Here is a 56,431-nt window from a genome sequence, read left to right as displayed (position 1 = left end):
CCAGCCGACGGGAACCGAATGGTTCAGCGGGAGGTGCGATCCCGGCCGGCGAGCTTGGCCCTGAACATCGCGGCATCGGCTGCGCTGAGCAATTGCGACGCGGTCTGCCCGGGAACGGCCAGGGCAACGCCGACCGAGGCCGTGACGGGCCATCCGCCGTCGATGGGCGAAGCGCGCACGGCGTTGAGGATGCGCGTGGCGATCTGGTACGCCCCGAGCTCATCCACAGCATTGAACACCACGACGAACTCATCACCACCCAGCCGTGCCACGATGTCGCTTTCGCGGGCAGCCGACCGCAGGCTCCGCGCGACGTGGATGAGGGCCGTGTCGCCAGCGGCGTGACCGTGGGCGTCATTGATCGCCTTGAAATCATCGATGTCGACGAAGATTACCGCGAGGCCAGGGCCGGAGTAGTCAGCCGACAGGCGCCTGGCCAGCGCGTCGACGAGCGCGCGCCGGTTGAGGAGCCCCGTAAGCGGGTCGCGCAATGCCATCTCGGCGAGCTCCGCCGTCGACCTCGCGACCAGAACAGACGACAATTCGCGAACGAGTTCGGATGCCTCGGCTTCCACCTCCGCCCAGTGCGCTGATGCACCGCTGATCGCCGGCGGGCTGGTTCGCACAGGTTCGGTGCCAGGCGCAGCGGACGTTTCATCATCGGTTGCCGGATCCTGGATCCACTCCGGCAGATGGGTCGATTCCCCGCGAAACCAGGCGATGAAATCGCCACTGTTCCCGAGGCGCCGAATCAACAGCCCGGTGACGCCCGGCAACTCTCGCGCCAGCGTGGGGAGGGCGATGGGAACGGCATCGCTGGAGAAATCGGTTCCGCCACCGAGGTCGGCGACGGCAGCGGGAATGCGCCGGATCACGTCTTCGGCAGGCACTCGACCGATGGTTCCCAGGCGGCCACCGAGGTTGATCGCGGCGCCATCGGCCGGGATGAAGTCGAGCAGGGTGATATCGCGCAACAGCAGGCTGTCGACAATGTCCTCTCCCGCCGCGACCTGCGCCACGAGAATCGCCCGAATCTGCCGCACCGAATCGCGCTGTTTCATCATCTGGATTTCCTGCATCGCACCGAACTGAAGTGCGAGCTGGTTGGCGAGCAGTTCAAGAGCATCGCGGAGCGTGTAGTGCAGGGGGCGCTCAGAACGATTGCCGCAATTGATCACGCCGAGCAACGCTCCGTTGCGTACGACGGCGATGAAGAAGGTGGAGCCGTAGCCGACGCCCCTGAGCAGTTCCGAATCCCGGGGGGATGGTGCCGAGAGCACGGCCGCTGCAAGATCCAGATCGACCGCATCCGCGCTGGTATCGGCAGATAACAGAGATACGCTCTCCTGGCTGTTGATGACCATCCGGGACTGCTTGGTGAGGTAGACCCTGCTGGGTTCATCCGCGATATACGCCGCAGAGAAATGGATCCCCAGGTGTGACTCGAGATCCTCCGCCTGGGCTGCAGCCACCACCTCACCGTGTCCATCGGGATGGTAGTACGAGATGTCGACACGGTCGTAGCCCGTGATAGCCCGCATTCCGGATGCTGCTCGAGCCCAGAGCTCTGAGGTCGTCTGGGCCGTCGCCATGCTGCGCATCGCATCCCGTATCAGGAAGTGCGCTCGCTCATCGCTGTCGATGTATGGCTCGAGCTCGACGAAGAGACTGTCACCGCTCGAGTGACTGATGGCATCGAATCGCGTGCCATTGACGACGGCCTCGGTCGGAGTCGAGCGGGTGCCGGCAATAACCTCGCGCACACGATCGACCGCCGCCCCGCCGACGATGTCTGCCAGCGATCGGCCGAGGAATCCCGAGGGTTCGACACCGGCGAGCCGCGTTGTGTTGTCACTGACGTGAGTGACGACCATGGTGCCGGGGTCGACGGCGATGAAAATACCCCACGACTGAATGGCCGCCGGGGTGATCCGAGGGGGAGCCGTGCGCTCATCCCTCAGGGGAAGCCCGTCGGCAGTCATAGCCAGACCGGTGAGCTGGGACCGCTGTCAGGGTGCACGTGTGGCGCCAATCGTGTCGGGCGACTCCATGCACAGGGGCCGCCTAGGTGCGGGAAGGTGATCGCAGCCTATGGCCGAGACGCCACGGTTGCAATCCAAATTTTGGCGATCGCGATCGCGGCACCTCACCCGAGGTCAGAGGTGAATCTACGTCAGGATCTGGGGGCACGACGGGCGCTGTCAGCGACCGCTCGACCGATGCCCACGACGCCAAGCCCGGCGACGGCAAGTCCGAGGATCACCGGACCCTGAGCGCTCATGCCGCTCGCCACCGGCGCGAAGAGGTCGAGGCCACCGAAGACCAGCGTTCCGAAGCACACTACCGTCCAGACAGCACCGAGTGCCATCAGCAGGATTCCCCCCACGATTGCGGCGACCTGCCCGAATGACTCGATTCGGCGTCGTGGTAGCTCACGTCGTCCCATGGTGCCGATGCTACCGGCCACGACGGCGCCCATCGAGCCGGAGGAGCATATCCCACTGCGCTCACACCGGCCACCGTCGCAGGGGGCCGTGGGTGCTGCAGTAAACTGATTCTCTGGATCACAGGGCCTACAGGCCCGTTCGACGGAGGTTTCGTGGCAGGAAATGCGACCACCCGCTTTGACAACGTTTCACTGTTGTCGGTCGCGAGTACTCTACCCAGCCGGGTGACGACGTCTGTCGACATCGAAACCCGACTTGCAGCTGCGCTCTCGCGACTCGATCTGCCGAAAGGGCTGCTGCAGCGCGTTGCCGGAGTGCTCGAACGCCGCAACTGGGCCTCCGGCGAGACCTCAGACGATGCGACGGTATCTGCAGGACGACGCGCCCTCGCCGAAGCGGGCGTCGACCCCTCCGAGGTCGGACTCCTCATCAACACGTCGGTGACGCGCCAGCACCTCGAACCGTCGGTCGCCGTGCGACTGCATCACGGGCTCGGATTGCCCAGCTCCGCGATCAACTTCGACGTCGCCAATGCGTGCCTCGGGTTCGTCAGCGGGATGAGCCTCGCGGCGAGCATGATCGAGTCAGGTCAGATCAAGTACGCCATCGTCGTCAATGGTGAGGATGCTGACGAGATCCAGGTGAACACCATCGACAGGTTGCTCAAGTCGGACAGCGATCGCGACGGGTTCATGAGCGAATTCGCGTCGCTCACTCTCGGTTCGGGATCGGCTGCCGCCGTACTGGGCCGCACCGACGAGAATCCTGCCGGACACCCCATCCTCGGTGGCGTCACTCGGGCCGCGACCCAGTTCCACGACCTGTGTGTCGGCAGTGTCGATGGCATGTTCACCGACGCGAAGGCTCTCCTGAAGGGCGGGCTCGACCTCGTGGTCTCGGCCTGGAAAGAGGCCGCTCACGACTGGAACTGGTCGTCGATGGATATGTACATCACGCACCAGGTCTCGTCTGTTCACACGAACGCCATCATCAAGGCCGCGAAACTCGACAGGCATCGAGTGCCGATCACGTTCCCCCGGTTCGGGAACGTCGGCCCGGCATCCATTCCCATCACTCTCGTCGAAGCGCAGGACACCCTCACCAAGGGTGATCGCGTGCTGCTCATGGGCGTGGGTTCAGGTCTCAACACCGCGATGATGGAACTCGCGTGGTGACGGCGTCCTGACAGCAGCGGCATCATGACTGGATCGTCTTCTCCTCTTCCTCGCGACCTGCCCGGACTCGACAGTCGGTTCAGTCGCACCGCCTCCGTGTCGGGTTCCGGCGTCGACGACGGACGCCAGCGGGAATGGCACTATCTCGACACCGGGGACGAACTGGCTGCGCTAGGCGTGCCCATCGTCGGCACAGTCCTCGCCGTGCACGGTAATCCGACCTGGTCGTACCTGTGGCGCGACCTGCTCAACCGCTCTGTCGCGGCGGCCACGTCGGGATCGCCAGCCTGGCGGGTCATTGCGGTGGACCAGCTCGACATGGGCTTCTCCGAGCGCACCGGCGTGCATAGGCCGCTCGCACAGCGGGTTCTCGACCTCGGTGCGTTCTCTGACTCACTCACTCTCACTGGCCCCGTTCTCACGCTCGGTCACGACTGGGGCGGAGTGGTCTCGCTGGGGTGGGCGGTCGGCCACCCGGCGGAGCTCGCGGGCGTCATGCTGCTGAATACGGCCATCCATCATCCCCGCGGCGTGCCGATCCCTGCGCCGCTGCGGCTCGCCGGCGCTCGAGGGATGCTCGCGGCATCCACCATTCACACCCCAGCATTCCTCGAGACAACCCTGGCGCTCGCCTCCCCCGCCCTCGAACCTGCGGTGAAGGATGCGTATCGCGCGCCTTACCGCTCGGCGCACCGACGCGGTGGGATCGGCGGATTCGTGGCCGACATCCCCGTCGACTCCCGCCACGAAAGCTTCAGCGAACTCGAGCGGATCGCCGCGGGAGTGGCCGAGCTCGAGGTTCCTGCGCTCATGCTGTGGGGACCGCGCGACCCGATCTTCGGCGATCGCTACCTCGATGATCTCATCGACCGGATGCCGCAGGCCGACGTGCACAGGTTCGAGGGCGCCGGCCACCTCATCGCCGAAGATGCGCCGTATGCGGACGCTGTGCTGACTTGGCTGGGTGACAACGTCGATCGCTTCGTCGATCCCGTCGCGCCGCTGGACTCGATCGCGCCGTCGGGAAGTGACGACGCGCCGTCCACCCCGCTGTGGCACGCGCTCGACGGGCGACGCGACGACGACTCGATCGCCGTCGTCGACCTGTCCGCCCGGGGAGGGCGCGGTCCCCGGCAGGTCAGCTGGCGCCAACTCGCCGACAGGGTGCGCCGGATCGCCTGCGGCCTCACCGCCATCGGCGTACGACCGGGCCAGCGGGTGTCGCTGCTCATTCCGCCGGGGCCGACGCTGACGGCCGTGGTCTACGCCTGCCTGCGGATCGGCGTTGTCGTCGTCGTTGCCGACGCAGGTCTCGGTGTGAAGGGGCTGACGCGCGCGGTGCGTGGGTCATGGCCGGACGTCGTGATCGGGGAGGTCCCCGGGCTCGTGGCCGCGCGCACGCTCGGCTGGCCGGGACTGCGCATCTCCGCCGCTCGACTGCCGAAGGTGTCGGCGGCCGCACTGGGCGTCTCGCACAGCCTCAGCGACCTGCTGGCGATCGGCGCCGGTACGCCGCTCCCCGCGCCGCCGCTTCCCGACGATGAGGCCGCGATCCTGTTCACCTCGGGGTCGACCGGCCCCGCCAAGGGCGTCGTGTATCGGCACCGGCAGCTCTCCGCACTCCGCGACGTGCTCGCGAGCCATTTCGACGTGACGGCCGACTCCGGGCTCGTGACGGGCTTCGCGCCCTTCGCCCTGCTCGGTCCCGCCCTCGGTACGCGGTCGATTACGCCCGAGATGGATGTCTCGGCCCCCCGCACCCTGACGGCCAGCGCCGTCGCGGCCGCCGTGCGGGTGTCACAGTCCAGCATCGTCTTCCTCTCCCCCGCCGCCATCCTGAACGTCGTCGCCACGGCTGGCGACCTGGCGCAACAGGATCACGAGGAACTCGCTCGGGTGCGGACGTTCCTCTCCACCGGTGCGCCGATCAGCGCCGAGCTGCTCGCTTCGGCCAACTCCCTCATGCCGAACGCGATCCCGCACGCGCCGTACGGGATGACCGAATGCCTGCTCGTGACCGACATCGCGCTCGACGGAATTCGCGAAGCGGCCTCAGAAGCCGACTCCGGGGTGTGTGTGGGAGCGCCCATCGGGTCGAACCTCGTACTCATCAGCGCCCTCGACGCAGACGGACGCGCCGTGGGTGCTCCGGGCACCCAGCCCGGCGTCCTCGGGGAGATCGTGGTTTCGGCTCCTCACCTCAAAGTGCAGTACGACCGGCTGTGGCTGACCGATCGCGCCGCCGTTCGGGAGACTGGACTCGACACGGATGCGGCAGACGCACGCTGGCACCGCACCGGTGATGTCGGTCACCTGGACCACCTCGGTCGGCTCTGGGTCGAAGGCCGGCTGCCGCACGTGATCGTCACGGCGACGGGACCGGTGGCACCCGTCGGTGCGGAGCAGGATGTGGAGCGTGTTCCCACAGTGCGCCGCGCCGCCGTCGTCGGCGTCGGTCCGCACGGACTACGGCAGGCCGTGGCGGTCATCGAAACCGAGCGGCCGACCGCACGCCCCGGGCTGGCGACTCCGGATGTCACGGCCGCCGTGCGCGCGAGCACGACACTGCCGCTCGTGGCCGTGCTCGCCGTGCCGCGGCTCCCGACGGACATCCGCCACAACTCGAAGATCGACCGGTCGCGACTGTCCGACTGGGCCGAGCGTGTACTCGCCGGCGGGAAACCGACAGCACCGTGATCGTGCTCGTCACCGGGGCATCCGGGTTCCTCGGTCGTGCTGTCGCCGCAGAGCTGGTCGCTGCCGGGCACGAGGTGCGCACCTTGCAACGGCGGGCATCCGGGGTTTCGGGCGCGACTGACATGCTCGGTTCCATCACCGACCCGGGCCAGGTCGCTCGCGCGATGGTGGGGGTCGAGGGCGTCGTCCACCTCGCGGCAAAGGTGTCGCTCGCTGGCGACGCCACAGAGTTCCACGCGGTCAACGTTGAGGGCACACGCGTGGTTCTCGACGCGATCGAGGCAGCCGGGGTTGGCCGACTCGTTCACGTATCGTCGCCGTCGGTCGCTCACGCCGGGTCCGCCCTCGCGGGAGTCGGCGCCGAGCCCGCATCACCCGAGCAGGCGAGAGGCGACTACGCGCGCACGAAGGCGGAGGCGGAGCTGCTCGCGCTGGCCCGAGACTCGGAGGCGCTGCGCGTGATCGCCATCCGTCCGCACCTCGTCTGGGGTCCTGGTGACACCCAGCTCGTCGACCGGATCGTCGACAGGGCCCGCCGCGGACGGTTGCCGCTGCTCAACGGCGGCACCGCCCTCATCGATACGACGTACATCGACAACGCGGCATCCGGAATCGTCGCAGCGCTGCATCGAGCGGATGTCGCTCACGGAAAGGCCTTCGTTCTCACGAACGGCGAGCCCCGCCCGGTCGGTGACATCCTCTCGTCGATCTGCCTGGCTGCAGGAGTGCAGCCTCCGCGATGGAGCGTGCCTGCCGGCCTGGGTCGGGCCGTCGGATCGATGGTGGAACGGGTGTGGGCCGTGCGACCGGGAACTGATGAGCCACCCATGACCCGCTTTCTCGCGGAGCAGCTCTCGACGGCCCACTGGTTCGACCAGGCCGAGATCCGGCGCGCGCTGGACTGGACGCCGTCTGTCTCGATCGACGAGGGGCTGCGCCGGCTCGCGGCACACTACGCCGGGTGACTCAGGCCTGACCTGCTGCGGGGTTGCTGGCCGCGCCATCGAGCCAGAGCTCGGTGCTCGCGTCGCTATGGACCCCGTCGGTGCCGACGTGCTTCTCGCTGATGGTCGGACCGTTCTTGATGACGTGGACGAGCGCCATCGCGTGACCGCGCCCCAAACCGTAGTCGTCTTTGAGCCAGTCGACGATGGCTGCCGGCTTGAGCGGCGGGGTATCGAGGCCGCGCTCGGCAGCGATCGCGAGGATCTCGCGGGGCGTGAGGCCGGTCTTCTTCTCGATCGTGTCGAGGTAAGCCTGAAATGACATGATGTGCGCCTTTGTCGTCGATCGTGTTCGAGACGTACGTTACTCGGCCGCGCCCTCACGCGAGGTAGCAGTTCACGATCAGGTCTCCCCGGATCTCCCGCAGTCGGTCGACTACCCGATCGACGAGCTTGCCCGACACTGTGCCGGCAGTCACGTCGTAGGGCCCGAGGTGGTGCAGCTTGCCTCCTCGCACGCGCACGACCTCCCAGCCGGTACGGCGCAGCAGTCGATCCTTGCGCCGATCGACGGGCTCCCTCGTGCCGACATGTTCGAGCCCGTCCCGGCCAGTCGTGTCGTATTCGATGGCGACCATCAGTTCGGGGATCACGATGTCTGGCCACACCTCGAGATGCGTGAAGAACGGCTGGGCGATCCGCACAGCATTGAATCCCCCGTCGAAAGTCAGCCGTGCTGCCAACTTCTGCCTCAGTAGTTCCTCGGCCGCTGAGGCCGGGCGCGGCGCGCACTCGCTCCGGAACGGAACTCCGGGCTGGAGCGATGGCGTCTTCGAGCACAGGTCGGCGGTCGGCCGGGGTCGACGGGGAGCAGCCGGGCGCCCCACCGCGTCCTCCGAGCATTCGGGGCACCACGTCGACCGCCGGCGGCTCCGACCGGGTCGCTGTCTCTGCTCCCACGGGGTCGCCACGAACCGGTGGCCGCTGTCGCACTGCCACAGCAGCAACACGTCGGCGGCCGGCGGGATCTGGCTGAGCACGATGCCGAAGTTGAGGTCAGGATGATACTGGCGCACCAGCACCGGATACTGCAGCCACGCATCCCGGAACGTACCCACCCCGTAGGGCATGGCCGCGCCCTTGGACAGCTGCCGGCGAGCCCACCATAGTTCGATCCGCTCTGGCATACCGACACGATAGACACGGCTACCGACGTCGGGAGGTGGGAGGGTCGTCAGAAATCCTGAAGATTGCCGTGGATGCCGCCGCCGCCGAACTCGGTGCGAAGGATTCCGCGACGCCGAAGGATCGGTACGAGATCGTCGAGCAGGCGGTGGACCGTCACGGGGTGCAGGTCACCCCAGAGCAGGATTCCGTCATTGTCCGCGTCGTCGCCGAGGCGCTCCACGAGGTCGGCGAACTCATCGGCGGTACCCACGAATCCACTGCCGTCGGTGAGTCGGCCGAGTCGGGCCTGCCTGGCGAGCAACTGCCGCAACGGGGTGGTCTCGGGGTCGTACCCGCCAAGCAGACGGTTGATCGAGCCGCGGGAGACGTGCTCCCCGAAGATCGCGAGATCGAGTGGCGTGTCGAAGTCCTGGGCCGTGAGATCGGTCTCGAGGTCGCTCGACTGCTTCTCCGCGATCTGGAGCACGGCGGCGTCATCCGGATTCGCGGACTCCGCAACGAGACGGTCGGCCTCCGCTGCACTGCCGACGAGCACCGGCTGGATGGCGAACAGGATGGTGATGTCGCTCGGTGTGCGCCCCTCCTCCAACGCTGCAGCATGAATCCTGGCTCGATACGCGCGCACACTCTCGGTATCGAGCGGGGCGAGCGCGAGCTGCACATCGGAGTTCGCTCCGGCGAATCCGAGGCCGCGACCGGAGCCGCCCGGCGAGACGATCGCCGGCTCCCCTTCCGTGAAGGGGATCGCATTCAGAGGTCCATCGAACGAGAAGTATTTACCGCGATACTGCACAGTTCGCAGCAGGGAACCGTCGGCATACCGGCCGACGGCGGGGTCTGCGATGAGCGCGCCGGGATTCCAGCTGCGCCAGAGGTCCCTGATCCCCGCAAGCCATTCCTCGGCCCGGTCATACGCGGCGTCGTGGCCGAGGGGCGCCGAGTCACCGAAGTGCCGGGCACTCCCGGTGTCCGTGACCACATTGAGGCCGAGGCGGTGTCCGCTGAGGTGCTGCAGTGAGGCGAACTGGCGCGCCGCGGTGTACGGAAGATAGGCGGCGGGGTTGACCGTCGGAGCGATACCGATGTGCTGCGTTGCGGCGAACAGGTAGGGCGCGAGCAGAAGAGGATCGTGCTTGGGGCCACCGAATGCCTGGCGGATGCGAAGGTCGATCGTCGCCGCGTTGCCGAGCGACGGGGCATCCTCGATGATCAGCAGGTCGAACCCCGCCCGCTCGAGTTCGCGGACGGACTGTTGGTACAACTCCGGTTCGGTCCACCGCCAGTTCCAGTCGAGATACGGATGCCCCCACCCCTGTGGCCCGAAACCACGGGCAAGGAACCATCCGAAGTGCTGCTGGCGGGTCATCCGCGCACCGCCGTCAGGCCGCGTTCCAGGTCGGCGACAAGATCGGGCAGGTCTTCGATCCCGATGGATACGCGAAGGGTTCCCGGCCAGATGCCTGCCTCCTCGAGCTGCTCGTCGGTGCGCAGATTGTGGCTCGTGGTCGCCAGATGCAGCACGAGGGATCGCACGTCACCGAGATGCGTCATGTGGGTGAAGACCTCGAGGGCGTTGATGAACCGGCGAACCTCGTCGATGCCACCCCGAAGGGTGAACGAGAAAACAGAGCCCGTGCCGTCGGGAAGGTAGCGCTCAGCCAGCTCGAAATACGAGTTCGACTCGAGACCCGGGTAGTCGACCGATAGCACCTCCGGCTGCTTCTCCAGCCAGCGCGCGACCCCCAGAGCATTGGCAGACTGACGCTCGACGCGCAGCGACAGCGTTTCTACCCCCTGGTTGATGAGAAACGCATTCAGCGGTGACGGGGTCGGGCCGAAACGCAGCGCGACGCTGTCACGCAGGTAGGCGAGGCGGTCGGCATCCTTGTCGACGATCACACCACCGAGAACGGCACCATGACCGGCGAGGAATTTACTGGCCGAATGGATGACGATGTCGGCGCCATGTTCCAAGGGACGCACGAGGTACGGGGTGGCGAGCGTGTTGTCGACCACGAAGGCAATGCCGTGCCGCGATGCGACAGCTGCCACCGCGGCGATATCCAGCACCTCGTTCTTGGGGTTGGGAATCGATTCGGCGAACAGCACACGAGTGTTCGGGCGGATGAGGCGCTCCCACGCATCCGGATCGTTCGCGTCTTTCACGAAGTCGGTCTGGATGCCGAGCCGCGGCAGATTCTCGACGAAGAAGCCGCGACTGCCCTCGTAGATGCTCGAGGCCGACAGCATGTGGTCCCCCGACTGCAGCAACCCGAGGATGGTGACCGCGAGTGCAGCCTGACCGCTGCCCAACAGGAGGGCTTCGGCCCCACCCTCGAGCACGGCCATCCGCTGTTCGACCGCCTGGTTGGTCGGATTGGCTACCCGCGTGTAGGAAAAACCGTCGCCGGTCGAGAAATGGTCGACGGCCTGGTCGAAGTCGTCGAGCACGAACCCCGCGGTCAAATAAATGGGGAGCGCGCGCGGAGTAACCCGCGAGGCGGGGCTTCCTGCGTGGAGCTGTTGCGTGGCAAAGCCGGTCATGTCCTCAGGGTGCCATCGAGCCGGTGAAACATGACTATTTGCTAAGCACTGTTACGTCGCCGTACGCCGAAAACGGCGCGAATGCCGTGCACTGGATGACCTCCTTAAGCGACTCATGGATCGCTCGAATCCGTCACGGAGCACCCATGGAGCCAGTGTCCTTCGGACATGGGTCGTCGGTCAGAGTGCGGTTGGCGTGTAGCCACTGAGTCTCGCTAAGCGGCGTGTCTTCCAGCCGCACCTCGCCGCCGAAGCTCAGCGGGCGTGATGGTCCATCCCCCCGAATTCCGATCTCCATGCTGACGCCCTTAAGCAGCGCCGGCTCTTGAGCGGTCACATCACCAAAGGTTCCCCGAACCGAGGATGTGCTGAAGACATCCCCGCTTACGACCAGCAAACTTCCGGTCCCGTGCCAGAAAGGAACCCACTCATTGGAGCCGCCTGTGCCTCCTCGCTGATTGCCTTGGATCTCCGTGATCGTCATGTCCTGGCACACCGCTACTAGCAATGACTGCCCGTCACGCATAAACGCAAGCGTTCCCAACCCCATCGGAGGGGACTGAAGCAGACCACACCCAGCGAGCTGTATGACAGTCACACCGAAAACCATCACCGCTGCGGCACGCAGACACATACGCGCGAATCTAGTCATGAGCCGCTCCTCGACAGAGCTCGACAGACGATGGCTTTTGTTGCGGCGTCATTAGAGTCAGTCGCAAGGCTCTGGGGACAGTTCCCCGTCTGCGTCAACCCAGATACCCTCTCGAAGGCCACCTGATGGCGCCCTGAAGATAGGCTGAAACACGGATTCTTGCGATCCCGCAGCCTTGGGCACATAGGTGATGTCCACTGCGTATTCTGTCTCTTCATCGAGATCCAACCCCGCTTGTGGGCCACCGCTGAACCCGTCTACGGCTTCCGCCAAGGTTATGATCTGCCCGATTCGGCTTCTCAACACTCCCTCACCTGACCAAACCGTCTGCCAAACAGCGTCCGTTGAATCGGCAGGTGCGCGTTGCTCAACGCGGATCGACGTCACTTCGATTGCATTACAGAAAGACAGTGAAACTCGCCCATTCTGCACACCGAAATCCACCGGGCTCAGGTTGTTGGCTGGAACGCAACCCGACAGGGCTGCCGGGAGCACAACGGCGATTGCCGCGATCGCAAGGTTCCTTGTTCCCCGTTTGAACAATCGCATAGTGCCTCGTAGTTTCCTCCCGTTGCTGCCGTCACGTCTATGGCATTGAGACATCCGCCGCCCTGACTTAGGTCCCACGTTCCAGAGATGATGGATGCCGTCACCTCTTTTAGCCACACCGCCACATACCGATCATCCGTGACAACGCACCTTCTCAAGGCGACCCACCACCACGCGCGCAGCCGCCCCCCTGACTTGCAGCGCCTTTATGCGGACGAAGTCTTGCGCTTTCACACCTTGGGCAGCTGAGGGTCGCCCCACGTACACTGCACACATGAGTCGCCCGCGATTTGTCACCCTCGTGGCTGTCGTGCTCGCGAGCCCTGCGCTGGCCGGGTGCACTGCCACCGACGGATAGCCGATCCTCAATCGCCCAGGCGAACAATCAGACCGCATCCCGAGTGATTTCGGTGACGACCAGCTCGCCAACATGGATCCCGACTCTGCCCGTCTGGCGGGCGCGTTCGAGGCGCGCTCCCTTTACCTGCTTCGCTCAGGCAACGGCGATGTCTGACTTGCCTTCTATCCGGCGGCTTCCGTGGCATGCTGTGGAAGTGGAAACTTCACCATGGGCCTGACCGGTGTGGGCACTTTCGATGTCGCACCATCGCCGAGACGCCAGGGACGGTTTCGTATTGGTGGGCGAGAGCATCCTCGCGAGAAATCAGTAGGTGCCGTGATGAGCGATCTACTGACACAGGGGCAGCGAAGACTAATTGTGGCCGCAACGCTGGTGACGATTGCGATCACTTCCCTTGCGGGGTGCGCGCTGTTCGACCGTTTTCCGCGGCTCACGATCCCGATGGTTCTGACTGACGACAGCGGCGCGGTCGACGTCACAACACATCCGATCGAGATCACGGACGACGTCTGCAACAAGACGCTCGAATGCGTCGAGGCGTACCGCACTGACCAAGCCGACTACTACCGCTTCTCGAGCCGTGAAATGGCGAATGAATAGGAATCGTCGCTGGACGTGGGCTTTGTCGTCAACTACATCGTCATGGATCTCTCCAACAAGCCGAACGCCTCAAAGAAGGACCAGCGGTGGGCAATGGAACGGTTGGGCGGCATTTGGCAAGACTACGAAGGCACGTACCCCAATCTTTAACCGCAACATAGCGCGTGCCTGACAAAGCTGGGGTCCAGGGGGCACTCCCGGCCAGAGTCCGACATTGATCAGGAGGACTAATCCAGCAGACTCGATGAGGAATTCACAGTGGTGGGCTCATGTTGGGCTTTTCGTCCGACCGTTATAACCCAAAGAAAAGCCCGGACTTCGTGAGAAATCTGGGGCACACTGTCGGGCTGACAAGATGTGAACCTGCGACCCCGTCACTCGCAATCGCGGAGTATGCCAGCGTGCAAACAGTGCCGAGAACCCCGGAATGACACGGGATTTGAGGGATGTCGGTAGAACATCAGATCTGATGAATACCGAACATTTCGGGTCGACTCGGAGTCAAAGTGTTGGGTAGGTGTTGGCATAAGCCGATGCTCTTGCGTGGGCCAGCAGACCCGGAGTCAGGCAGGTAGCGACCAGAGCCTCAACGTGACGAGAACGGCGGGGTCATCGCGTTCGTGGGGCGTCGAACCCGTCTAGCCGTCGGAGGTAGGAGTGTCACTCTCAGCGGCCAGCTCGGTCGCGATGACACTCGCGCGTGCGATGACGTCGAGCTGGGACTCGCTGAACAGTTCCACGGCGGTCTCGAGAAGTGTCTCCTGAGCAACCCGCGAACCTTTGGGAAGGTGCGCCTTCGGGTCTAGCAGCCATCGATAGTCGATGATGTTTTGAGCGAGCTTCGGTGCGAGCGCCTCGGCGAGTTCTTGCCGGGTGGCGTCATCAGCGTCGGGAGGCAGCGCATCGAATTCGTCGCCGGCATCCTCCGCCTCCGCCTCGACCATCTTTTGCATGTCGGCCATCGCCGACTCGTCGTAGAGCTGCGACATCACGAGCATGAGGGCACGCTCCGAGCTGGACAACCGGCCGGCAAGGTGTTCGAAACCCGACGGCACATCGGTGGCTGTGGTGCCGTCCAGGATCGCCCGGATCTCGGCGCGAGCACGCGTAAGTCGCTTGATGCTCGCAGCCAGATCAGCGTCGACCGCCAGCAGAGCCGTCGCTGGCGTTTCTCCGCCAAAATCCATCGACTCGATCTGCGCAAGGGGCACGTCGAGGTCGCGAAGCCGACGTATTTGCAGCAGCCTCACCAGATGGCGAGGCCCGTACTGCTTGTACCCATTGGATGTCCGTTCGGGCTGTTCGAGCATGCCCGCCTGGTGGTAATGACGCACCGTGTTCACCGTCGTGCCGGCGAGTTCCGCCACCTCGCGCGTGCTCCACGTCATCACAGACTCCGATCGTTCGCTGGCGGCCGGCAGCATCGGCTGCGCTCGTTATCACCATTGAAAACTATGTTGCCGCCACAGGGTCAAGGTTCCGCTGGATTGTCGAACTCGCTTGACCCTGTGGCAAGAACACGGTCTTTGCTAAAGCTATCTCACGCTTCGGCCGAACGGTCGGCCCGGATCGGGATCCCCAGAGAGGTTCAACATGGACACCTACGAGTGGCTTCGGAGCTTGATCGAGCAGGTTCCCGACATCCTCCAGCCCGTGATCGTCGCCGTTGCCGGCGCGATCCCATATATCGAGGGCGAAGGTGCCGCAGCTTTCGGCATCATCGCCGGCATCAACCCCGTGGTAGCCGCAATCGCAGGCGCGACCGGCAATATCCTGTGCGTCTTAGGCGTGGTGTTTTTGGGATCCCTGATCCGCGGAAGCGTCGTCACGCGGCGAGCGGCGAAGCCCGCATTAGTCGCTGCCGGCGGGCATGAACTGCCCGCAGTCGAGCCTGATTCGCTGGACGCGAAGCCAAACGGACGCTCAAAGGGCCGTGCACGCCTCCGTCGCTGGATGGTCCGGTTCGGAGTCCCTGGCGCCAGCATCCTCGCCCCTCTCGCCCTCCCCACGATGCTAACCGCTGCGTTTTTTGTCAGCACAGGCGTCCCGAAAGGCTGGGTCATGCTGTGGCAGATCGTCGCGATTGTGCTCTGGACAAGTGCCATCGCGATCGTTGCGTCCGGCATCCTCGGGCTCCTCGGCTTGTGAGCGACACACCGGCACGGTGTTCCTCTCAGTTCGGGAGGGACGCTGCCCGGCTCACCCCCACGCAGCGCAAAAACTTGACCCTGTGCTGAGCACATACCGTCTCATTGAGTAATCATGAAACCGTCACACACGATCGCCGTGGCATCCGCGCTGGTCTTCGTCCTTTCCGTCCTTCCGGCCGGGGCCACGCCACACACAACACCCCGCGACCCAGTGCGCGCTGCTCTCGCGCACACCATGGCCGTCGACGCTTGGCCCGCAGGCCTGGTCGCCGTTCGCGCCTCCAGCGAGAAGGTTCGCACCTTCGCTTCTGGGGTGATCGAGCTCGACGTGCCCGACAAGGTGCCGGCCGATAGTCGGATAAGAATCGGGAGCAATACCAAAACCTTCACCGCCGCACTCGTGATGCAACTGGTCAGCGAGGGCACACTTTCTCTCGACGCTGATGTCGAGACGTATCTTCCGGGAGTCGTCCGGCACCCGCAGGTAAGTGGACACGACATCACCGTCCGTCAGTTGCTGCAGCACACGAGTGGGCTGCCCGACATGGACCGCGATATCAGTGACCATCTGCTGGAATGGCAGCATCGATACATCTCACCTCGGGCTTCACTCGACCTCGCCCTCACGCATCCCGTCTCAAACGCGCCTGGGGCCAGTTTCGAATACAGCAATGCAAACTACATACTCGCTGGGCTGATCATCGAGGCCGTTTCCGGCAGGCCACTGGCGGAAGAGATCGATACCCGCATCATCGTTCCCCTGGGGCTCGAGGACACGTATTTCCCGGACCAGGGCGAACGGGTCATCCGGGGCGATCATCCTCACAGTTACATTCCCCTCGGCGACTCCCCCGTCGACTTCACGGACTTCGATCCCTCTTGGGGATACGCAGCTGGCGCAATGGTGTCGACCACCGAGGACCTCACCACTTTTTACTCTGCACTCGCAACAGGCGACGTTGTGGCGGCTGCGCAGCTCGACGAGATGCGAAAGACAATACCGGCCGAATCACTCTGGGCTGGTGCCGCCTATGGGCTGGGGCTCATCTCTTTCGAGCTCTCGTGCGGGGCGACCGCGTGGGGCCACGGCGGCGACGTGCCCGGCACCGCCAGCCGGGTGGCAGCGACTGAGGACGGTCGCGCCGCCGCCATTGCGGTGACTCAGAACCCCACATCGGTAGAAGCGGATGCTCGACTCCGCGGCCTGATCGACACCGCTATCTGTTCGACCTAGACCGGAATTTCGAACCTCAGTCGAAGCCAGGCGCGCAGGCAGTCGGTGACCCTCGTCAGCAGGATGCCCAGCGCGAGCGGGAGAGGAGGCCCGATAGGTCCACAAACGCCGAACGACGCGTGGCGCGAAGAGAACGACCGGAACGACCAACAGACCCGAAATGGCGTACCCACGCAGCACCTCAGCGGGATGCTCGAGTGAACGCAGAAGAACGCCGGGTCACCGGTCACCGCGCTGGGTGGTCCCAGTACGGATACCTCTGCACTTGACCCGGTGCCGTCCACATAGTGTCTGCTTTTTCTATGTCACGGAATTCTCTTTGCCGACCAGTAGGTCCAGTCCGAAGTCGCCTCCGTGCGCTCGCCGCAATAGTGCCTGTAGTGCTGCTGGTGAGCGCGTGTGTTCCCTCGCCCCAGCCGCAGGAAGCTGAGGCGAGGCTCGAGAGCTTTTATGATCAAGAGCTCACTCTTGAGCCCTGCGAGACGCCCGTCGTCACCGGCGATGTCCTCGTTCCGGGCGAGTGTGGGCACGTCGAGGTTCCTATCGACTACGAGAACCCCGACGTTGGTACCGCGCAAATCGCTGTCTTCCGCATCCCCGCGACAGGCACCGAGCCGATCGGATCGCTCTTCATCAATCCTGGAGGTCCCGGACTACCCGGGATCGGGTACTCGGCTGATGTGGCGCACGCGTGGGTGGACAGTCCCATCACCGAGCAATTCGATCTTGTCGGGTTTGATCCGCGCGGAACCGGCACCAGTACCCCGGCGATCGACTGCTACACCGATAGAGAGCGTGACGACGATGCCTTGGCCGCGAGTCTGTTGTCTCTTCCGGATTCGCGCCCACTTGTCGACGCCTGCGCCGACAGTGTCGGCAGCGTCGACGTCTTAGAGCACCTGGGAACGAGGGATGCGGCCCAGGACTTGGATGTTCTGCGTGAAGTGTTCGGCGACGACAGTCTCAGTTACGTCGGGGTGAGCTACGGCACCAGATTGGGTGCCGTGTACGCAGAAATGTTCCCCAAGAACGTGCGAGCCCTGGTGCTCGACGGCGCGATGGACCCGCATACGGGAACTTTCGAGCGCAACGTCGCGCAATGGGAGGGACTGCAGCACGGCTTCGAGTCGCTCGCGGAATTCTGCGCGACACAGGGCGACTGCCCGATCGGCACACACCCTGACACCGCGACACAGACATACCAGCAGCTCGTGCGGCCTCTCCTCGAGACACCGGTCCCAGCCGGCGAAGATCGTGAACTGAGCTACACGGCAGCCAACGACGGCGTCGTCATGGGGCTGTACAGTCCCGACTTCTGGCCTCTCGTCGTCACGGGCCTCACGGAACTTGCGGCGGGTCGTGGTGACACCCTCCTGTGGCTTAGAGACCTGTACCACGAACGGTCCTCCGAGGGCAGCTATGCCAACTCCGCTGAGGCGACGGTGGCCATCGACTGCCTGGACGAGGACCGCTTCAGCCCGGCGGGCCAGGCTGAGCTCGTCGGCTCCGCACTCGCCGCCGCTCCTTTCCTCGACCCGGGGACGCCTGTGAAGGCCGCGCCCGCCCTGTGTGAGGGTTGGCCGGTGGAGCCGACGCTGGGTTTCCCGTACGCGACCGATATCGAGGGTCTTCCTCCAACCCTGACAGTGTCCGTGACGGGTGACCCGGTCACTCCGCATCAGGGTGGCATCAGCCTCGCCGAAACGCTGGGTGGAAGCCTGCTCACCGTTGAGGGGGCACAGCACGGGTCAGTGATCTCGGGGAACGAGTGTATCGACTCCGTCGTCGCCGCTTACCTTGTCGATCTCACAACCCCTCCGGCTGACGCAGCGTGTCGATTATGACCCGAGCGTCCTGGATCAGTCGACGAGGAAGACGGTCCTGTTCGGCGACCGCACGCTGTCGTCGCCGACCCATGCCCCGAGGGCCGTCCATGACCTCTGGTCGAGGTCACCGATCGTGTGGCGCCCGGCGTGGACTTCGGCTGCCAGATACTCCATTTCGGCATCGAGCCCGTTTTGACTACCGAGGAAGAAGGTCGAGATCGATCTGTCGTAGTTTGTCGGGCCGGCGACGAACGCGCCGAACGGGAAGTGCTCGTCGTAGCCGGCAGCATGTCCCAGCGTTATGACCGTACCTCCCGACGCCAGCAACGAATACGCTGCGACGAGATGCGGTCCGCCCACGACGTCCACTGCCGCGAAGACCGGCGACGATACAGTGTCCATCGTTGCGTGCACCTCTGCCGCTCCGAGCTGAATGATTCGTTCGTGGGCCGCCCGGTCCCGCGCGATCGCGACGACGTGCGCGCCGGATCTGGCCGCCAGCTGAATGGTGGCCGCCCCCACGGCGCTGTTGGCACCCACCACGAGCAGACGCCGCCCAAGCAGCGATCCGAGTCCTCGAAGCGCGCGGAGAGCGCTGGTGACCGGGACCGGGATCGCGCTCATCAGCGCCCGGTCTGCATCGTTCGGTGTCACGGCGATCGTCGCTGTGGGAACACTCCGCATCTGAGCCCAGCCGCCGAAGCTCCCGAGGAAGATCACGGACTGCCCTTCCTCGGGCCCGCTTCCGTTCGGCGCCCTTTGAATTACTGTCCCGGCACCGTCCCAGCCGGGGACTGATCCGGGATCCGCGGTGGCGAGCGCCGCTAGATCTCCCGGGTTCGGAGCGAATGCCTGCACCTGGATGAGAGCTTCATCGTCACGTTGAAGCGGATCGGGCAGTTCGCGCAGGGAAAGTCCTGCGTGGCTCGACTGGTCTGCTATCCATGCGCGCATTGAGTGTGCTTCTTCCTGTTGGTCGGATTCGAGGTTCTCGGAGCTGGGTCACGCGTCACGCCTTCGCAGCCTGAGGATTCTGTCGAGAGAAGGGAACCGTTCCCGTCACCCCGAGCATGTCGCCTCGTTTCTATCGGGTGATGTTTCAGGACGGCGTGATCAGCTCATCGGTTTCGGGCTCGAGATCGAACCGCGTCCACAACACCAGGTCGTTCGAATCGATGGGCCGAATACGGGCCCCACGACTTCCACCGAGGTGCTGTCGCCCGAACGCACGCCTCCCCGTCCCGCTAGAGGGTAACCCCACTGGGACAGAGTCAGCCCGGCATGTTCATTCCGCGACTGTATGTTGCACAAACCAGCGCTGTCAAGTTACGCTTGACAAATGCAAATCAACTTGACGCAAGCCATGCAAGAACTCAAGCGGCACGCAGACGCATTCCTTGCAGCCCGCGTCCTGACAGACACCGACGACTTCGCTGGTGCGATCGGGCACTCGCTCAGGATTCAGGTCGCGGCAGAAGACATCCTTCGTGCCGTGGTCCAGCAGTCGCGTGAGCGCGGCGCTACCTGGCAGGCAATCGGCGACGCTCTTGGCGTGAGCCGCCAAGCCGCATTTCAACGCTACGGGAAACCGATTGACCCACGAACAGGAGAACTCATGAACATCACGCCTCTCAGCGGGGCCGCCGAACTGGCCCGATCGGTCGTCCAGGACCTTGCAACCGGTCGATGGGAGCACATCACCGAACGATTCGACCCAGCCATGCGTGACGGCCTGTCGGAGGAGGCCCTGGCTGCGGCCTGGACGCAGATCGTGGGCTTGTCCGGAGAGTTCGAAGGCCACGGAGAACCCGTTGTCTCGCGGGCCAGCGATGTGACGGTCACCACTACGCCGCTCTCCATGGAGGCGGGCGACTACACGGCGCGAATCGCATTCCGGGACGACCGGACCATTGCCGGTCTGCACATCCTCCCGGAGCAGACGACATGAGCGACCATGGCTCCGGAACAGCCTCTCCGATCGACGCTCCAGCACGTTCTCGATTGAGTCGCCTCGACATCCGTTCAATCGTCCTTTTCCTGTCGATCGCTTTTGTGCTCGCGTGGCTCGTCGCGCTCCCGCTCTGGTTCGGCGATGGACTCGACAGCCCGACAGCCACGATCGGGATCATCGCGGTCGCGACTATGGCCTCTCCCGCGGTCGCGGCGCTGATCATGGTGTACTTCGTCGACCGGGATCGACAGAAAGCCAGGCTGCTCGGGCTCTGGCCGCTCAAGCCTGTGCGCCGGCTGGTCAAATACTCCGTCCTGGGAATCTTTGTTCCCATCGGGCTCGTTCTTGTCTCGTTACCTGTTGGTGCGCTACTGGGGGTGTATCCGGCGGACTTCGTGAATTTCTCGGGATTTGAGCAGGACCTCGCCGAACGGGCACAAGCTGCGGGTACGGGCGAGTTGACGATGGGTCTCGGCACGCTCGTTGCTATCCAGCTGCTCATGCTCCCCGTGGCGGCGGTCCTCAACCTCATTCCGGCACTCGGAGAAGAACTCGGCTGGCGAGGGTGGCTTCTCCCCAGGCTCATGCCGCTGGGAACGGTTCCGGCGATAGTGATCTCGGGCATCGTCTGGGGTCTCTGGCACGCGCCGATGATCCTCCTCGGCTACAACTATCCCGACGCGCCGCGCTGGCTCGGCCTCACCATGATGGTCGGCATGTGCATCCTTATCGGTGCTGTCTTCGGCTGGCTGCGGCTGCGCTCCGATTCGGTGTGGCCCGCGGCCCTTGCCCACGCAGCGTTCAACGGGGCTGCCGGCACCATCCTGATCTTTTCCATGGCGGGCGAGCAGATCGACACAACGCAAGCGACCGTGTTGGGATGGAGCGGATGGATCGTCCCGCTCGTACTCGTCATCGTCCTCGTCGCCACTGGTCAGTTCCACCGCCATGGGACCGCGCGAACAACGGACGAACCGGAGCCGGTATCGATCGACGACGCAGTGTCGGCTCGCGCCGGAGGGGACCGGACGTGAGCGGACGTGAGCGGCAACCGCCTGACCATTGCCGACCACCAGCTGGTGGTCGAGCCTCGGAGAACGCCGAAAAGCTCATCGAGAGAGTGTGTATCCAGTCGCATGGGAACGAGGTGGTCCCGGAGAATCCTTGGGAGACCCCGGTCGGAAGACATAGTCGCCATCAGCTAGGTGGACCGCAGGGTCACGGTGGCATCGAACGGGTGCTGCGGGGTAGTGAGGTCGGGGAAACAGGGACGCAACCGCACACACCACTACCAGGGACCGGACGGTTCGGACTGCATGTGACGAAATGAAGACGCGATGTGTGAAGTCTCCCGTGATCTCGTGGGTCCGGATTTTTGCAGGAGGGGTGCTGTGTTCCGCTGGCAGCGAGATTCTTGGCTTGACCATGTTGTAGGGACATGGTGTGCACTCGTGACAGACAAGATGCGCGCTGTCCACCGGCGCGATCACAATTTCTTTCAGGAGACCGATATGACCAACCCGCTTCGCCCCGCCCTTGCCGACCGACCTTTCGGGGTCCACTTTCGCCTCCCCCGGTGGAAGTCCCTCATCGTTCTCATTGCCGTGCCTCTGTTGTTGCTGGTAGTGCAGGTCCTCGTTTTCCACGCTGTCGCAATGATCGAAGGTCCTGCGGATCCGCTGATGCCTCGACTTACGCCGTTGACATTACTTGCGTCTGGAATCAGCACTGCCATCACGGCGCTTATCGCAACGGTGCTGGTTGCCCGGTTGGCAAAGATTCCGTGGCGGAGCGTCTTTAGCCACGGCCGCAAGTTCGATTGGCGGCGTCTAGGACTCTATTTCGCTGTTTCAGCGGTGCCGGTCGGACTCAGCGTTATCGCCACTGCCCTCATCGCTCCCCAGTCGACAGGTTGGGTCAACTTCGAGGTTGGAGCCACCACGATTGTCATCATTCTCGTGACCCTGGTGGCCACTCCCTTGCAGGCCGCTGGCGAGGAAGTCGCGTTCCGGGGGGCAGTCGTTCCGGCTGCCGGCTCATGGTTTCGCAGTGTGCGACCCGCGATTCTCCTTGGGATCATCCTGTCGGGGGCGTTGTTCGCCCTCGTCCATGTGTCATTCGACCCGTGGTTTGTCAGCTACATGTTCGTCTTCACGGCTTGCACGGTGTCCATGGGCCTGATCAGCGGCGGGCTCGAAGCCGCGATGGCGTTCCACGTCTCGAACAACCTCGTTGTGAGCATCCTCAACGCCCTTTTCGCGGGTAATGACGCGACCGTAGTTGACCGCGCTTCCGGCTCCGGCCCTGGAGCGTCGCTAGCCATCCTGATGGTGATGAACGTCGCAGCGGTAGGCATGGTGTGGCTGATCGAGCGCAGGAAGCGCAGCTCGAATGGGACCAAGGTTCCTGCGTCTGCTGGCCAAGTTGACCCCAACGTAGCCTTACATCTTTGAGGTCAACACTGCACTGGCCGGGTCCCCGGGGAAAGCTAGGACAGCGAACCGCCTGGCCGAAGTGCACGCCTGAGCGCTCCGGCTCTGACGCAACACGGAGTGAGAAGGCAGTTCTGGCCACCCAGAACAACAAATATGGCCACCCAGAACAAACGGTAGACGACGACCAGCCTCGGATCGCTACCGATGGTCGCATCCTCCGGGTGCACCGCGAGCGAGCCGACCGCGTCATCAGGCATACCTTCGCGGAACGCCACGAAACCGGCGGACTCAGCAGCGCAGACCGCACTAGGCGAACTGGAGGACCGATACGACGCTTGGATCGGGTTCAGCGTGACCGATACCGCTGACGACTCGACCCTGGACTACCAAGGCGACAGTCGCTTCGGCCAGGCATCGACTCTCACAACGCTGGCCGCAGCAGCCCTGCTCGACCAGTTGACGCCCGAGCAACTGCACCATGTCATTACCTGGCCTGAGGCGAATGTCCTCGAAAGGTACGGCGACCACGTGACCGACGTCGTCGACAACGAGCCCGTTTCGAACACGGTCACGACCGACAATACTGCCGTCACGTCGACTCCGCGAGCCTCCACAAAGACCCTGAAGCAAATCGTCTCGGGCGAGATTCTGGATGACGGCAATCGTTCCCCCCTCATCGACTGGATGACGGGAAATGCTACCGGGGACACCCTGATTCATGCCGGGGCGCCGGAGGGTTGGGGAGTCGCCGATCAATCGGGAGGCGCCGGCGCGATCCGCAACGATGTCGCCGTCGTGATCCCCCGGACGGCATGCCGTTGATCATTACGGTCTTCACCACTCGAAACGACCCTGACGTGGCATGCGATGACGCCCTCGTCGCGGAGACGGTGAGATTGACGCTCGCGACGATGGCAGCAGCCCGCGAGAACCGGTGCCCAGATGACTCGCAAGTTGCTCGGTGCCTCGCACCGCTTTTCCTACTCGCCTCTAGCCTGTTTACCTGCTCAGCGCTCAGGTCTGGCAAAAGCATCCTCACGATGAAACCCGCCACTAAGAGCCCGGATAGCGCAACGTTCAGGCGACAACTCGGAACCATATGGCAACCACAGAGCAAACGTCGACTATCGGTGGCGGCGTTCTCGCGGCGCTCATGTCACGCCATACGCCCCGTATGGGATCCCGCTGCGGCTTACTCCCAGATCGAGATAACCACTTTCCCGTGTACGCCGTGGGTTTCAAGTGCGGCATGTGCGTCCGCGGAACGGGCCAGCGGAAAAACACGATCGAGCACGGAGCGGATCTCTCCCCGCTCGACCTGTGCGGTGAGCCGCTGGAAGTCGCGCCGGTCAGGCTTGCCCCTGAAGAAACGGATGCGTCCAGTGCCGAAAACAGCGCTGGCTGCAATAGTCGCGAGGCTGCGTAGCGGTGCCTCCTTGTCGAACGCGATCGATACCATCCTTCCCCCCGGCGCCAGTAGGCGGCGAAACGCGAGCAGGTCACTCCCGTGCGTATCGAAAATAACGTCGTACAGGCCCAATTCCCCACGCGGCGTTACGCGGTAGTCGAACACGGTGTCAGCTCCCAACCCCCTCACGAAGTCTTGGCTGGATTCACCCGCGAGTGCCGTCACGTGTGTCCCGAGCATCTTCGCGAGCTGCACGGCCACGCTGCCCACGCCACCTGCAGCACCTCGCACAAGAACTCGCTCACCGCGCCGCGCGTCGGCTTTTTCCACGAGACCGGTATGGGCGGTCGTGCCGCCAGCGAGGAGCGTGACCGCTTCCTCCGAAGTCAGATTGTTCGGTGCCCGCGCGATCTGGATCGCGGGAACACTCAGGAACTCAGCAAGCGAGCGGGGCCCTCCCCTCTCATCGACGATCCCCCAAACCTGGTCGCCGACGGTCAGTCCGCCAAGATCAGCTCCGGGACCTGAGGCGATGAGCGTTCCGGCGAAATCGATTCCTAATCGCTTCGGAAAACGACCGCCGGAGAGAAGGCCTAACTTGCCCGACCGAAATAACAGGTCCGCGCCGTTGACCGAGACGGCGTCGACCCGCACCAGGACTTCTCCTGCTCGCGCCTCCGGCATCTGAAGAGTCCCCTGGTGAAGTTCCTCTGGGTTGCCGTACCGATTGAACAGGACTGCCTGCATGCTCGCGATGGCGTGCTCCTTGCTTCATGTGACCACTAAGTGGTGCGGGATCTCCACTTGCAGACGATAGCATGTAACTGGAGATAGCTAACCACTTACGTTTATCACCCGATCGCAATGGCGCTGAAGAGAAAGGGCATGCCATGACTGTTGCCGAACGTCGATTGCGAGCAGACGCAGCGCACAACCGTCAGTTGATTCTGGATGCTGGGCGCGCTGCCTTTGCCAGCGACGGAATTGACGTCTCGATGGCCGAAATCTCGCGGCGCGCTGGTGTCGGATTCGCTACTGCGCAGCGCCGTTTCCCTACGAAGGAACACCTCCTTCGCGAAATCATCGCTGAGGAGCTCTCAGGCATGCAGGAAGCAGCTACCGACGCTGCTCCAGCAGGCGACCCCTGGGAGGCCTTCACCACCTCGATCCGCACGTGCGCGGCCCATCAGGCTCTGCATCCAGGGCTTGCGGGCGCTATCGCAGAAAGCGTGAGCGCCGCGACTATGACGGACCCCGCAGGACACATCGCCTCGATGTTCACTTCTATCGCCCAGCACGCGACCACTACCGGGATGCTGCGTCCGGACGTCACTGTGGGCGACGTACTCGCCATACTCAAGGGGAACGCGGGAGTGATCGCTCACTCGCCGGGGAACGAAGTACGCGCCTCGGCACGTTTCGTCGAGCTCGCGCTGCGCGGTCTTGGCGCCACCTAAGCCCTCGTCATCTTCCCGTCCACTTCACCGAAGAACTCCCCACTCGAGGAGTGGTTGTGCCTTGCCTCCGCAGCCGGCTCAGCGAAGGCACAGCCTCCGCCGAGTCACCGGCACCGTCATCTGGACTACGGTCATGCACGGATAGTGACGACGTTTCACCGCGGCTCGTTCCCGGTCGCGGTGAAACGTCGGAGGAAAACTACAGCAGCAGCTGTTGGAGGGGGTATACGAAGTACCGAATCGAGTACGCCTCCCACGTCGCACCGATGATGAGCAGCACCAACGCGGGGAGCGCCACAAGACCAATCTGCTTCACACCCTGAAGGTAGCCCTTGCGACGATTCTGCGTTCCGACGCTGCGCGGGAACAACCAACTTCTCCCGATGAGGTAGGCACCGAGAGCAAAAAGCACATAGGCCTGGAGTTCGATGACGAAGGTCAGAGAATGAGGGATGAGCGACACCCACCCGTCGGGGGTGGCCGGGGCGAGTGTTATGCCTATCTGGACTGCCCAGTACGCGAAGAGCGCCAGCCCGGCGAACGGCACGACGAGCGATGGCAGCACGATGGTCAGCAGGCTGAGCCGGAAGACGTTGACGCAGAGGATTATCAGTGCAAAGAGCGGCGGGGTGTTGAGAAGCTGACCCACGAGCTCGGCTGTCCCGTCGTCTTCCAAGGACGTGACTTTCTCCGCGCTGAGCGCAGGAAACGCGAGCCCGATCAGGAAACCGATGATCGCCAGCCCGTAGCTGGCGACGTTGATGATGAGGTAGGCACGTTTGTTTTCGCGGATGATTGCGAAGGGGCGCCGCCACAACGGTAAACGGGCGGGGGCCTTAGTGATGGGTAGAGATGTCATGTAACCCATCACAGCTCAGATTTCGACGCGCCTGCAGTGGCGAGATGTCATCTCAATGATGTGACACGGCGTCACTACCGTCGACACTGCGCAGGCGGGATCGTGGAGTTCATGAAAATCTTCGATCTTGCGCTCAGCGCGATCATTGTCCTCGGTGTGACCGTCTTCCTTGCCTACGTCGGCTACTTCTATTTCGACTTCGGTCTCTTCATGACGCTTCCGGCGAATATCGTGGAAGGATTCATTCAGAACTCGGCGCTGCAGTATGTCGCTCTTGGGCTCGGCATCGCGGCGATGATCACGAAACGCCCCGTCGGTCGCGCGATCAAGCAGCAGGAAGCCGAGAATCGGAGCTGACCATCGACGACCACGCGAAGGACGAGGCACCGAGCATCACGCGGATGCGCAGGGTGGCGATGGTCACCGCAGTAATAGCGATTGCGCCTCTGAGCATTGTCGGTATCGTGCTCACCGCAACATCCTGGTTGGATGCTGCACTCGTCGCCTTGGGATTCGTGGTCACCCTTGCTCTGGTGCGCAAGTGGAGCTTGGACGGGTACCCGCGCCAGGCGATCCTTGCACTCATGTTCACCACAGCGGCGTGGATCATGGGAGCGGTGACGGCCTCGAGCCCGATCGGTTTCGTACCCATGGCGCTTGTTGGCGCGCTCCTGCTCGCGCGGACACGACGATGGCGGTTGTGGATCTCCGCGTTCGCGGTGTCGGGCTCGGCAATCGGGGCAAGCTCCTTTCTCTTCCACCCCGCCAGTTGGGCGCTCGCCGCCCAGTACCTTGCGCTTCCAGCGGTCGGCACGCTCTTTATCGTCGCGGTGATCCTCCTCAGCGAACAGGCCTGGCAGGTGGTCCGGCGGCTGGAACGTGCGCAGGAGACAGAGGCAGAGCTTGCTGTCATCCGCGAGCGAGTGCGATTCGCTGGGGATCTTCACGACATTCAGGGCCACTCGCTTCATGTCATCAAGCTGAAGGCTGCGTTGGGCCGACGCGTGGTGCACATCGATCCCGACCGAGCCGATGCGGAATTCAGCGAGATCCGTCGTCTCGTCGATGAGACCATCGAGGCGACGAGAGCGCTGACATATGCTCGCTATGAGCTCAATCTGGTAGCCGAGCTCGAGAACACCAAGAGGCTCGTCGAGGCGGTCGGCGTGGTTGTCGAGGTGACTTTCGACAACGGGAGCGGGAGCGCCGCCTATCCCCTGTTGGCACAGGTCCTGCGGGAAGCCACCACCAACCTGCTTCGCCACGCGCGTCCTACCTTCGTCACGATCAGCGCCTCGGCGAGGTCTGTAAAGATCACCAACGACGGCGCCGCTGATACGGGCGACTTCACGCTGAGGGGACTTGCTCGACTGCGGGACCGGGTGGAGGGCACGGGAGGCGCTCTCCGTGTCGAACGATCCCTGGGTACGTTTGTCGTTTTTGCTTGGATCGACCCGGCGAGCAGAACTACGGAGATCGAGGACGGACAATGACCAAGGGGAATCCGATCAGGATCATTGTGGCCGATGACGAGCTGCTTTTGCGGACGGCGCTTTCGGCGGTCCTCACGCTTGACGGGACTATCGACGTCGTGGCGCAGGCAGAGAACGGCTATGAGGCCATGACAGCCACGCTTCATTACCGTCCAGACGTACTCGTCATCGACCTCGAGATGCCGGAGATGGACGGCCTGGAAGCCGTCGAGTCGATTCTGTCCAGGAATCCCGAGCAACGCGTGCTGATGCTTACACGGCATGCTCGACGGGGCGTGCTCCGGCGAGCGCTCAAACTCGGGGTGCTGGGTTTCATGAGCAAGAGCTCCGACCCGGAGGAGATCGCCGAAGTCATCCGCAAAGTCAACGACGGTGACCGCTGGATCGCGCACGATGTTCTCGAGGCCTCAGTCGTCGACGACTCTCCCCTGACAGAGCGCGAAGCCGATGTGCTGCGGGAGACACGCGAGGGGTACTCAGTCAAGGAAATCGCTCGACGACTGCACCTCGCGTCTGGCACTGTTCGAAATTACCTCTCTGACGCCACGCAGAAGACCGCGACGACGACCCGGCACGACGCCGCGAGGGCAGCCCGCGATCGCGGTTGGTTGTGAGGTTCTCATTACGTGACCGATAGGAGCGGTTGCGCCACCAGGGCCGAAACCGGTCAGTCCGGACGAGCCATCGTCTCCACCGGTGCTCCCGTAGCGTTACTGAGGATCAGGCCGTGTGGCGTACTTCTGCGACGAATCTCCCCGAACGCAGTTCCAGCGTTTCGATGCGCTTGCCTCGCGCTGCTTCCCGATCGAACCCGGTGTAGGCCAGTGGAGGAAGCTTGCGCACATTGGCGGAGCACTCGAAGTTGGCACAGACCAGCGTCGCCACCGTGTTGCCGGCTCGTCCTGCGGGCCCTGCTCGTCGAGCAGTGAAATAGTGCACATCGTTGGGCAGGGTGACGTCTTCGCACCACGAACATTGGGGGCGAGAACGCGTACGACCATCGGACTGCCGAAGCATAATCCCGGTCAGGCCATCCTCGAGATGGCTGACGACGTACCCCACCGTAGGAAGCTTGGGATCGATCCATCCGAGGTAGTCGAGGTCTGCCCAGACGAGGGTGGTGAAGTTGGCTGGAAGTGTGACGGCTTTTCGCTCCCGAACGGAGGTATTGATGAACGATGCGCGAACGTCATCTGCGGTGAGTTGTTTCACAGTAGTGGGGACCTTTCTTGATTGAGGGTCGTTTCAGTTAGAAGGCCAGTGACTGAGCGCGAAGTGCAAGGTATTCAGAGCGCTCTCCCACGAGGCAGCAGCGGAGCGTGTGCCATGGCTGAACCCTCCGCTTCGTTCCAGCAGGACATAGCCGTGGAAGGTGGCGTGCAGCAGGCGCACGGCGTCCGTCTCGTCCGGTTCGCTCAGTGCGTAGCCGCGCAGGATGGCTCGCGTCATCTCCGCATGGCGGCGGGCGGCACTCTTTTCGGCGACGTCGGGCTCCAGGGTCATTTGGGTGGACGCGTAGCGCCCGGGATGATCCATCGCGTATGAGCGGTACGCGTTCGCAAACGCGAGCAAGGCGTCGCGTCCGGCTCGCCCGGCGAGAGCGGCACCGACCTGGTCCGCGAGTTCCGCCAACGAGAGCACCGCCACCCCGGACCGCAGTTCCTGAAGGCTGCGCACGTGCGCGTAGAGGCTGGCATCTTTGACGTCGAAATGCCGAGCGACGGCCGACATCGACACACTGTCGAATCCGGTCGCGTCAGCCAGTTCTGCGGCAGCAGCGATGATGCGAGCCGGAGTGAGTCCTGCACGTGCCATTGCTCTTCCCTTCGTCGTTTCCTAGAACTACCCTAGTTTAACCTAGGAGTCCTAGTCAACAGCTTCGGCCTAGAAGACGGAGAGTCGCCGCGACTGGACCCGGGTGTTGCGCGCAAGACCTTCGGACATCAAGGCCGCTGTGGAGCTGTTCTCGCCTTGACAATCCGCCGGCCGTCTCCGGGATTACGAGTCGCGAACGTCCGTGCGTCGTCGACGTGCGCTTGCCAGACCAGCTTGGGAAGCGTTTCCCGGCCCACGTCCGACGTCTTATAGGGATCCTGGCACTCGACCAACCCCGACGGGCAGTCAGGCCGAGAGTCCAGCGCCATTCGGGACTGCTGCACTGATTGGTGACAGTTCGACGTGCCCTTCCGTTCGGTTGCCCGACTTGGTATGAAGATCAGGCCGAGAGTCCCCGCGGGTAACCAAACCATGGGGCAGATCGCGTCACGATTCCATCCTCACAAAGGATCAGACGAAACGAATGCCAGGGCGATTCAGTTCTTCCCATGCTGGGGAATTCACAATGTTGGGTAAACGTTGGATTTGCAGATCGTCCCCGAAAAGCCCAAAGAAAAAGCCCCGGACTTCGTGAGAAATCCGGGGCACATTGTCGGGCTGACAGGATTTGAACCTGCGACCCCCTGACCCCCAGTCAGGTGCGCTACCAAGCTGCGCTACAGCCCGTGACAACTCGAATAGCTTAGCCTGTTCCGGGGCCCTGAGAAATTCATCACGGGCCCGGTGACGAAATGTCGCACGCGCAGTGCACATTGTTCACGACCCACACTTCCGAGCCGGCCGGGATGCCCGCGACACTCTCCACACCGACCGACAGGATTTCTGTGACCGACAGCGCGACCACCACCGAGAACTTCACGCCAGGGAACGTCACGCCGGGCGACGCACCCGACCACACCCGACGCAATAGGGTCGTCATCAACCTCATGCTGGTCGCGACATTCGTCGTCATCCTGAATGAGACGATCATCGGTGTCGCCATCCCTCGGCTGATGGATGACCTCAACATCACCGCGAGCACCGCGCAGTGGCTGTCCACGGCGTTCATGCTCACCATGGCCGTCGTGATCCCGACCACCGGCTTCCTGATGCAGCGACTCAACACCCGCACCGTCTTCGTCCTCGCCATGAGCCTGTTCACCGTCGGAACGGCCATCGCCGCCATCGCGCCTGGTTTCGAGATCCTGCTGGCCGGGCGCATCGTTCAGGCCAGCGGCACGGCGATCATGATGCCGCTGCTGATGACCACCGTCATGACGCTCGTGCCGCCGCAGTCGCGCGGCCGCACCATGGGCAACATCTCCGTCGTCATCTCGGTGGCGCCCGCCGTCGGCCCGACAGTCTCCGGCCTCATCCTCAGCGTGTTCGACTGGCGGTTCATCTTCATCCTCGTGCTGCCCATCGCGATCGGCGCACTCGCTCTCGGAGCTGCCCGCGTGCAGAACGTGACAGAGCCACGCAAGGTGCCGCTGGATTCCCTCTCGGTCGTCCTGTCGGCCTTCGCGTTCGGTGGGCTGATCTACGGGCTGAGCAGCCTCGGTGAAGCTGCCGCCGGCAACGTGGTCGTCGCACCGTGGATTCCTATCACGGTCGGAGTCGTGGCACTCGGGTTGTTCATCCTGCGCCAGCTGGTGCTGCAGCGCGGCGATCGCGCGTTCCTCGACCTGCGCACGTTCACGTCGCGCGGCTTCGCCGTCTCGATCGCGCTCATGGTGATCCTGATGGGCGCCCTATTCGGCACGATCATCCTGTTGCCGATCTACCTTCAGGATGTCCTGCTGCTCGAACCCGTGCAGACCGGCCTTATCCTGCTCCCCGGCAGCGCGCTCATGGGTCTCATGGGACCTGTCGTCGGGCGGCTGTTCGACAGGTTCGGCCCTCGACCTCTGCTCGTGCCGGGCACGATCGTGGTGAGCGCAGCGTTGTGGAGTTTCACCATGCTCACCGAGAACACCCCGTGGCAGCTCGTGATCGTGGCCTACCTGGCGCTCAGTCTCGGGCTCGCGTTCACCTTCACACCGCTGTTCACCACGTCGCTCGGCTCGCTGAAGCCATACCTCTATGCAGCAGGAAGCGCCACGGTCAGCACCGTGCAGCAGCTTGCGGGCGCGGCCGGAACGGCATTGTTCATTGCGCTCTACACGATCGGGACCGTGGCTGCCACGAGCAACGGCGTGGCCGAGACCACGGCGCTGGCCAGCGGAGTGCACTCGGCCTTCATGGCCGGAGCGATCCTGTCGCTTCTCGCTGTCGTCGCAGCGTTCTTCGTGCCGAGGCCCGACACCTCGATGGCACCCACCGGGGCGCCCGCAGGTCACTGAGGCGGTTAGCGCACGCTGACGAGCTGGAGAGCGAGTGAATCCACCCGCGCAGCGATGAGGTCGTTCCCGGCCCAACGCTGCTGCAGGCGGGCCACCACGTCGTCGAGGGCCCGCTGGTCCAGGCCCGGCTGGAGTGACAACTGCACGATCAACTCGGGCCCGGCGAGCCTAGCCCCGGGGTCACCGGGGGCGAGCTGCACCGCTGCCACCGCGGGCTCCGGCTCCGCGGCATCCATGAACGCCGACAGCACCTCGGTGTCGAGATAGCTGGGAAGCCAGGACGTGGATTGGGCGAGTGCCCAGAGGGCCGGTCGTCGCACCGCGAACTCTGTGGCACTCGTCGGGTCGAGCACGACGAGATCCGTATTCTCGCTCGCTGCTGCCAGGGCCACGCGTGATGCCGTCGCCGGGACGGGCCGGGCCTTCGGGTTCCAGGCCGACATAGCCGCAACCGACGTGAATGCGGGCAGCACACTGCGCCCGTCCGGGCCCATGACCGTCACGATCGACAGCTCCTGGCTCTTGTCCACAGCATGACCGTGATCGTTGGTGCCGAGCTCCCCCGCCACCGCGACCAACGGGATCAGCAGTCGCGCGTCGCGCAGGGCATCGACGACATTGGCCTCTCCAGCGTCACCCGCATGGAAGCGCCGGATGGCCTCCACGAGGTGCTCCGGCGCAGAACCGTCGTCGTCAGAACCGGGGCTGTGACCGAAACTGCGGCCGGCCCACGGCACCCCCGCCGAATCGCTCACAGGACTAGTTGGATGCGACGTCGATCGCCTGCGCGAGAGTGAAGGCCTTCGCGTACAGCGCCTTGCCCACGATCGCGCCTTCGACTCCATGCGGCACGAGCTCGCGGAGTTCGACGATGTCGTCCAGAGTGGCAATACCACCCGAAGCAATCACGGGCCGATCGGTGCGCTCGGCAACCTCCCGCAGCAGCTCGATGTTTGGGCCCTTCAGGGTCCCGTCCTTTGTGACGTCGGTCAGCACATAGCGGCAGCAGCCGGCCTGCTCGAGACGATCGAATACCGTCCAGAGGTCGCCACCCTCCTGCGTCCAGCCGCGAGCAGCAAGGGTCGTCCCCCGCACGTCGAGACCGACAGCGATAGCCTCGCCGTACTCGGCGATGACGTGCGCGGCCCACTCGGGATTCTCGAGCGCTGCCGTGCCGAGGTTGATGCGCTTGGCACCCGTCGCGAGGGCAGCTTCGAGGCTCGCGTCATCCCTGATTCCCCCCGACAGCTCGATATTGACCTTGCGCGGGGTGTTCTTGATGACCTTGCGGATCACGGCGTGATTGTTGCCCCGGCCGAAGGCGGCGTCGAGATCCACGAGGTGGATCCACTCGGCGCCCTGGTCGACCCATTCCTGGGCGGCATCCACCGGGCTGCCGTAGCTCGTCTCACTGCCGGCCTCGCCCTGGGTCAGCCGGACGGCCTTACCTCCGGCGACGTCGACGGCCGGCAGCAATACCAGCGCCGGGCTCTTTGCGAACTCACTCATAGGGTTTCCAGCCAATTCTTCAGAAGTCGGATTCCAGCCTCACCGGACTTCTCCGGGTGGAACTGGGTTGCGGTCAGCGGGCCATTCTCCACAGCGGCGATAAACCTGCCGCCGTGGCGGGCCCATGTGATCCTCGGTTGGGGGAACGGGTCGTGCACCTCGAGCGTCCACTCCTGGGCGGCATACGAGTGAACGAAGTAAAAGCGCTCATCCCGGATCCCGGCAAACAGGCGGGTGTCGTCGGGACTCTCCACGGTGTTCCAGCCCATATGGGGCAGGATCGGGGCATCCAGCTCGATCACCACACCGGGCCACTCACCGAGCCCCGGGGTGTCGTTACCGCGCTCGACGCCGTGCTCGAACAGCACCTGCATGCCCACGCAGATACCGAGAACGGGCCGGCTGCCGGTGAGGCGCTTTTCGACAATGGCACCACCGCGCACCGTGGCGAGCTGACGGGCGACGGCCTCGAACGCTCCGACTCCGGGCACCAGCAGACCGTCCGCGGCTTCCGCCACAGAACGGTCGGCACTCAACGTGACCCTGGCTCCTGCCAGTTCGAGCGCCTTCGCGGCCGAATGGACGTTACCGGAGCCGTAGTCGAGGATGACGACGGATGGACTGGTCACCTCAGAGCGCACCCTTGGTCGACGGGATGCCGCTGACACGGGCATCCGGCTCGATGGCGATGCGCAGCGCCCGTGCGAATGCCTTGAACTCCGCTTCGGCGATGTGGTGCGGATCACGGCCACCCAGCACCGTGATGTGCACAGTCAGCCCGGCGTTGAAGGCGATCGCCTCGAAGACGTGGCGCACCATCGAACCGGTGAAGTGCCCGCCGATCAGGTGGTGCTCGAACCCGACAGGCTCACCGGTGTGGACGAGATAGGGACGGCCCGAGATATCGACGACGGCCTGCACGAGCGCTTCATCGAGGGGAACGAGAGCGTCACCGAAGCGGGAGATCCCCGCCTTATCCCCGAGCGCCTGCTTCAGCGCCGTTCCGAACGTGATCCCGATGTCTTCGACGGAATGGTGAACGTCGATGTGGGTGTCGCCGGTGGCCGAGACACCCAGGTCGATGAGTGAGTGCTTCGACAGCGCGGTCAGCATGTGGTCGAAGAACGGCACGCCGGAATTGATGGACGATGTGCCCGTGCCGTCGAGGTCGATGCTCAGCTCGATGCTGGACTCACTCGTCGACCGGCTCAGGCTGGCCGTGCGGTGTGCAGTCATCCTTCGATCTTACCGATCGAGCCGGGCGAGGGCTGCGTCGAGTGCCCGACGAGGCTGGTGAGGGCATCGAGGAAGATTTCAGTCTCCTGCTCTGTGCCGGCCGAGACCCGCAGGTGGTGCGGGATCCCCACGTCGCGAATCAGGATGCCCTGCTCGAACAGCGCCTCAAACGTCGCGTTCGGGTCAGCCACTCCCCCGAACATGACGAAGTTCGACTCGCTCGGCAACGGGGTGTAGCCGAGGGCGGGCAGCGCCGCGATGATCCTGTCCCGCTGGGCCTTGATGTCGTCGACCATGGCGAGCATGGCCGGCGCGTGTGACAGCGCAGCAACCGAAGCCGCCTGAGTAAGGGCAGACAGGTGGTACGGAAGCCTCACAAGCCGGAGCGCATCGGTCACGGCCGGATCCGCCGCGAGGTATCCAAGTCGTGCCCCCGCGAAGGCGAACGCCTTGCTCATCGTGCGCGAGACGAGCAGCCTCGGCCGCCCCTCGAGCAGGCTCAGGGCAGTTTCCCCCTCGGCGAACTCTGCATAGGCCTCATCGACGAGCAGGATGCCGTCGAAGGCGTCGTACGCGGCGACGATGGTCTCGAGCCCCAGTGCGGTTCCCGTGGGATTGTTGGGCGAGCACAGGAATACTATGTCGGGCTGCTCCCGCTGGATTGCGGCCACCACCGTCTCTGGGGAGATGGCGTAATCCGCATCGCGCTGCGCCGTCACCCAGCGGGTGCCCGTCGCGTTGGCAATGATCGAGTGCATCGAATAGGTGGGCGGGAAGCCGAGCACGCTGCGCCCCGGTCCGCCGAAAGCCTGCAGGGTCTGCTGCAGCACCTCGTTCGACCCGTTGGCTGCCCAGATGTTGTCCCGGGTGAGACCGTGCCCGAGGTAGGTCGCCAGAGCGTCCCTGAGCTCGGTGAACTCTCGGTCCGGGTAGCGGTTCACGCCCATGACGGCCAGCGCGAGCGCTCGGACGATGTCGGTGGCGACATCCTCAGGAATCGCGTGGGTGTTCTCGTTGACGTTCAGCTGGATCGGGACATTTTCCTGCGGAGCGCCGTAGGGGCTGAGTCCCCGCAGGTCATCACGGATCGGGAGGTCGGAAAGACTGGTCACCCCTCAAGCCTATGGCCGTTCGGGCACCGCCTCTTTCTGGCTACTGCTGGGCGTACTGAGCCGGGATCGCCAGCTCCTGGCCGGCGAACACGTCAGACGACTCCAGCTGGTTGAGCTGCACGATCTGGTCGATGACCTCTCGCGGGTCGGCCGTGGGAGCGAGCTCACCGGCGAGCTGCCAGAGGGTTTCCCCGGATGCCACTGTGACGTAGTCGAAGGGAACGTCTGAGCCGCCGAGCGATGCGGTCGCCTCTCCCCCGTTGAGGGCGAACAGCAGTGCCGTGATAACCAGGGGCGCCGCAACGACAACCGTCAGCAGTGAGCGACCGCGCTTGGTGATGCGAAGGCGCGGTGCCGGGGTGAAGGCGGTCGTAGAGAGTGTGTTGATTGCGGTGCTCATGATGTGCTCCTTACAAGATTTCGTATCCGGCACTCGGCCGGGAGTGCCGGATACGAAGCGCGTGATCTGTCGTGGGCCAGAACTGCCGAAGCAGTCAGGCCGTGCTGTATCGAGTTTCCCAACTGTGCTAGAAGATCTGTTCCGAACATACATTCGAATTACTCGTATATCAAGTGAATTTTCGAACATGCCACTGACATTGAGACGGGATTCGATGCGAAACACTAGAACAGGTGTTTGTTTTAGCGTCTTAGTGCGGATACAGTTTCGAATGAGCCACCGACATTCAGTCGGTTGCTCAGGGAAATGGGGAGATCATGGTCGCTGACACACACGGCTCAGATAAGGCTGCTGGCGGTACTCGTCGGCGCAAGAGTCTGAGCGACAAGCAGCTCGCCATCCTCGACGTCATCCAGCGTTCAGTCTCCGGCCGCGGCTACCCGCCGAGCATGCGGGAGATCGGCGACGCCGTCGGCCTCGCGTCTCTCTCGAGCGTCACCCACCAGCTCAACCAGCTCGAACTGAGCGGCTACCTCCGTCGCGACCCAAACCGTCCGAGAGCGATGGAGGTTCTGATCGACCTTCCCGCCCTGGAGGGAACGGGAGATGTCACTCCAGAGAACACGGTCTCCATCGGCGACGCCGTCATGGTGCCCCTCGTGGGCCGCATCGCTGCCGGTATCCCCATCACGGCAGAGCAGCACATCGACGAGGTATTCCCCCTCCCTCGCCAGCTCACCGGCAAGGGCGAGTTGTTCATGCTCAAGGTCGTGGGAGAGTCGATGATCGATGCCGCCATCTGCGACGGCGACTGGGTCGTCGTGCGCCAGCAGAACACCGCGGAGAACGGAGACATCGTTGCGGCGATGCTGGATGACGAAGCCACAGTCAAGGTCTTCCGGCAGCGTGACGGCCACACCTGGCTTCTGCCTCGCAACTCCAACTTCGAGCCGATCCTCGGCGACCATGCACAGGTGCTCGGCAAGGTCGTCACCGTACTGCGTTCCCTTTAGCGACAGCACCTCCCACCACAGCCCCGTCGAGTAATCTCGGCTCATGGGACGCATATCGGTGGTCTTCTTGGCACTTCTCGTGCTCACCGGGTGTGCCACGACGTCGAGCGCGGTTGCGCCGGACGGCCTGACTCTCAGCGTGTACCAGAACCGCACCGACGTCGCCGCCCGCAAGCTCGAGGTCTCGTTCCTCAACGACACGGGGAGCGTTCTGACCGTGACCCGGCTCCAGTTGACGGCCGGTCAGTTCATCGGCACGGCTGTGTGGCCGAAGGAGTCGACCACCATTCCCGCAGGGGTCACGATCTCACTACCCGTGCCGCTGCCGGATCCGGACTGCACGGCCGAACCGACCGAGGCCGAGGTCGAGTTCGACTATCGGCTTGCCGACGGTCGCGCCGGGACGGCCGTGGCGACACCCGTCGACACGCTCCAGAGACTGCCGGGCATCCGGCAGGAGGATTGCCTTGCCGTGTCCGTCGCATCGATCGTGACGGTCACCATGGATGCGGCACCCCGGGTTTCTGTGATCGCCGGTCGCACCATCGCCGAGATCGATCTGACGCTCGTCCCCACCGGGGCAACGGGTTCCGTCACCTTCGAGAGCGCATCGAGCACGACGCTGCTGACCCCAGTGAGCCCGGATGGCACGGACGCTATACCCGCGCCGATCTCCCGGACGATCGCGGGCGCAGACGAACCAGCCACCGTGACGCTGCTCTATTCGCCCAACCGGTGCGACGCCCACGCCATAGCCGAAGACAAGCGCGGAACGATCGTCCCCGTCGCGGTCTCCACCACCGACGGGTTCAGCGGCCCCCTGTATGTCAGCGCCGCCGACGACGTTCGCGACGCGCTGTATGACGTCGTGCGTACCGCCTGCGGGCTTCCTACGGGTTGAGCCCATGGCCGCGGCTTAGGCTGGCCCCATGGCTTCACGCGTGCTCTCCCCCCGCCAGCTCGACGCTGGCGCCATCCCCTTCCCCGAGCGATCAGCATCGCTGCTGAAAGCCCTCGCGGAGCGCGTCGTGATCGCTGACGGCGCGATGGGAACCATGCTTCAGGATGCCGAACCCACCCTCGACGACTTCGAGCAGCACGAGGGCTGCAACGAGATCCTCAACGTCTCACGCCCCGATATCGTCGAGTCGATCCATGCCGCCTATCTCGAGACCGGGATCGACGCGATCGAGACCAACACCTTCGGGGCCAACTGGTCGAACCTCTCGGACTACGGCATCGAAAACCGCATCGAGGAACTCGCTCGCGCCGGTGCTGAGATCGCTCGTCGGGCCGTCGAGTCCTTCGAGGCCAGGGACGGACATCGGCGCTGGGTGCTCGGTTCGATGGGCCCCGGCACGAAACTCCCGAGCCTCGGCCACACGACGTACGCGAACCTCAAGTCCACCTTCGCGGAACAGGCCAGAGGGCTCATCCTCGGTGGTTCGGACGCGCTGCTGATCGAGACCGCGCAGGATCTGCTGCAGGCGAAGGCGGCGATCAACGGCTGCAAGGTGGCTTTTGCCGAGACGGGCATCCGGCTGCCCATTTTCGTGGAAGTGACGGTGGAGACTACCGGGACCATGCTGATGGGCAGCGAGATCGCCGCGGCGCTGACCACCCTCGAGCCGCTAGGCATCGACATGATCGGGCTCAATTGCGCGACCGGCCCCGACGAGATGAGCGAGCACCTGCGCCATCTCTCGACGCACGCGCACATCCCCGTCATGTGCATGCCCAACGCCGGGCTTCCCGTGCTCGGCACCCATGGAGCGAGCTACCCGCTGACCCCCGACGAACTCGCAACGGCTCACGAACAGTTCGTGAGGGAGTTCGGGCTCGGCCTGGTCGGTGGATGCTGTGGCACCACCCCCGCCCACCTCAAGGCCGTCGTCGACCGCATCGGCGGCGCCCAGCCCCGTCCGCGCGTGATCGAGGAGGACGCCGGCGTCGCAAGCCTGTACCAGCACGTTCCCTTCATCCAGGATTCCTCGTACCTCGCGATCGGCGAACGCACCAACGCCAACGGTTCCCTCGCCTTCCGCGAGGCCATGCTCGAGGAGCGCTGGAGCGATTGCGTCGATATCGCCCGCAACCAGGTGCGTGAGGGCGCCAACGTGCTCGACGTCTGTATCGACTACGTCGGTCGGGACGGCGTGGCCGATATGCGCGAGGTGGTGTCGCGGCTCGCCAGCGCCTCGACCCTGCCCCTCGTGATCGACTCCACAGAACCGGCCGTGCTGCAGGCCGGCATGGAACTCATCGGCGGTCGCCCGGTCGTCAACTCCGTGAACTTCGAGGACGGCGAGGGGCCGGATTCCCGCTTCGGCCGCATCATGCCGCTCGTGGTGGAGCACGGTGCCGCCGTCATCGCGCTGACCATCGACGAGGACGGCCAGGCGCGCACCGCGGAGAACAAGGTGCGGATCGCGTCAAGGCTCGTCGACACCCTCGTGGGCGAGTGGGGCATGCGCGTCGAGGACATCATCGTGGATGCCCTCACCTTCCCTATCGCCACCGGGCAGGAGGAGACCCGCAGGGACGCCATCGAGACGATCGACGCCATCCGGCAGATCACCGCAAAATATCCGGGTATCCACACCACGCTCGGGGTGTCCAACGTCTCCTTCGGCCTGAACCCGGCCGCACGCTCGGTGCTCAACTCGGTGTTCCTGCACGAAGCCGTCGAGGCCGGCCTCGATTCCGCCATCGTCAACGCCGCGAAGATCGTGCCGCTGGCATCGGTGCCGGATGACCGCCGCAAGGTCGCGCTCGACCTCGTGTGGGACCGGCGCGAGTACGACGCGGACGGCACCCTCACCTACGATCCGCTGTCCGCGATGCTCGACCTCTTCGCCGGAGTCGACTCTGCCGCGCTCAAGGACCAGCGTGCCGCGGAGCTGGCAGCCTTACCCGTCGGCGAACGACTGGAGCGCCGGATCATCGACGGCGAACCGAAGGGACTCGAAGCGGATCTCGACCTCGCCAGGTCCGGCGGGATGACCGCACTCGCGATCATCAACGATCACCTTCTCGCCGGAATGCAGGTCGTCGGCGCACGATTCGGAAGCGGAGAGATGCAGTTGCCGTTCGTGCTCCAGTCCGCCGAGGTCATGAAGTCAGCCGTCGCGCTACTCGAACCGCACATGGAGAAGTCGGATGACGCGGGCAAGGGCACGATGGTCATCGGGACGGTTCGTGGCGATGTGCACGACATCGGCAAGAACCTGGTCGACATCATCCTGACCAACAACGGATACGACGTCATCAACATCGGTATCAAGCAGCCGCTCAGCGAGTTCATCCGCGCCGCCGAGGAGCACAATGCCGATGTCATCGGGATGAGTGGACTGCTGGTGAAGTCCACGGTCGTGATGAAGGAGAACCTGCTCGAGCTCAACACACGGGGTCTGGCGAAGCGCTGGCCGATCCTGCTCGGTGGAGCGGCCCTCACGCGCGCCTACGTCGAACAGGATCTGGCGTCCCTCTTCGACGGAGAGGTGCGCTATGCCCGTGATGCTTTCGAGGGCCTCGCCCTCATGGAGCCGCTGGTCGCGATCGCGCGCGGTGCGGACGCCTCCACCGTCGGCCTGCCGCCACTGAAGCAGCGCATCCACGCCCGCAGCACCATCGACATCACCGAGCCCGAAGACATGCCGGCCCGCTCGGATGTCGCTGCCGACAACCCCGTGCCTTCGCCTCCGTTCTGGGGCACGCGCATCGTCCGTGGTGTGGCCATGGCCGATTACTCTGCGTTCCTCGACGAGCGCGCAACTTTCATGGGCCAGTGGGGACTCAAACCCAGCAGGGCTGAGGATGGCGCGAGCTACGAGCAACTCGTCGAGACCGAGGGTCGACCGCGGTTGCGCTACTGGCTCGACCGCATCGTGGCCGAGGGGATGCTCGACGCGTCGGTCGCCTACGGGTACTTCCCGGCGTACTCCGAGGGCAACGACCTCGTCATCCTGCACCACGGCGACGATCCGGATGGGGTGCTGGGCTCAGCCGGGCTGATCGCCCCCGACGGTGGATCTGGCGGCAAGATCGGCCAGGAACGACTGCGGTTCAGTTTCCCGCGCCAGCGCCGAGACCGGCATCTCTGCCTCGCGGACTATGTCCGTTCGAAGGATTCAGGCCAGCTGGATGTGGTTGCGCTGCAGCTCGTCACCGCGGGAGCCGCCGTCGACGCGTTCACGGCGACGATGTTTGCCGAGAACAAGTACCGCGACTACCTCGAGCTCAACGGCCTCACCATGCAGCTCACCGAAGCTCTCGCCGAGTACTGGCACTCCCGCATCCGTGCCGACCTGGGCTTCGCGGGCGAGGATCCCGACACCGTCGCCGGCATGTTCAAGCTCCAGTACCGTGGAGCGCGTTTCTCCCTCGGCTACCCGGCGTGCCCCGACATGGAGGATCGCCGCAAGGTCGTGCAGTTGCTCAGGCCCGAGCGGATGGGCGTGGAACTGTCGGACGAGCTGCAGTTGCATCCTGAGCAGTCGACCGACGCGTTCGTCTTCCACCACCCGGAGGCTCGCTACTTCTCGGTGTGACGCGCGGACCGCGCAGTTTCGCGCGGCGAAGTGCCGCAAGAACGGCAGGGCCGACCACGAGGATTCCGACGGTCGTCGTGATCGCGCGCACGGTGTCCCACGAGAGCGTCGACGTCACCAGCGAATACAGGCCGAAGGATGCGAGATTCTCGCCGAGCGGGGCATCTGCGGAATAGGAGATGCCGGTGCCGGAGCCGACCGCGAAAGGCCAGAACCACAGGTTCATCAGCAGCCCGAAAACATAGGACGCGACGACGCCGTAGGCCACGAGCAGCACGAGCTCCCACCGCCGGGCTGCGAAGGTGGACGAGGCCCGGAATCGTGGCAGGAGCCCAGCTCCGGCTCCGACCCATCCACACGCGAAGATCTGGAAGGGCGTCCACGGGCCGATACCGCCCCACAGCACCGAGGAGAGCGCAATGGTGAGCATCCCGAGCATGAAGCCGAATCGTGCGCCGTAGGCCCGCCCGGCGAGAATCAGCAGGATGAACACCGCCTCGACTCCCCCGACCCCGGCGCCCGCCACCCGCACGGCCGCCCCCACCGCCGTGAGCACACCGAGCATGGCCACTGTGGTCGCAGTGCTCAACTCCCGGTCGAGACTGAGAGCAATGGCCAGTGCTGCCGCCGGGACGATCGCGAGTGCCACGACAGGGGCCGCGGCCTGCGCATCGCCGGGGATCGCAGCGGCGAGCAAAGGCCAGGCGAATCCCGCCAGCGCGACCACGCTGGCGACGACGAGGGACCAGCTGGACCACCGCATACCATCCGAAGACTGCCTCATGAGCTCGCCTCCACCGTGGACAGGATGCGCCCCGCGGCCATGGTGACCGTACGCGTGGCGAAGCGCGCGGCGAAGTCGCGGTCGTGGGTCGCCATGACGATGGTGGTTCCGGATGCCGCGACCTCCGTCAACACACGCCCGACGAGCTCGCGAGCCGCGGCATCCAGTCCCCGGCTCGGCTCATCGACGAGCAAGACCTGAGGCCGAGCCGAGAGCTGGATCGCCAGGACCAGACACAGTCGCTCCCCGGCCGAGAGATCGCGCGGGTGGCGATCCAGAAAGGTCCCGGAGTCGAGCTGATCCCTCACGAGCAGTCGCACCAGAAGCGCCGCTGTCCGAGCACCCGGAGCGCGGCGGTCCGCCCTTCTGCATTCGGCGCCGACGGTCGTGGCGAAGAGGAGGTCGTCGAAGGCTTCGGGCACGAGCGCCACGGCGCGGCGGCGATCGCGGCGGCGCAGCCGGAAGACGTCATCGCCGTCGACAACGACCGTGCCCGCGACGGCGGGTCGCGCGCTGGCCTGCAGCAGACTGCTCTTCCCCGCACCGTTATGGCCCCTGAGCGCCACGATCTCGCCACGGGCGAGCGACAGGCTCGCGCCGTCCACCGCGAGCGTCTCGCCGTGACGAACCGAGATGTCCCGGAGTTCCGCAACAGGCGCACCGAGCGGGGATCGATCATCGATGGGAACGACGACGGGCACCGCGGCTGGCGGGGTCAGTGCCCGTGCTGGCGGGACCGAGGCAGCCTGACGCAGGGCACCATCGCTCAACTCGAGCCGGACATCCGGTCGCGTGCCCCAGTAGGAGATAGCGTGCTCGGCCACCACCACGCAGACGCCAGACTCGTGCGCCAGCGCATCGAGCACTCCGACCACCCGGATGCGGGCATCCTCGTTGAGGTCGGCCAGCGGCTCGTCGACGAGAAGCAGCACTGGATGCTGCACCAGGGCCGCGCCGATCGCGACGAGGCACGCCTCCCCCGCCGACAGCGCCGCGACCGGGCGGTCGAGCAGGTGCACCATGCCCAACCGGTCGGCAACCTCGCGGACCCTCGCCCGCACGATACCGGCGTCGACACCTCGCGTGGCGAGGGCGAAACCGAGTTCGTCGCTGACGGTTTCAGCGACGAAGGACAGCCTCACCGACTGGGATACCACGCCGATAAAACCCGCGGTCTCCCGCGGGGGTACAGACACCCTGACGACTCCGCCGACCTCGATCACGCCAGTCTGCGTACCGTCGGACTGGTGCTGGAACAGGCCGCTGAGGGAATGGATGAGGGTCGACTTGCCCGAGCCGGTCGGTCCCGTCAGCAGTACGAGGCTGCCGGTACCGAGTTGGAGATCCACTCCCTGCAGAATCCAGCGGCCATCGAAACCCAGGGAGACGTCGCGCATCACCACCGGGTAGCGGCAGTGCGGCTCCGGTCGGCGCGTGGCGGCGAATCCGCGCACCTCCATCGAGGCGCCGAGGGCAATGGCCCGCTCCACGGTCTGCTCGAGCACAGGCACGATCAGGGAGGCCGCTCCGCGCTCCGCGCGCAACTCCCGCGCGACCCGAACCCGGCGCACGGAGTCCAGCAGAGCGGGAAACGTCGACCACGCCACGACCAGAGCGCGCGACAACGACGTCAGGGGGCCGCGAACCGAACCACGAGTGAAGAGCGCCCTGATGTCGACTACCGCAGACACCACTCCGAACGCGAGCACCAGAGCCGCAAACGGCAGCGCGCCGAGAGCGGCGCTGGCGATGCCTCCGGTCGTGATCGGGCCGAGCAGCGTGATGTGCTCGAAAGGCCCTTCGAGCCTGATCCGGGGAAGATCCGCGATCAGGATGCCGCCGCCACCGGCCCCGCCGAACACCACCCGGTACACGACCCGCAGTGCGACGAACGCGACGGCGAGCAGCAGCGCGGTGCGCAGTGGAGAGAGTCGCGGGCGGAACATCAGCCCTGGGGCGGAGTGGACTCTGCAGCCGGGGTGTACACCAGCCCCACGGACTGCTCATCGGTGAGGTCGAGACTGGTCACGCCATCCTGCGCATATTCCCACTCGGCATCCGCCGACGACCTCACCCAGAGCGCCCAGTATGCGATGGCGCTGAGGGTCTGGCAGGATTCCACGAACGGTTCCTGCCCGTCGATGGTGACCTCAGCATCAGGCGACGGCAGGTCGTTGACCCGGCAGACGACCTGGTCGCCGTAGTCGACGGTTCCTGCCGTGGTGATCCCGGCGTCGCCGAGCACATCGGAGGCGACCCCGGCCGCCGAGCAGGCCTTCAGCGCCGGCTCGTCGAGCGGGCCGTAGTCCACGATCACCGTCACCTCTGCGCATTCCGCCGAGCCGTCGGAAGTGGCAGCCGGAGGTGAGACGGGCCCGGCGGTGGCGCACCCCGCGAGGGTTACAGCGGCAACAGCGAGAAGAGAGGCCGTGGTGATTCGGGCGAGACGGATCAAGATATTCCTTACGACAGGGGGTCAGAGGGCAGGAGTCGAGGTTTCGAGCAGCCCGGCCCCGGCCAGCACGGCCAGAGGGGCATCCGAGCTGTTGAAGGTATAGAGATGGATGCCGTCAGCTCCGCCCGCAAGCAGCTCCCTCGACAATCCGATGGCCGAGTCGAGTCCCACCAGGGACGCGGCCTGGGCGTCCGGAGCAGACTCGAGAGCAGACAGGAGCTCGACGGGTGTCTCTTCACCCGTGAGTTCGAGCACTCGCTTCAGCCGGTTGACGCTCAGGACGGGCATGATCCCGGGCAGGATCCGCATTGTGACGCCGGCCGCTCGCGCCTTCTCGACGAACCCGAGGTAGTCGTCGGCATGGAAGAACAGCTGCGTGATCGCGAGGTTGGCCCCTGCTGCCTCCTTCGCGAGCAGGGTATCCAGATCCTGAGAGACGGATCGCGATCTCGGGTGCCCGTTCGGAAAGGCCGCCACGGCGATCGTGACCTTGCTGCCGCTCACGATGCGGCGGGCCGCGGGAAATCCGGGCACCTCGTGAAAGGCGAACTGCTCCCGTTCGGCCTGGACGCGGTGGATGAGTTGCACGAGTTCCCCGGCGCTGCCGAGGTCGCCGAGAAAACTGTCGGCCTCTGTCGCGCCCTCGGGCGGGTCACCCCGCAAAGCGAGGAAGCTGGTGACACCGGCATCCAGGAACTGACGGATCAGTTCGCTCGCCTCGGCATAGGACGACCCGACGCAGGTGAGGTGAGCCATCGCCTGCACGTCAGTGCCCTGGAGGATGTGCCCGAGCACGTCCAGTGACGGTTCTCGGGAACTGCCGTTCGCACCGTATGTGACCGAGATGAACTCGGGGCCGGCGGCCACCAGGTCGGGCAGACACGCGTACAGCGCGGCCTCCGACCGCGCCGAACGCGGCGGGTAGAGCTCGAACGAGAACGTCGGCACTCGATCCCCTCCGGTCATAGTGCTCCGAGTGGGCGGGTGCCGGGCTCGGCTGTCGCTCGCGCCGGGCGTGGTGCCCGGACAGCTATCAGTCTAGGCACCACGACCGCGCGATGTCGTCGTGTTACGGCGTCGTTGTGGTACCGCGTCGTTGTAGTACGGCCGCCGATCAGGCCACGAACTCCTGGAGCTCCGCCAGCCGCGCGGGGTGGACCATCGCCTTGACGAGAGTGCCGCCCTCTTCGTAGTCGGTGCTGAGCACCCGACCGTGCACATGCAGCCGGGAGATCACGTCGCCCCGGTCGTACGGCACGAGCATCGTGAGCTCGACCTCGGGAGATGGCAGCAGCTCGGCGATCCGCTCGAGCAGTTCATCCACTCCCTCGCCCGTTCGCGCCGACACGAAGATGCCCGTCGGCTCTAGCCCCCTGATCAGCAGTCGCTGGTCGTCGTCAGCGAGGTCGCTCTTGTTGAAGACGACGATCTCGGGAAGATCCCTGGCCCCGACATCGCCGATCACGTTGCGCACCGTCGCTAGCTGCGCTCCGGGATCGGGGTGCGACGCGTCCACGACGTGCACGATGACGTCGGACTGGCCGACCTCCTCGAGCGTCGACCGGAACGCTTCAACCAACTGCGGCGGAAGGTTCCTGACGAACCCGACGGTGTCGCTCAGGGTGTACAGACGGCCGTCTGCGGTCGTCGACTTGCGCACCGTGGCGTCGAGGGTCGCGAACAGGGCGTTCTCGACCAACACACCGGCGCGGGTGATCCTGTTCAACAGGCTCGACTTGCCGGCGTTCGTGTATCCGGTGATCGCAACGCTGGGCACCTCGAACCGGTTGCGGTTCGCGCGCTTCGCCTCACGGGCGGGGCCGAAACCCTTGATCTGCTTGCGCAGTCGCGACATGCGGGTGTGGATGCGGCGGCGGTCGAGCTCGATCTTCGTCTCACCCGGTCCACGGCTGCCCATACCCGCTCCCGCGCCACCCACCTGGCCACCGGCCTGGCGGGACATCGATTCACCCCAACCGCGAAGACGCGGCAGGAGGTATTCGAGTTGCGCGAGTTCGACCTGCGCCTTGCCCTCCCGGCTGCTCGCGTGCTGGCTGAAGATGTCGAGGATGACCGCTGTGCGGTCGATCACCTTCACCCCCACGATGTCTTCGAGGGATCGACGCTGGCTCGGTGCGAGCTCAGTGTCGGCGATCACGGTGTCGGCACCGGTGGCAGCCACAACCCCCCGGAGCTCCTGCGCCTTCCCCTTGCCGAAGAACGTGCTGGGGTCGGGATTCGCGCGCTTCTGGAGCAGGCCGTCGAGCACCACCGCGCCGGCAGTCTCCGCCAGCGCGAACAACTCACGCAGCGAATTCTCGGCCTCCTGCAGGTTTCCCTGGTTGTAGATGCCGATCAGCACCACGTTCTCGATCCGCAGCTGGCGGTACTCGACCTCCGTGACGTCCTGCAGCTCGGTCGACAGCCCGGACACACGACGCAGCGCCTGGCGGTCTTCGCGGTCGAACTGGTCGCCGTCACGATCGCCCTCGTAGTGATCGTCGGTCTGGAGCGCCTGCGCGTTGCCGGAGCCGAAGACCGTGTATCCGGCGGTATGCGCCCCGGCAGCGAGCACTCGTTCGACCGCGTCGGCACCATTGCCCTGGGTCTGGTTCTTGTCAGATTCAATCATTGGGTTAACCCTACTTTCGTAGTCTTCGGTAAGTTTCTCTCCATGACCAGTGAGCATTACTTCTCCCCGACGCCGGGAAGCGAGCTCAAAACCCGCACGATTCACGCGCGGCTTGGCGGTCGGGATGTGGAGTTGGTCACGGCCAACGGTGTTTTCAGCCCCGAGCGAGTCGACACTGGAACGCAGGTTTTGCTCTCCAGCGTGCCCGCGCCGCCACCGGGCGGAAACCTGCTCGATCTCGGGTGCGGGTGGGGCCCTGTCGCCCTGACTCTCGCGCTTGAATCACCTCATGCGACGGTCTGGGCCGTGGACGTCAACGAGCGCGCACTGGATCTGGTGCGGGCAAACGCCGAAAAAATGTCCATAGAGAACATTAAAGCAGTTACCCCTGAGAATGTTCCCGATGATGTGACATTCATGACGATCTGGTCGAATCCGCCCATCCGCGTCGGCAAGAACGAGCTGCACGGCATGCTCGAGACATGGCTGCCCCGCCTGGAACCGGAGTGCGACGCCTGGCTGGTCGTGCAGCGGAACCTCGGCTCAGACTCCCTCCACCGTTGGCTGCAGTCGACGTTCCCCGAAGACTTCAGCTTCGTGCGCGCCACGACGAACAAGGGCTACCGGGTGCTGCGCGCCCGACGCCGCTGACTTCGGAAGCTCAGACTTCGAGCTCTCCGACGAAGACCAGCTCCGCCGGGCCGCTCAGCGACACGTGCTCGCCATCCTCGGTAGGGAACATGCGCACACCGACAGTTCCGCCGGCGACATCCACTCTCCACTGGTTCGGAGCTCCCGTGCCAGCCCAGTGGCGCGTCGCGAGGGCGGCCGCCACGGCCCCGGTTCCGCAGGACAGGGTCTCGCCGCTCCCGCGTTCGTGTACGCGCATCCGGATGTGACCGACGCCATCCTTCACCATGGGTTCGGCTGCGACGACGAACTCGATGTTCGCGCCGTCTGCCGGCTCAGGATCGAGCACGGGGATGTAGGTCAGGTCAGCCGATTCCAGCTCCTCCGTGCTCGCCAGCGCCACCACGACATGCGGATTACCGACGTTGATGCCGAGACCGGGTCGTGCGACCGACAGTTCCTTCGCCCGCACCAGGGGCTCTCCCCCGTCGAGTCGCCACCGTCCCAGGTCCGCCTGGAAACCCGTGGCGTTGCGTTGCACGTCCCTCACGCCGCTCCTGGTGCCGATCGGCAGGGTCTCCCCCGGCTCGAGCCTGGCCAGCGCGTTGTCGATCAGAAAGCGGCTGAAGACCCGGATGCCGTTGCCACACATTTCGGCGATCGAACCGTCCGCGTTGCGATAGTCCATGAACCACTCTGCGTCGGGATCCTCGGCCAGCGCCGACTCGCCCTCAGGCAGGTTTCGGGACAGCACGGCCCGGAGAATCCCGTCTGCGCCCACACCGAAATGACGATCGCAGATCGCGGAGACCTGTGCGTCAGTCAGATTGGTCGCGCCGTCAGGGTCAGCGAACAGCACGAAATCGTTGCCCGTGCCGTGACCCTTGGTGAAGTGCAGTGTCGCCATGGGTCAATTCTCCCCCATCACGAGCGAGAGGGCCGTCGAGTGCCGCGCCGGGTCGTCGTAGTCGAGCCAGTGCGCGCCACCGTAGCGGCGGAACCAGCTCACCTGCCGGCGTGCGTAGCGACGGGTCAGTAAGGCGGTCTGGTCGATGGCTTCGGCCTGGGTCACACGTCCGTCGAGCTGGTCCAGTGCCTGTGCGTATCCGATCGCCCGCGCCGCCGTCACCCCCAGCCCGGTCGACCTCAGAGCCGAGGCCTCGTCGAGGATCCCGTGCGCCCACATCGAGTCGACCCTCGCGTCGAGCCGTGCGACAAGCTCGGGCCTGGGAGCTCTCAGCGCGAGGATGGTGGCGTCCCGCCACGGCTCAGCGTCTTCGGGAAGTCCCGAGCCGAACGGCTCCCCCGTCATCTCTATCACTTCGAGCGCTCGCACGAGCCTGCGGCCGTTATGAGGGCCGATTGCCGCCGCCGCGCCGCCGTCGAGCTGCCTCAGGCGTGCGTGCAGCATCCCGGGGCCTACTTCGACCAGTTCTGCCTCGAGTCGGTCCCTGATCACGGGATCGGTGCCGGGGAAGCGGAAATCCTGAATCACACTCGAGACATACAACCCGGATCCGCCGACCAGGATCGGCGTCGCGCCGCGCGATTCGATCTGCTCGATCTGCTGTCGCGCGTCAGTCTGATAGTCGGCGACGCTCGCTTCCTCAGTCGGGTCGAGCACGTCGAGCATGTGGTGCGGAATACCGCGCCTCTCGTCGAGAGCCAGCTTCGCTGTACCGATATCCATCCCCCGGTACAGCTGCATGGCGTCGGCGTTGACGACCTCGGCCGCGACACCTTCGGCGGCAAGATGGTCTGCGAGCGTCAGCGACAGCTCGGACTTACCCGTGCCCGTCGCTCCGACAATGACGACGAGGCCGGGCACCGTCTAACGCAGCCCGTCTGCGTCGTCGTAGATTCGACCGCTGTCGAGGGCGGAGGGGCCGACCCTGAGAGACGGCAGACCCAGGGATACCCTGCCCGGCTCGGCGGTCGTCGTTGCAGGAACGGCGCAGGATGCCGCCTCCGCACGGTCCCACGCGTCACCCGCGGTCGTGCGTCGTACAGCCAGTGGTGCGCCGTCGATCGAGTCGGCGACGAGATGGAACGTGGAGGCCTGTGTGATCTCGACGGATACCACGTCACCGGGCCTCGGGTTGGAGCTGCCCGACGGCACCTCGAAGTGCACGAGCCGGGAATCCTCGGCACGACCGGAGAGCCTGTGGGTCTCGCTCTGTTTGCGCCCTTCCGCAGCCGTCACCAGCACCTCGACAGGACGACCGACCTGCTTCTGGTTCTCTTCGCGGCTGATGTGATCCTGCAGGGCAGCCAGCCGCTCGAAGCGCTCCTGGACGACGGCCTTGGGAATCTGGTCATCCATCGTCGCCGCCGGGGTGCCCTCGCGGATCGAATACTGGAACGTGTAAGCCGAGGCGAACCGAGCCGCTTCGACGACGCGCATCGTCTCCTGGAAGTCTTCTTCGGTCTCCCCGGGGAATCCGACGATGATGTCCGTGCTGATGGCCGCGTTCGGGATCTTCTCCCTCACCCGATCGAGAATCCCGAGGAACTTCTCCGAGCGGTATGAGCGTCGCATCGCCTTCAGGATCCGATCCGAACCGGATTGCAGCGGCATGTGGAGTTGCGGCATCACCGTAGGGGTCTCGGCCATCGCATTGATCACATCGTCGGTGAATGCAGCGGGGTGAGGGCTGGTGAATCGGATGCGCTCGAGGCCCTGGATGCGCCCGGCCGCCCTGAGCAGCTTTCCGAATGCCTGCCGGTCACCGAACTCGACGCCGTAGGAGTTGACGTTCTGGCCCAGCAGGGTGACCTCGATGGCGCCATCGTCGACGATGGCCTGGATTTCGGCGAGCACGTCGCCTGGCCTCCGGTCTTTCTCTTTGCCCCGGAGCGCTGGCACTATGCAGAACGTGCAGGTGTTGTTGCACCCCACGGAGATGGACACCCATGCGCTGTGGGTCGATTCTCGCCGGGTAGGCAGGGTCGACGGGAAGACATCGAGCGATTCGAGGATCTCGAGCTGGGCCTCGCCGTTGTGGCGCGCGCGTTCCAGCAGGGCGGGCAGCGACCCCATGTTGTGGGTGCCAAAGACCACATCGACCCAGGGGGCCTTTTCAAGGATCGTGGATTTGTCTTTTTGGGCGAGGCATCCGCCGACCGCGATCTGCATGCCCTCGTGCTCCCGCTTGATGCTCGCGAGCATGCCGAGGTTGCCGTAGAGCTTGTTGTCGGCGTTCTCCCTCACGGCACACGTGTTGATGACCACGATGTCGGCCTGGCCGTCCGTCGCGCGGGAGTATCCCGCCGCGTCGAGCGATCCGCTCAGCCGCTCGGAGTCGTGCACGTTCATCTGGCAGCCGTATGTTCGCACTTCATAGGTGCGGGGTGCCACTGCCTGTGAAAGTACGGCCTGATCAGTCATATGCCCAATCTTAAGCCTGAAGCATCGGCAGCACGGACGACTCGGTAGCCTGCCGTCACTCGGCTGCTGGCGGCTTCAGTCGATCGAACGGGCACCGTTGTACAGCACTCATGGACTCAAGATCAGCGGAAGGTCGGACCGGCGGGTGCCAATGCTTCCTGAACGGCTTTCGACACGACCGAACCTGAGTATCCCCGCCTCATGAGGAAATCACCCAGGCGGCGCTTGGCGGTTGTGGCGTCGAGCGATCGCAGCTGCCCGGCTCGCTTCACCGCGATGGCGACAGCACGCTCGAGTTCATCGTCGTCTTCGAGAGCGGCTAGCGCAGTCTCGATGGCCAGGGGGTCGACGTTGCGGCGACGGAGCTCTGCGGTCAGTGCCGACCGTCCGAGCCCCTTTCGCGACTGAAGCGTCCGGATGAGTGTCTCGGCGAGAGCAAGGTCATCCAGCAGCGCGACATTTTCCAACCGCTCGATTTCGGCATCCACCTCGGAGCTCTCGAATTCGCGACCCACAAGATAATCACGCATCTCCCGGGACGACATCCCCCGTCGAGCCAGCGCGTACATGCTCACGTTGCTGATCCTGTCGAAGGAGCCCCTGGACTTTTCGCCCTTCGACTTTTCGCTGGCTGACGCCTTCGCCCGCTCAGCTTTCGCTGGCTCGGCTGTGAACGGCTCAGCTTTCGCCACTGTCGAACGTGACCGTGATGTGCGCGTGGCGTTGCCGCCAAATTGCGTCCGTCCCGACACCGTGATGTCGCTCTCCGTGATGCCGCTGGGCTGTTCACCGAGATCGACGAACCGGGGCCCGGTTTCGGGCTGCGCGGCCTCGAACGACGCGGAGACCGCCGGAACGGCTGCCGACGGCGAGTGATCCGCACTGTAGTCGTCATCCTCTGTCTTCGGCGCAGCGCCGAAAAGATAGGTGACAGGTGCGATTCGCTCGCCGTCAGCAGCCATCACTGCTACTGCCCTACTGCCATCTTGAGCTTGGCAGCTGACGCCTTGGTCGGAGCCTTCGCAGCCACCGGCAGCACGGGACCAGAGCCGCTGGCCGCAGCTGTGGATTCCGCAGCATCCGCAGCGACTGCAGCATCGATGACCGCCTTCGCCTCCCTGGCCTGCTGCGCCTTAGCCTCGGCTCCGACGCCAAGCTTCACCATGATGCGCTGCTCGATTTCCTTAGCGATCCTGGGATTCTCGAGCAGGAACTTGCGCGAGTTCTCCTTGCCCTGGCCGAGCTGGTCACCCTCGTAGGTGTACCAGGCTCCGGACTTACGGACGATCTCGTGCTCGACACCGAAGTCGATGAGGCTGCCCTCTCGTGAGATTCCGATGCCATAGAGGATGTCGAACTCGGCCTGCTTGAACGGGGGCGCCATCTTGTTCTTGACGACCTTAACGCGAGTGCGGTTACCGACGGCATCAGTGCCGTCCTTGAGCGTCTCGATCCGGCGGATGTCGAGTCGGACTGAGGCGTAGAACTTGAGAGCCTTACCACCGGCCGTCGTCTCCGGGCTGCCGAAGAAGACACCGATTTTCTCGCGCAGCTGGTTGATGAAGATCATGGTCGTGTTCGTCTGGCTGAGGCCACCGGTCAGCTTTCGAAGCGCCTGAGACATCAGTCGAGCCTGGAGACCGACGTGGGTATCACCCATCTCCCCCTCGATTTCGGCCCGGGGAACGAGAGCCGCGACCGAGTCGATGACGATGAGGTCGATAGAACCCGACCGCACCAGCATGTCTGCGATTTCCAGAGCCTGCTCACCGGTGTCGGGCTGGGAGACGAGAAGCGAATCGATGTCGACACCGAGCTTTGCCGCATATTCGGGATCGAGCGCATGCTCTGCATCGATGAAGGCCGCAATGCCGCCGGCCCTCTGGGCGTTCGCGATGGCATGGAGTGTCAGGGTCGTCTTTCCTGACGACTCGGGGCCGTAGATCTCGACAATGCGGCCACGAGGAAGGCCACCTATGCCGAGAGCGACATCCAGTGCGATGGATCCCGTGGGGATCACCTCGACGGGAGCCCTGTCGTCGCTGCCCAGTCGCATGACTGAACCCTTACCGAACTGGCGATCGATCTGCGCAAGCGCTGTCTCGAGTGATTTTTCGCGATCTGCTGCTGATGGCATGTGGGTCTCCCTGCATAGTTGGTTGCTGCCCATAGGCTGTCGTTCTGCTGAAGCCCGATGATGCAAGGGCTCCAGCCTCCCGACAAAGGCTGGTGTCTCAGGTCGAAACAACTAGTGGTCACGCTACGCTCGCCGACCGACATTGATTGCCGGGGTTCGAGCTTCTGTGCACAATAACCGTCTTCGACTGGACGTTATGGAGGAGACTAGCAAGATACGAACACATGTTCGATACCCCATCACGGCGTGTTGGCGACTATTTCTTCGGTTCGCGCTGGCCGACGCCGTGCCAGCGGGCGGGCGGAACATCCATCGCCCTGCAGAGCGCGAGCCAGATGTCGCGGGTATTCGTTCCAGCCCTGATCGCCTGTTCGGCCGTCAGGCCACCGATATCGCCCATGACGAGATCGTGAGTCAGGATGCGCCCATACGCATCACCGAACTCGTCGGAGACCGCCAGCCGGAATTCACTGAGCCTCACCGAACACCTCCAGGACACGCGGGATCGACAGAGTCGCCTCGAAACGATGGAATGCCCCGGCCAGTCCGGCCGGGGCATCCACTCTCAGTAGTTATCGGACGATCATCGTGAAACGAGATCGGCATCGAACTCTGCAACCAGGTCATCCGGAAGGGTATCCGGAATCGGGTTGAGGCCTTCGATGATGGCCAGTCGATCGCCAACCTCGCGCATGATGACGGAGATGGGCGTGTCGAGCGCGTCGGCGACCGATGCGAGGATCTCGGAGCTGGCCTCTTTCTGGCCCCGCTCCACCTCACTGAGGTAGCCGAGTGCGACGCTCGCCTTGCTTGCGACCTGACGAAGGGTGCGGCCCTTCTGCAGACGGAAGTCTCGGAGAACGTCACCGATTTCTTGACGAACCAGAACCATGGGACCCTCCTTTTCTGACTGATCGTGTTGCTAGCTTACGGGTACTCTAGCCACTCGAATCTGTGCGGTACTTGTGAATTCTCTTGTTGTAACGAGATCGAAACGAGTGCTATTCCCTCGACTGCAGAAGAAGTGCTTCAAGTTCCCGTAATGATTCGTAGACGACGGCCTCCCGGATGGCTTCGCGCCCACCCGAAAGTTGGAGATGCCTGGTGCGGACGTCCGAACCGATTGCGAAACCCAGATAGACGGTGCCGACAGCCTGGCCATCCTGCGGATCGGGCCCAGCGACTCCGGTCGTCGAGATACCGATGTGCGCCGGAAGCCCAGCGACTGCGAGGTGGAGCCGCACCCCGACGGCCATCTGCGCGGCGACATCCGGATGCACCGCTCCGTGCAGTGCGAGAATCTCGGCATTAACTCCCAGCACCGTGTGCTTGAGCTCGGTGTTGTAGGCGACGACGCCGCCCGACACCACCGCCGATGCTCCGGGAGTGCGGATGAGTTCCGCGACGAGCAGGCCACCGGTGAGTGACTCGGCTACGGCGATGGTCTGGTGCCTCGCTGTGAGCAGCCCGATGATCCGCGCGCTGAGGGCGGCAGCATCCAGAGCCTGCTGGGAGCTCATGACCGCGGTGCAGCCGTGTGCCGGTGGCGCCAGGCCTGCCAGAGGTATTCGACGCCGGTGTAGAGGGTGAGGGCGATGGCCGCGCCCATGACGATCCAGCTCACCCAGCCAGCCCAGGGGCCGAGGAACGTCCACGGAGCGAGGAGGAAGAGTGCGATGGCAACGGCCTGCACGACGGTCTTCAACTTTCCGCCCCGCGATGCGGGAATCACGACCGTGGAGATGACCGCGAACCTGAAGATCGTGATGCCGAACTCCCGCACCAAAATCGCCACCGTGATCCACCACGGGAGCTCGCCCAGAATTGAGAGCGCCACGAGAGCGCCACCGATGAGGATCTTGTCTGCGATCGGATCGAGGATGATGCCCAGGTCGGTGATGAGGTTTCGCCCACGCGCGAGGCGGCCGTCAACTGTGTCAGTCACGATGGCGAAGACGAACAGGGCTGCGGCGAGGTAGCGGACCACCCCATATTCACCATCATCAGCAAGCAACATCCAGATGAAGAGTGGAGCTAGCAGGATCCGTGCGACGGTGACGATATTGGCGACGTTCGCGATGCTGGCCGGGCCGTCTCCCTTACTCAGGATGCGACCGGCGAAGAATCCGCCCGTGGGAGTCTGCGGCAGGTCAGTCACGTGGGATCACTCTCGATCGGTCAGGCTCCAGGCATCCTCGTCGGAGTCGCCATTGACCTCATCGTACCCGGCGAGGGAATCGGCCACCGCGTCGGACTGCACTGAGGACGACGACACATCCGGTCGCGTCGCGGGTGAGGCTGATGGGCCATCGTCACCACGAAGCCGTGCAAGCACCGACGGCAACTGCTCGGCAGTGACGAGGACATCCCGCGCCTTGGATCCTTCGGAGGGCCCGACGATCTCCCGGGATTCGAGCAGGTCCATGAGGCGGCCGGCCTTGGCGAATCCGACCCTGAG

At 64.5% G+C, this 56,431-nt stretch carries 54 protein-coding genes and 1 tRNA gene (1 of these 55 only partly in view); 20 read left to right on the top strand and 35 right to left on the bottom strand.

What is annotated here, in order from left to right; all coding sequences use genetic code 11:
• Window positions 1-23 precede the first annotated feature (23 nt).
• Window positions 24-1,982, bottom strand: coding sequence for a diguanylate cyclase (locus tag IWX81_RS02000; protein ID WP_199279602.1), 1,959 nt, complete (start codon window positions 1,980-1,982; stop codon window positions 24-26).
• Window positions 1,983-2,173: 191 nt separating this feature from the next.
• A complete protein-coding gene (locus IWX81_RS01995; RefSeq protein ID WP_199279601.1) occupies window positions 2,174-2,446 on the bottom strand; it encodes a hypothetical protein in 273 nt (90 codons plus the stop codon).
• Window positions 2,447-2,599: 153 nt separating this feature from the next.
• On the opposite strand from IWX81_RS01995, the gene IWX81_RS01990 reads away from it, so the two are divergent.
• From IWX81_RS01990 to IWX81_RS01980, 3 genes are read left to right on the top strand one after another with little or no spacing between them, the layout of a single operon-like run.
• The gene (locus tag IWX81_RS01990) at window positions 2,600-3,622 is read left to right on the top strand and encodes a 3-oxoacyl-ACP synthase III (protein WP_199279600.1); all 1,023 of its coding nucleotides are present in this window, start codon (window positions 2,600-2,602) and stop codon (window positions 3,620-3,622) included.
• A gap of 24 nt (window positions 3,623-3,646) precedes the next feature.
• Complete coding sequence (locus tag IWX81_RS01985) at window positions 3,647-6,319, top strand: alpha/beta fold hydrolase (protein ID WP_199279599.1); 2,673 nt, start codon at window positions 3,647-3,649, stop codon at window positions 6,317-6,319.
• Window positions 6,316-7,284 carry an NAD-dependent epimerase/dehydratase family protein gene (locus tag IWX81_RS01980; RefSeq protein ID WP_199279598.1) on the top strand — a complete coding sequence of 323 codons (969 nt, stop codon included), beginning with the start codon at window positions 6,316-6,318 and terminating at the stop codon, window positions 7,282-7,284. Before IWX81_RS01985 ends, IWX81_RS01980 begins: the two co-directional genes overlap by 4 nt.
• Before the next feature lies 1 nt (window position 7,285).
• Here the strand turns inward: IWX81_RS01980 and IWX81_RS01975 are convergent, their stop codons facing one another.
• The 5 genes from IWX81_RS01975 to IWX81_RS14940 all read right to left on the bottom strand — a co-directional run bounded on the left by IWX81_RS01975 (window position 7,286) and on the right by IWX81_RS14940 (window position 11,479).
• A complete protein-coding gene (locus tag IWX81_RS01975; protein WP_199279597.1) occupies window positions 7,286-7,588 on the bottom strand; it encodes a DUF4287 domain-containing protein in 303 nt (100 codons plus the stop codon).
• A gap of 55 nt (window positions 7,589-7,643) precedes the next feature.
• The gene (locus IWX81_RS01970; protein ID WP_199279596.1) at window positions 7,644-8,450 is read right to left on the bottom strand and encodes a zinc-ribbon domain-containing protein; all 807 of its coding nucleotides are present in this window, start codon (window positions 8,448-8,450) and stop codon (window positions 7,644-7,646) included.
• Window positions 8,451-8,497: 47 nt separating this feature from the next.
• A complete protein-coding gene (locus IWX81_RS01965) occupies window positions 8,498-9,817 on the bottom strand; it encodes an LLM class flavin-dependent oxidoreductase (RefSeq protein WP_199279595.1) in 1,320 nt (439 codons plus the stop codon).
• A complete protein-coding gene (locus IWX81_RS01960; RefSeq protein ID WP_199279594.1) occupies window positions 9,814-10,995 on the bottom strand; it encodes an O-acetylhomoserine aminocarboxypropyltransferase/cysteine synthase family protein in 1,182 nt (393 codons plus the stop codon). The genes IWX81_RS01965 and IWX81_RS01960 overlap by 4 nt, the downstream gene beginning before the upstream one ends.
• Window positions 10,996-11,128: 133 nt before the next feature.
• On the bottom strand, window positions 11,129-11,479 hold the full coding sequence (locus IWX81_RS14940) for a hypothetical protein (protein WP_334592695.1): 351 nt from the start codon (window positions 11,477-11,479) through the stop codon (window positions 11,129-11,131).
• Window positions 11,480-12,875: 1,396 nt separating this feature from the next.
• Between IWX81_RS14940 and IWX81_RS01955 the strand changes: the two genes are divergently transcribed.
• Window positions 12,876-13,157 carry a hypothetical protein gene (locus tag IWX81_RS01955; RefSeq protein WP_199279593.1) on the top strand — a complete coding sequence of 94 codons (282 nt, stop codon included), beginning with the start codon at window positions 12,876-12,878 and terminating at the stop codon, window positions 13,155-13,157.
• Between the two features lie 638 nt (window positions 13,158-13,795).
• Here IWX81_RS01955 and IWX81_RS01950 read toward each other — a convergent pair.
• Complete coding sequence (locus IWX81_RS01950) at window positions 13,796-14,545, bottom strand: MerR family transcriptional regulator (RefSeq protein ID WP_199279592.1); 750 nt, start codon at window positions 14,543-14,545, stop codon at window positions 13,796-13,798.
• 205 nt (window positions 14,546-14,750) lie between these two features.
• Between IWX81_RS01950 and IWX81_RS01945 the strand changes: the two genes are divergently transcribed.
• From IWX81_RS01945 to IWX81_RS01935, 3 genes are all read left to right on the top strand, one after another.
• The gene (locus IWX81_RS01945; RefSeq protein WP_199279591.1) at window positions 14,751-15,305 is read left to right on the top strand and encodes a small multidrug efflux protein; all 555 of its coding nucleotides are present in this window, start codon (window positions 14,751-14,753) and stop codon (window positions 15,303-15,305) included.
• A gap of 114 nt (window positions 15,306-15,419) precedes the next feature.
• The gene (locus IWX81_RS01940; RefSeq protein WP_199279590.1) at window positions 15,420-16,541 is read left to right on the top strand and encodes a serine hydrolase domain-containing protein; all 1,122 of its coding nucleotides are present in this window, start codon (window positions 15,420-15,422) and stop codon (window positions 16,539-16,541) included.
• 380 nt (window positions 16,542-16,921) lie between these two features.
• Complete coding sequence (locus IWX81_RS01935) at window positions 16,922-18,385, top strand: alpha/beta hydrolase (protein WP_199279589.1); 1,464 nt, start codon at window positions 16,922-16,924, stop codon at window positions 18,383-18,385.
• Between the two features lie 15 nt (window positions 18,386-18,400).
• Here the strand turns inward: IWX81_RS01935 and IWX81_RS01930 are convergent, their stop codons facing one another.
• Complete coding sequence (locus IWX81_RS01930; protein WP_199279588.1) at window positions 18,401-19,321, bottom strand: alcohol dehydrogenase catalytic domain-containing protein; 921 nt, start codon at window positions 19,319-19,321, stop codon at window positions 18,401-18,403.
• Between the two features lie 385 nt (window positions 19,322-19,706).
• On the opposite strand from IWX81_RS01930, the gene IWX81_RS01925 reads away from it, so the two are divergent.
• The 4 genes from IWX81_RS01925 (at window position 19,707) to IWX81_RS01910 (ending at window position 23,575) form a co-directional block, all read left to right on the top strand.
• Window positions 19,707-20,315 carry a DUF3887 domain-containing protein gene (locus IWX81_RS01925; protein ID WP_199279587.1) on the top strand — a complete coding sequence of 203 codons (609 nt, stop codon included), beginning with the start codon at window positions 19,707-19,709 and terminating at the stop codon, window positions 20,313-20,315.
• Entirely contained in the window at window positions 20,312-21,352 is a 1,041-nt protein-coding gene (locus IWX81_RS01920; protein ID WP_199279586.1) for a CPBP family intramembrane glutamic endopeptidase, read from the top strand. Before IWX81_RS01925 ends, IWX81_RS01920 begins: the two co-directional genes overlap by 4 nt.
• A 417-nt stretch (window positions 21,353-21,769) precedes the next feature.
• Complete coding sequence (locus tag IWX81_RS01915; RefSeq protein ID WP_199279585.1) at window positions 21,770-22,771, top strand: CPBP family intramembrane glutamic endopeptidase; 1,002 nt, start codon at window positions 21,770-21,772, stop codon at window positions 22,769-22,771.
• Window positions 22,772-23,104: 333 nt separating this feature from the next.
• Window positions 23,105-23,575 (top strand): serine hydrolase, encoded by a 471-nt coding sequence (locus IWX81_RS01910; protein ID WP_199279584.1) that lies wholly within the window; start codon window positions 23,105-23,107, stop codon window positions 23,573-23,575.
• A gap of 370 nt (window positions 23,576-23,945) precedes the next feature.
• Here IWX81_RS01910 and IWX81_RS01905 read toward each other — a convergent pair whose 3' ends face one another.
• The gene (locus IWX81_RS01905; RefSeq protein WP_334592686.1) at window positions 23,946-24,908 is read right to left on the bottom strand and encodes an NADP-dependent oxidoreductase; all 963 of its coding nucleotides are present in this window, start codon (window positions 24,906-24,908) and stop codon (window positions 23,946-23,948) included.
• Window positions 24,909-25,051: 143 nt separating this feature from the next.
• On the opposite strand from IWX81_RS01905, the gene IWX81_RS01900 reads away from it, so the two are divergent.
• Complete coding sequence (locus tag IWX81_RS01900; protein WP_199279583.1) at window positions 25,052-25,618, top strand: TetR/AcrR family transcriptional regulator; 567 nt, start codon at window positions 25,052-25,054, stop codon at window positions 25,616-25,618.
• A 199-nt stretch (window positions 25,619-25,817) separates the two neighbouring features.
• Here IWX81_RS01900 and IWX81_RS01895 read toward each other — a convergent pair whose 3' ends face one another.
• Window positions 25,818-26,477 carry a stage II sporulation protein M gene (locus IWX81_RS01895; protein ID WP_199279582.1) on the bottom strand — a complete coding sequence of 220 codons (660 nt, stop codon included), beginning with the start codon at window positions 26,475-26,477 and terminating at the stop codon, window positions 25,818-25,820.
• A 111-nt stretch (window positions 26,478-26,588) separates the two neighbouring features.
• Here IWX81_RS01895 and IWX81_RS01890 point away from each other — a divergent pair, with 111 nt between their 5' ends.
• From IWX81_RS01890 to IWX81_RS01880, 3 genes are read left to right on the top strand one after another with little or no spacing between them, the layout of a single operon-like run.
• Window positions 26,589-26,834, top strand: coding sequence for a hypothetical protein (locus IWX81_RS01890; RefSeq protein ID WP_199279581.1), 246 nt, complete (start codon window positions 26,589-26,591; stop codon window positions 26,832-26,834).
• A gap of 59 nt (window positions 26,835-26,893) precedes the next feature.
• Entirely contained in the window at window positions 26,894-27,970 is a 1,077-nt protein-coding gene (locus tag IWX81_RS01885) for a sensor histidine kinase (RefSeq protein WP_334592681.1), read from the top strand.
• Window positions 27,967-28,584 carry a response regulator transcription factor gene (locus tag IWX81_RS01880; RefSeq protein WP_199279579.1) on the top strand — a complete coding sequence of 206 codons (618 nt, stop codon included), beginning with the start codon at window positions 27,967-27,969 and terminating at the stop codon, window positions 28,582-28,584. Before IWX81_RS01885 ends, IWX81_RS01880 begins: the two co-directional genes overlap by 4 nt.
• A gap of 106 nt (window positions 28,585-28,690) precedes the next feature.
• On the opposite strand, the gene IWX81_RS01875 is transcribed toward IWX81_RS01880, so the two are convergent.
• From IWX81_RS01875 to IWX81_RS01865, 3 genes are all read right to left on the bottom strand, one after another.
• Complete coding sequence (locus IWX81_RS01875; RefSeq protein WP_199279578.1) at window positions 28,691-29,182, bottom strand: FBP domain-containing protein; 492 nt, start codon at window positions 29,180-29,182, stop codon at window positions 28,691-28,693.
• Window positions 29,183-29,215: 33 nt separating this feature from the next.
• Window positions 29,216-29,785 carry a TetR-like C-terminal domain-containing protein gene (locus IWX81_RS01870; protein ID WP_199279577.1) on the bottom strand — a complete coding sequence of 190 codons (570 nt, stop codon included), beginning with the start codon at window positions 29,783-29,785 and terminating at the stop codon, window positions 29,216-29,218.
• A 613-nt stretch (window positions 29,786-30,398) separates the two neighbouring features.
• Window positions 30,399-30,472 (bottom strand) — tRNA-Pro (locus tag IWX81_RS01865).
• Window positions 30,473-30,591: 119 nt separating this feature from the next.
• On the opposite strand from IWX81_RS01865, the gene IWX81_RS01860 reads away from it, so the two are divergent.
• Window positions 30,592-32,127: an MDR family MFS transporter gene (locus tag IWX81_RS01860; protein WP_199279576.1), complete on the top strand. Its 1,536-nt coding sequence runs from the start codon at window positions 30,592-30,594 to the stop codon at window positions 32,125-32,127.
• Window positions 32,128-32,132: 5 nt separating this feature from the next.
• Here IWX81_RS01860 and IWX81_RS01855 read toward each other — a convergent pair whose 3' ends face one another.
• From IWX81_RS01855 to IWX81_RS01830, 6 genes are read right to left on the bottom strand one after another with little or no spacing between them, the layout of a single operon-like run.
• Window positions 32,133-32,882, bottom strand: coding sequence for an SseB family protein (locus IWX81_RS01855; protein WP_334592676.1), 750 nt, complete (start codon window positions 32,880-32,882; stop codon window positions 32,133-32,135).
• Between the two features lie 4 nt (window positions 32,883-32,886).
• Complete coding sequence (priA, locus tag IWX81_RS01850; protein ID WP_199279574.1) at window positions 32,887-33,636, bottom strand: bifunctional 1-(5-phosphoribosyl)-5-((5-phosphoribosylamino)methylideneamino)imidazole-4-carboxamide isomerase/phosphoribosylanthranilate isomerase PriA; 750 nt, start codon at window positions 33,634-33,636, stop codon at window positions 32,887-32,889.
• Window positions 33,633-34,310, bottom strand: coding sequence for an imidazole glycerol phosphate synthase subunit HisH (gene hisH / locus IWX81_RS01845; protein ID WP_199279573.1), 678 nt, complete (start codon window positions 34,308-34,310; stop codon window positions 33,633-33,635). Before hisH ends, priA begins: the two co-directional genes overlap by 4 nt.
• Window positions 34,267-34,872, bottom strand: a complete 606-nt coding sequence (gene hisB, locus IWX81_RS01840) for an imidazoleglycerol-phosphate dehydratase HisB (protein WP_199279572.1) — start codon at window positions 34,870-34,872, stop codon at window positions 34,267-34,269. Before hisB ends, hisH begins: the two co-directional genes overlap by 44 nt.
• Window positions 34,869-35,984 carry a histidinol-phosphate transaminase gene (locus IWX81_RS01835; protein ID WP_199279571.1) on the bottom strand — a complete coding sequence of 372 codons (1,116 nt, stop codon included), beginning with the start codon at window positions 35,982-35,984 and terminating at the stop codon, window positions 34,869-34,871. Before IWX81_RS01835 ends, hisB begins: the two co-directional genes overlap by 4 nt.
• Before the next feature lie 40 nt (window positions 35,985-36,024).
• On the bottom strand, window positions 36,025-36,384 hold the full coding sequence (locus IWX81_RS01830) for a LysM peptidoglycan-binding domain-containing protein (RefSeq protein WP_199279570.1): 360 nt from the start codon (window positions 36,382-36,384) through the stop codon (window positions 36,025-36,027).
• Between the two features lie 317 nt (window positions 36,385-36,701).
• Between IWX81_RS01830 and lexA the strand changes: the two genes are divergently transcribed.
• From lexA to metH, 3 genes are read left to right on the top strand one after another with little or no spacing between them, the layout of a single operon-like run.
• Window positions 36,702-37,397 carry a transcriptional repressor LexA gene (gene lexA / locus IWX81_RS01825; protein ID WP_199279569.1) on the top strand — a complete coding sequence of 232 codons (696 nt, stop codon included), beginning with the start codon at window positions 36,702-36,704 and terminating at the stop codon, window positions 37,395-37,397.
• Between the two features lie 43 nt (window positions 37,398-37,440).
• Window positions 37,441-38,298 (top strand): hypothetical protein, encoded by an 858-nt coding sequence (locus IWX81_RS01820; RefSeq protein ID WP_199279568.1) that lies wholly within the window; start codon window positions 37,441-37,443, stop codon window positions 38,296-38,298.
• A 28-nt stretch (window positions 38,299-38,326) separates the two neighbouring features.
• Window positions 38,327-41,947, top strand: coding sequence for a methionine synthase (metH, locus tag IWX81_RS01815; RefSeq protein ID WP_199279567.1), 3,621 nt, complete (start codon window positions 38,327-38,329; stop codon window positions 41,945-41,947).
• On the opposite strand, the gene IWX81_RS01810 is transcribed toward metH, so the two are convergent.
• From IWX81_RS01810 to hflX, 5 genes are all read right to left on the bottom strand, one after another.
• On the bottom strand, window positions 41,835-42,710 hold the full coding sequence (locus IWX81_RS01810; protein WP_199279566.1) for an ECF transporter S component: 876 nt from the start codon (window positions 42,708-42,710) through the stop codon (window positions 41,835-41,837). The two genes, metH and IWX81_RS01810, sit on opposite strands and share 113 nt — an antisense overlap.
• Window positions 42,711-42,727: 17 nt before the next feature.
• Window positions 42,728-44,677, bottom strand: a complete 1,950-nt coding sequence (locus IWX81_RS01805) for an ATP-binding cassette domain-containing protein (RefSeq protein ID WP_199279565.1) — start codon at window positions 44,675-44,677, stop codon at window positions 42,728-42,730.
• On the bottom strand, window positions 44,677-45,186 hold the full coding sequence (locus IWX81_RS01800; RefSeq protein ID WP_199279564.1) for a hypothetical protein: 510 nt from the start codon (window positions 45,184-45,186) through the stop codon (window positions 44,677-44,679). The genes IWX81_RS01805 and IWX81_RS01800 overlap by 1 nt, the downstream gene beginning before the upstream one ends.
• Window positions 45,187-45,207: 21 nt before the next feature.
• Window positions 45,208-46,134 carry a methylenetetrahydrofolate reductase gene (locus IWX81_RS01795; RefSeq protein ID WP_334592667.1) on the bottom strand — a complete coding sequence of 309 codons (927 nt, stop codon included), beginning with the start codon at window positions 46,132-46,134 and terminating at the stop codon, window positions 45,208-45,210.
• Window positions 46,135-46,300: 166 nt separating this feature from the next.
• On the bottom strand, window positions 46,301-47,818 hold the full coding sequence (gene hflX / locus IWX81_RS01790) for a GTPase HflX (protein ID WP_199279562.1): 1,518 nt from the start codon (window positions 47,816-47,818) through the stop codon (window positions 46,301-46,303).
• Window positions 47,819-47,860: 42 nt separating this feature from the next.
• Here hflX and IWX81_RS01785 point away from each other — a divergent pair, with 42 nt between their 5' ends.
• Window positions 47,861-48,469 carry a class I SAM-dependent methyltransferase gene (locus IWX81_RS01785; RefSeq protein WP_199279561.1) on the top strand — a complete coding sequence of 203 codons (609 nt, stop codon included), beginning with the start codon at window positions 47,861-47,863 and terminating at the stop codon, window positions 48,467-48,469.
• Between the two features lie 10 nt (window positions 48,470-48,479).
• On the opposite strand, the gene dapF is transcribed toward IWX81_RS01785, so the two are convergent.
• The 10 genes from dapF to IWX81_RS01735 all read right to left on the bottom strand — a co-directional run.
• Window positions 48,480-49,355: a diaminopimelate epimerase gene (dapF, locus tag IWX81_RS01780; RefSeq protein ID WP_199279560.1), complete on the bottom strand. Its 876-nt coding sequence runs from the start codon at window positions 49,353-49,355 to the stop codon at window positions 48,480-48,482.
• A 3-nt stretch (window positions 49,356-49,358) separates the two neighbouring features.
• Window positions 49,359-50,276 carry a tRNA (adenosine(37)-N6)-dimethylallyltransferase MiaA gene (miaA, locus tag IWX81_RS01775; protein WP_199279559.1) on the bottom strand — a complete coding sequence of 306 codons (918 nt, stop codon included), beginning with the start codon at window positions 50,274-50,276 and terminating at the stop codon, window positions 49,359-49,361.
• 3 nt (window positions 50,277-50,279) lie between these two features.
• Window positions 50,280-51,836: a tRNA (N6-isopentenyl adenosine(37)-C2)-methylthiotransferase MiaB gene (gene miaB / locus IWX81_RS01770; RefSeq protein ID WP_199279558.1), complete on the bottom strand. Its 1,557-nt coding sequence runs from the start codon at window positions 51,834-51,836 to the stop codon at window positions 50,280-50,282.
• Window positions 51,837-51,958: 122 nt separating this feature from the next.
• Complete coding sequence (locus IWX81_RS01765) at window positions 51,959-52,798, bottom strand: regulatory protein RecX (protein ID WP_334593311.1); 840 nt, start codon at window positions 52,796-52,798, stop codon at window positions 51,959-51,961.
• 5 nt (window positions 52,799-52,803) lie between these two features.
• Window positions 52,804-53,973: a recombinase RecA gene (gene recA / locus IWX81_RS01760; protein ID WP_199279556.1), complete on the bottom strand. Its 1,170-nt coding sequence runs from the start codon at window positions 53,971-53,973 to the stop codon at window positions 52,804-52,806.
• Window positions 53,974-54,229: 256 nt separating this feature from the next.
• On the bottom strand, window positions 54,230-54,454 hold the full coding sequence (locus tag IWX81_RS01755; RefSeq protein ID WP_334592658.1) for a DUF3046 domain-containing protein: 225 nt from the start codon (window positions 54,452-54,454) through the stop codon (window positions 54,230-54,232).
• Between the two features lie 102 nt (window positions 54,455-54,556).
• Window positions 54,557-54,865, bottom strand: a complete 309-nt coding sequence (locus IWX81_RS01750; RefSeq protein WP_199279554.1) for a helix-turn-helix domain-containing protein — start codon at window positions 54,863-54,865, stop codon at window positions 54,557-54,559.
• A gap of 109 nt (window positions 54,866-54,974) precedes the next feature.
• Window positions 54,975-55,493, bottom strand: a complete 519-nt coding sequence (locus IWX81_RS01745; protein ID WP_199279553.1) for a CinA family protein — start codon at window positions 55,491-55,493, stop codon at window positions 54,975-54,977.
• Entirely contained in the window at window positions 55,490-56,131 is a 642-nt protein-coding gene (gene pgsA / locus IWX81_RS01740) for a CDP-diacylglycerol--glycerol-3-phosphate 3-phosphatidyltransferase (RefSeq protein WP_199279552.1), read from the bottom strand. The genes IWX81_RS01745 and pgsA overlap by 4 nt, the downstream gene beginning before the upstream one ends.
• 6 nt (window positions 56,132-56,137) lie before the next feature.
• Window positions 56,138-56,431, bottom strand: the final stretch of a protein-coding gene (locus IWX81_RS01735) for an FtsK/SpoIIIE family DNA translocase (protein WP_199279551.1). Its footprint extends 2,466 nt past the window's final position; the window shows 294 of its 2,760 coding nt (coding positions 2,467-2,760); its start codon lies off the right edge, out of view; it ends in the stop codon at window positions 56,138-56,140.

The organism is Salinibacterium sp. CAN_S4 (assembly GCF_015752305.1).
Taxonomy (GTDB): domain Bacteria; phylum Actinomycetota; class Actinomycetes; order Actinomycetales; family Microbacteriaceae; genus Rhodoglobus.
The sequence above is the reverse complement of the archived record's forward strand: the minus strand, read 5'-3'. Positions and strand labels throughout refer to the sequence as shown.

Excerpts from the sequence above, each read along its gene's own strand:
- IWX81_RS01900 (WP_199279583.1), top strand. The coding sequence starts at position 25,052 with ATGACTGTTGCCGAACGTCGATTGCGAGCAGACGCAGCGCACAACCGT.
- dapF (WP_199279560.1), bottom strand. The coding sequence starts at position 49,355 with ATGGCGACACTGCACTTCACCAAGGGTCACGGCACGGGCAACGATTTC.
- IWX81_RS01960 (WP_199279594.1), bottom strand. The coding sequence starts at position 10,995 with ATGACCGGCTTTGCCACGCAACAGCTCCACGCAGGAAGCCCCGCCTCG.
- IWX81_RS01995 (WP_199279601.1), bottom strand. The coding sequence starts at position 2,446 with ATGGGACGACGTGAGCTACCACGACGCCGAATCGAGTCATTCGGGCAG.
- IWX81_RS01745 (WP_199279553.1), bottom strand. The coding sequence starts at position 55,493 with ATGAGCTCCCAGCAGGCTCTGGATGCTGCCGCCCTCAGCGCGCGGATC.
- hisH (WP_199279573.1), bottom strand. The coding sequence starts at position 34,310 with ATGCCCGTGTCAGCGGCATCCCGTCGACCAAGGGTGCGCTCTGAGGTG.
- lexA (WP_199279569.1), top strand. The coding sequence starts at position 36,702 with ATGGTCGCTGACACACACGGCTCAGATAAGGCTGCTGGCGGTACTCGT.
- IWX81_RS01810 (WP_199279566.1), bottom strand. The coding sequence starts at position 42,710 with ATGCGGTGGTCCAGCTGGTCCCTCGTCGTCGCCAGCGTGGTCGCGCTG.
- IWX81_RS01985 (WP_199279599.1), top strand. The coding sequence starts at position 3,647 with ATGACTGGATCGTCTTCTCCTCTTCCTCGCGACCTGCCCGGACTCGAC.
- IWX81_RS01940 (WP_199279590.1), top strand. The coding sequence starts at position 15,420 with ATGAAACCGTCACACACGATCGCCGTGGCATCCGCGCTGGTCTTCGTC.
- IWX81_RS01785 (WP_199279561.1), top strand. The coding sequence starts at position 47,861 with ATGACCAGTGAGCATTACTTCTCCCCGACGCCGGGAAGCGAGCTCAAA.
- IWX81_RS01805 (WP_199279565.1), bottom strand. The coding sequence starts at position 44,677 with ATGTTCCGCCCGCGACTCTCTCCACTGCGCACCGCGCTGCTGCTCGCC.
- IWX81_RS01965 (WP_199279595.1), bottom strand. The coding sequence starts at position 9,817 with ATGACCCGCCAGCAGCACTTCGGATGGTTCCTTGCCCGTGGTTTCGGG.
- recA (WP_199279556.1), bottom strand. The coding sequence starts at position 53,973 with ATGCCATCAGCAGCAGATCGCGAAAAATCACTCGAGACAGCGCTTGCG.
- IWX81_RS01930 (WP_199279588.1), bottom strand. The coding sequence starts at position 19,321 with ATGCGCGCATGGATAGCAGACCAGTCGAGCCACGCAGGACTTTCCCTG.
- priA (WP_199279574.1), bottom strand. The coding sequence starts at position 33,636 with ATGAGTGAGTTCGCAAAGAGCCCGGCGCTGGTATTGCTGCCGGCCGTC.
- IWX81_RS14940 (WP_334592695.1), bottom strand. The coding sequence starts at position 11,479 with ATGACGATCACGGAGATCCAAGGCAATCAGCGAGGAGGCACAGGCGGC.
- miaB (WP_199279558.1), bottom strand. The coding sequence starts at position 51,836 with ATGACTGATCAGGCCGTACTTTCACAGGCAGTGGCACCCCGCACCTAT.
- IWX81_RS01950 (WP_199279592.1), bottom strand. The coding sequence starts at position 14,545 with ATGACGTGGAGCACGCGCGAGGTGGCGGAACTCGCCGGCACGACGGTG.
- IWX81_RS01860 (WP_199279576.1), top strand. The coding sequence starts at position 30,592 with ATGCCCGCGACACTCTCCACACCGACCGACAGGATTTCTGTGACCGAC.
- hflX (WP_199279562.1), bottom strand. The coding sequence starts at position 47,818 with ATGATTGAATCTGACAAGAACCAGACCCAGGGCAATGGTGCCGACGCG.
- hisB (WP_199279572.1), bottom strand. The coding sequence starts at position 34,872 with ATGACTGCACACCGCACGGCCAGCCTGAGCCGGTCGACGAGTGAGTCC.
- IWX81_RS01885 (WP_334592681.1), top strand. The coding sequence starts at position 26,894 with ATGGTCACCGCAGTAATAGCGATTGCGCCTCTGAGCATTGTCGGTATC.
- IWX81_RS01890 (WP_199279581.1), top strand. The coding sequence starts at position 26,589 with ATGAAAATCTTCGATCTTGCGCTCAGCGCGATCATTGTCCTCGGTGTG.
- IWX81_RS01870 (WP_199279577.1), bottom strand. The coding sequence starts at position 29,785 with ATGGCACGTGCAGGACTCACTCCGGCTCGCATCATCGCTGCTGCCGCA.
- IWX81_RS01975 (WP_199279597.1), bottom strand. The coding sequence starts at position 7,588 with ATGTCATTTCAGGCTTACCTCGACACGATCGAGAAGAAGACCGGCCTC.
- IWX81_RS01945 (WP_199279591.1), top strand. The coding sequence starts at position 14,751 with ATGGACACCTACGAGTGGCTTCGGAGCTTGATCGAGCAGGTTCCCGAC.
- IWX81_RS01750 (WP_199279554.1), bottom strand. The coding sequence starts at position 54,865 with ATGGTTCTGGTTCGTCAAGAAATCGGTGACGTTCTCCGAGACTTCCGT.
- IWX81_RS01905 (WP_334592686.1), bottom strand. The coding sequence starts at position 24,908 with ATGCAGGCAGTCCTGTTCAATCGGTACGGCAACCCAGAGGAACTTCAC.
- IWX81_RS01970 (WP_199279596.1), bottom strand. The coding sequence starts at position 8,450 with ATGCCAGAGCGGATCGAACTATGGTGGGCTCGCCGGCAGCTGTCCAAG.
- IWX81_RS01920 (WP_199279586.1), top strand. The coding sequence starts at position 20,312 with ATGAGCGACCATGGCTCCGGAACAGCCTCTCCGATCGACGCTCCAGCA.
- IWX81_RS01880 (WP_199279579.1), top strand. The coding sequence starts at position 27,967 with ATGACCAAGGGGAATCCGATCAGGATCATTGTGGCCGATGACGAGCTG.
- IWX81_RS01955 (WP_199279593.1), top strand. The coding sequence starts at position 12,876 with ATGAGCGATCTACTGACACAGGGGCAGCGAAGACTAATTGTGGCCGCA.
- IWX81_RS01895 (WP_199279582.1), bottom strand. The coding sequence starts at position 26,477 with ATGACATCTCTACCCATCACTAAGGCCCCCGCCCGTTTACCGTTGTGG.
- IWX81_RS01820 (WP_199279568.1), top strand. The coding sequence starts at position 37,441 with ATGGGACGCATATCGGTGGTCTTCTTGGCACTTCTCGTGCTCACCGGG.
- IWX81_RS02000 (WP_199279602.1), bottom strand. The coding sequence starts at position 1,982 with ATGACTGCCGACGGGCTTCCCCTGAGGGATGAGCGCACGGCTCCCCCT.
- IWX81_RS01765 (WP_334593311.1), bottom strand. The coding sequence starts at position 52,798 with ATGGCTGCTGACGGCGAGCGAATCGCACCTGTCACCTATCTTTTCGGC.
- metH (WP_199279567.1), top strand. The coding sequence starts at position 38,327 with ATGGCTTCACGCGTGCTCTCCCCCCGCCAGCTCGACGCTGGCGCCATC.
- IWX81_RS01830 (WP_199279570.1), bottom strand. The coding sequence starts at position 36,384 with ATGAGCACCGCAATCAACACACTCTCTACGACCGCCTTCACCCCGGCA.
- IWX81_RS01925 (WP_199279587.1), top strand. The coding sequence starts at position 19,707 with ATGCAAATCAACTTGACGCAAGCCATGCAAGAACTCAAGCGGCACGCA.